This window comes from Candidatus Methylospira mobilis (genome assembly GCF_009498235.1).
GTDB classification, from domain to species: Bacteria; Pseudomonadota; Gammaproteobacteria; order Methylococcales; family Methylococcaceae; genus Methylospira; species Methylospira mobilis.
In genome coordinates, this window is the sequence record NZ_CP044205.1 from 4025565 (window position 1) to 4083235 (window position 57671).

General features: G+C 55.4%; 56 protein-coding genes and 1 tRNA gene (2 of these 57 cut by a window edge). 25 read left to right on the forward strand and 32 right to left on the reverse strand.

All coding sequences use genetic code 11. From position 1 onward, the window contains the following. From rsmB to def, 3 genes are all read right to left on the reverse strand, one after another. Positions 1–392, reverse strand: partial view of a 16S rRNA (cytosine(967)-C(5))-methyltransferase RsmB gene (rsmB, locus tag F6R98_RS18345; protein WP_153250304.1) — the 5' portion only. Its footprint begins 889 nt before the window's first position; 392 of the gene's 1281 nt are visible here — the first part of the coding sequence; the start codon lies at positions 390–392; its stop codon lies beyond the left edge, outside the window. After that, on the reverse strand, positions 389–1336 hold the full coding sequence (gene fmt / locus F6R98_RS18350) for a methionyl-tRNA formyltransferase (protein WP_153250305.1): 948 nt from the start codon (positions 1334–1336) through the stop codon (positions 389–391). Before fmt ends, rsmB begins: the two co-directional genes overlap by 4 nt. An 85-nt stretch (positions 1337–1421) precedes the next feature. Next, the gene (def, locus tag F6R98_RS18355; RefSeq protein WP_153250306.1) at positions 1422–1985 is read right to left on the reverse strand and encodes a peptide deformylase; all 564 of its coding nucleotides are present in this window, start codon (positions 1983–1985) and stop codon (positions 1422–1424) included. 110 nt (positions 1986–2095) lie between these two features. Here def and F6R98_RS18360 point away from each other — a divergent pair, with 110 nt between their 5' ends. The 6 genes from F6R98_RS18360 to ispB all read left to right on the forward strand — a co-directional run bounded on the left by F6R98_RS18360 (position 2096) and on the right by ispB (position 8611). Continuing rightward, on the forward strand, positions 2096–2917 hold the full coding sequence (locus tag F6R98_RS18360; protein ID WP_153250307.1) for a hypothetical protein: 822 nt from the start codon (positions 2096–2098) through the stop codon (positions 2915–2917). Then, positions 2914–4029, forward strand: coding sequence for a DNA-processing protein DprA (gene dprA, locus F6R98_RS18365; protein WP_228124955.1), 1116 nt, complete (start codon positions 2914–2916; stop codon positions 4027–4029). Before F6R98_RS18360 ends, dprA begins: the two co-directional genes overlap by 4 nt. A 33-nt stretch (positions 4030–4062) precedes the next feature. Beyond that, complete coding sequence (locus F6R98_RS18370) at positions 4063–4530, forward strand: DUF494 family protein (protein WP_153250308.1); 468 nt, start codon at positions 4063–4065, stop codon at positions 4528–4530. 108 nt (positions 4531–4638) lie between these two features. Continuing rightward, on the forward strand, positions 4639–6942 hold the full coding sequence (topA, locus tag F6R98_RS18375; RefSeq protein WP_153250309.1) for a type I DNA topoisomerase: 2304 nt from the start codon (positions 4639–4641) through the stop codon (positions 6940–6942). Beyond that, positions 6888–7490: an L-threonylcarbamoyladenylate synthase gene (locus tag F6R98_RS18380; RefSeq protein WP_153250310.1), complete on the forward strand. Its 603-nt coding sequence runs from the start codon at positions 6888–6890 to the stop codon at positions 7488–7490. The genes topA and F6R98_RS18380 overlap by 55 nt, the downstream gene beginning before the upstream one ends. Before the next feature lie 98 nt (positions 7491–7588). Continuing rightward, positions 7589–8611, forward strand: coding sequence for an octaprenyl diphosphate synthase (gene ispB, locus F6R98_RS18385; protein WP_153251137.1), 1023 nt, complete (start codon positions 7589–7591; stop codon positions 8609–8611). Here ispB and pyk read toward each other — a convergent pair. Further along, positions 8605–10095 (reverse strand): pyruvate kinase, encoded by a 1491-nt coding sequence (gene pyk / locus F6R98_RS18390; protein WP_153250311.1) that lies wholly within the window; start codon positions 10093–10095, stop codon positions 8605–8607. The genes ispB and pyk overlap by 7 nt on opposite strands. 15 nt (positions 10096–10110) lie before the next feature. Then, a complete protein-coding gene (gene gap / locus F6R98_RS18395) occupies positions 10111–11121 on the reverse strand; it encodes a type I glyceraldehyde-3-phosphate dehydrogenase (protein ID WP_153250312.1) in 1011 nt (336 codons plus the stop codon). A 390-nt stretch (positions 11122–11511) separates the two neighbouring features. On the opposite strand from gap, the gene F6R98_RS18400 reads away from it, so the two are divergent. From F6R98_RS18400 to coaE, 8 genes are all read left to right on the forward strand, one after another. Beyond that, a complete protein-coding gene (locus tag F6R98_RS18400; RefSeq protein ID WP_153250313.1) occupies positions 11512–13308 on the forward strand; it encodes an NAD(P)H-dependent oxidoreductase subunit E in 1797 nt (598 codons plus the stop codon). 11 nt (positions 13309–13319) lie between these two features. After that, positions 13320–14042 (forward strand): 2Fe-2S iron-sulfur cluster-binding protein, encoded by a 723-nt coding sequence (locus F6R98_RS18405; RefSeq protein WP_153251138.1) that lies wholly within the window; start codon positions 13320–13322, stop codon positions 14040–14042. After that, on the forward strand, positions 14027–14569 hold the full coding sequence (locus tag F6R98_RS18410) for an NADH-quinone oxidoreductase subunit B family protein (RefSeq protein ID WP_153250314.1): 543 nt from the start codon (positions 14027–14029) through the stop codon (positions 14567–14569). Before F6R98_RS18405 ends, F6R98_RS18410 begins: the two co-directional genes overlap by 16 nt. A gap of 10 nt (positions 14570–14579) precedes the next feature. After that, positions 14580–14813: a molybdopterin converting factor subunit 1 gene (moaD, locus tag F6R98_RS18415; protein ID WP_153250315.1), complete on the forward strand. Its 234-nt coding sequence runs from the start codon at positions 14580–14582 to the stop codon at positions 14811–14813. A 1-nt stretch (position 14814) separates the two neighbouring features. Beyond that, positions 14815–15255 carry a molybdenum cofactor biosynthesis protein MoaE gene (locus F6R98_RS18420; RefSeq protein WP_153250316.1) on the forward strand — a complete coding sequence of 147 codons (441 nt, stop codon included), beginning with the start codon at positions 14815–14817 and terminating at the stop codon, positions 15253–15255. Between the two features lie 23 nt (positions 15256–15278). Continuing rightward, positions 15279–16964, forward strand: coding sequence for a type IV-A pilus assembly ATPase PilB (gene pilB / locus F6R98_RS18425; protein WP_153250317.1), 1686 nt, complete (start codon positions 15279–15281; stop codon positions 16962–16964). A 542-nt stretch (positions 16965–17506) separates the two neighbouring features. Next, a complete protein-coding gene (locus tag F6R98_RS18430; protein ID WP_153250318.1) occupies positions 17507–18718 on the forward strand; it encodes a type II secretion system F family protein in 1212 nt (403 codons plus the stop codon). Between the two features lie 3 nt (positions 18719–18721). Continuing rightward, the gene (gene coaE, locus F6R98_RS18435; protein WP_153250319.1) at positions 18722–19324 is read left to right on the forward strand and encodes a dephospho-CoA kinase; all 603 of its coding nucleotides are present in this window, start codon (positions 18722–18724) and stop codon (positions 19322–19324) included. Positions 19325–19450: 126 nt separating this feature from the next. On the opposite strand, the gene rlmM is transcribed toward coaE, so the two are convergent. The 12 genes from rlmM to F6R98_RS18495 form a co-directional block, all read right to left on the reverse strand. Then, positions 19451–20548 carry a 23S rRNA (cytidine(2498)-2'-O)-methyltransferase RlmM gene (rlmM, locus tag F6R98_RS18440; RefSeq protein ID WP_153250320.1) on the reverse strand — a complete coding sequence of 366 codons (1098 nt, stop codon included), beginning with the start codon at positions 20546–20548 and terminating at the stop codon, positions 19451–19453. 361 nt (positions 20549–20909) lie between these two features. Next, the gene (gene rplS / locus F6R98_RS18445) at positions 20910–21260 is read right to left on the reverse strand and encodes a 50S ribosomal protein L19 (protein WP_153250321.1); all 351 of its coding nucleotides are present in this window, start codon (positions 21258–21260) and stop codon (positions 20910–20912) included. 94 nt (positions 21261–21354) lie between these two features. Further along, positions 21355–22104 carry a tRNA (guanosine(37)-N1)-methyltransferase TrmD gene (trmD, locus tag F6R98_RS18450; RefSeq protein WP_153251139.1) on the reverse strand — a complete coding sequence of 250 codons (750 nt, stop codon included), beginning with the start codon at positions 22102–22104 and terminating at the stop codon, positions 21355–21357. 17 nt (positions 22105–22121) lie between these two features. Then, on the reverse strand, positions 22122–22622 hold the full coding sequence (gene rimM / locus F6R98_RS18455; RefSeq protein WP_228124957.1) for a ribosome maturation factor RimM: 501 nt from the start codon (positions 22620–22622) through the stop codon (positions 22122–22124). A gap of 23 nt (positions 22623–22645) precedes the next feature. Continuing rightward, positions 22646–22906, reverse strand: coding sequence for a 30S ribosomal protein S16 (gene rpsP, locus F6R98_RS18460; protein WP_153250323.1), 261 nt, complete (start codon positions 22904–22906; stop codon positions 22646–22648). A 300-nt stretch (positions 22907–23206) separates the two neighbouring features. After that, positions 23207–23297: transfer RNA gene (locus F6R98_RS18465), tRNA-Ser, on the reverse strand. Between the two features lie 19 nt (positions 23298–23316). Further along, the gene (csrA, locus tag F6R98_RS18470; RefSeq protein WP_153251140.1) at positions 23317–23511 is read right to left on the reverse strand and encodes a carbon storage regulator CsrA; all 195 of its coding nucleotides are present in this window, start codon (positions 23509–23511) and stop codon (positions 23317–23319) included. Positions 23512–23688: 177 nt separating this feature from the next. After that, a complete protein-coding gene (locus F6R98_RS18475; protein WP_153250324.1) occupies positions 23689–24924 on the reverse strand; it encodes an aspartate kinase in 1236 nt (411 codons plus the stop codon). A 97-nt stretch (positions 24925–25021) separates the two neighbouring features. Beyond that, positions 25022–27622 (reverse strand): alanine--tRNA ligase, encoded by a 2601-nt coding sequence (alaS, locus tag F6R98_RS18480; protein WP_153250325.1) that lies wholly within the window; start codon positions 27620–27622, stop codon positions 25022–25024. Between the two features lie 90 nt (positions 27623–27712). Further along, entirely contained in the window at positions 27713–28204 is a 492-nt protein-coding gene (locus F6R98_RS18485) for a regulatory protein RecX (RefSeq protein ID WP_153250326.1), read from the reverse strand. Further along, a complete protein-coding gene (gene recA, locus F6R98_RS18490) occupies positions 28201–29244 on the reverse strand; it encodes a recombinase RecA (RefSeq protein WP_153250327.1) in 1044 nt (347 codons plus the stop codon). The genes F6R98_RS18485 and recA overlap by 4 nt, the downstream gene beginning before the upstream one ends. A 91-nt stretch (positions 29245–29335) precedes the next feature. Next, complete coding sequence (locus tag F6R98_RS18495; protein WP_228124958.1) at positions 29336–29836, reverse strand: CinA family protein; 501 nt, start codon at positions 29834–29836, stop codon at positions 29336–29338. Between the two features lie 354 nt (positions 29837–30190). Between F6R98_RS18495 and cax the strand changes: the two genes are divergently transcribed. Then, positions 30191–31270, forward strand: coding sequence for a calcium/proton exchanger (cax, locus tag F6R98_RS18500; RefSeq protein ID WP_153250329.1), 1080 nt, complete (start codon positions 30191–30193; stop codon positions 31268–31270). Between the two features lie 163 nt (positions 31271–31433). Here the strand turns inward: cax and ubiD are convergent, their stop codons facing one another. Beyond that, positions 31434–32900: a 4-hydroxy-3-polyprenylbenzoate decarboxylase gene (ubiD, locus tag F6R98_RS18505; RefSeq protein WP_153250330.1), complete on the reverse strand. Its 1467-nt coding sequence runs from the start codon at positions 32898–32900 to the stop codon at positions 31434–31436. Between the two features lie 2 nt (positions 32901–32902). Continuing rightward, the gene (locus F6R98_RS18510) at positions 32903–33340 is read right to left on the reverse strand and encodes a M67 family metallopeptidase (RefSeq protein ID WP_153251141.1); all 438 of its coding nucleotides are present in this window, start codon (positions 33338–33340) and stop codon (positions 32903–32905) included. 86 nt (positions 33341–33426) lie between these two features. Between F6R98_RS18510 and F6R98_RS18515 the strand changes: the two genes are divergently transcribed. Together F6R98_RS18515 and F6R98_RS22905 are read left to right on the forward strand one after the other, a co-directional pair. Continuing rightward, positions 33427–34443 (forward strand): isocitrate/isopropylmalate dehydrogenase family protein, encoded by a 1017-nt coding sequence (locus F6R98_RS18515; protein ID WP_153250331.1) that lies wholly within the window; start codon positions 33427–33429, stop codon positions 34441–34443. Positions 34444–34528: 85 nt separating this feature from the next. Then, complete coding sequence (locus F6R98_RS22905) at positions 34529–34738, forward strand: FIST N-terminal domain-containing protein (RefSeq protein WP_407079325.1); 210 nt, start codon at positions 34529–34531, stop codon at positions 34736–34738. Positions 34739–34867: 129 nt separating this feature from the next. Here F6R98_RS22905 and F6R98_RS18520 read toward each other — a convergent pair whose 3' ends face one another. After that, entirely contained in the window at positions 34868–35533 is a 666-nt protein-coding gene (locus F6R98_RS18520) for a hypothetical protein (protein ID WP_194270013.1), read from the reverse strand. Between the two features lie 4 nt (positions 35534–35537). Further along, the gene (locus tag F6R98_RS18525; RefSeq protein ID WP_153250333.1) at positions 35538–36818 is read right to left on the reverse strand and encodes an AAA family ATPase; all 1281 of its coding nucleotides are present in this window, start codon (positions 36816–36818) and stop codon (positions 35538–35540) included. 291 nt (positions 36819–37109) lie between these two features. Between F6R98_RS18525 and F6R98_RS18530 the strand changes: the two genes are divergently transcribed. The 4 genes from F6R98_RS18530 (at position 37110) to F6R98_RS22235 (ending at position 40182) form a co-directional block, all read left to right on the forward strand. Then, the gene (locus tag F6R98_RS18530; RefSeq protein WP_153250334.1) at positions 37110–39011 is read left to right on the forward strand and encodes an ATP-binding cassette domain-containing protein; all 1902 of its coding nucleotides are present in this window, start codon (positions 37110–37112) and stop codon (positions 39009–39011) included. Positions 39012–39281: 270 nt separating this feature from the next. Further along, positions 39282–39659: a transposase gene (locus tag F6R98_RS22910; protein ID WP_194270014.1), complete on the forward strand. Its 378-nt coding sequence runs from the start codon at positions 39282–39284 to the stop codon at positions 39657–39659. Further along, positions 39626–39859, forward strand: a complete 234-nt coding sequence (locus F6R98_RS18540) for a hypothetical protein (RefSeq protein WP_153250335.1) — start codon at positions 39626–39628, stop codon at positions 39857–39859. The genes F6R98_RS22910 and F6R98_RS18540 overlap by 34 nt, the downstream gene beginning before the upstream one ends. Then, positions 39856–40182, forward strand: coding sequence for a hypothetical protein (locus tag F6R98_RS22235; protein WP_228124960.1), 327 nt, complete (start codon positions 39856–39858; stop codon positions 40180–40182). The genes F6R98_RS18540 and F6R98_RS22235 overlap by 4 nt, the downstream gene beginning before the upstream one ends. A gap of 467 nt (positions 40183–40649) precedes the next feature. Here the strand turns inward: F6R98_RS22235 and F6R98_RS18550 are convergent, their stop codons facing one another. After that, positions 40650–42152: a carbohydrate porin gene (locus tag F6R98_RS18550; protein ID WP_228124961.1), complete on the reverse strand. Its 1503-nt coding sequence runs from the start codon at positions 42150–42152 to the stop codon at positions 40650–40652. Positions 42153–42519: 367 nt separating this feature from the next. Here F6R98_RS18550 and F6R98_RS18555 point away from each other — a divergent pair, with 367 nt between their 5' ends. Continuing rightward, a complete protein-coding gene (locus tag F6R98_RS18555) occupies positions 42520–43239 on the forward strand; it encodes a response regulator transcription factor (RefSeq protein ID WP_228124962.1) in 720 nt (239 codons plus the stop codon). Beyond that, complete coding sequence (locus tag F6R98_RS18560) at positions 43229–44647, forward strand: sensor histidine kinase (protein WP_153250337.1); 1419 nt, start codon at positions 43229–43231, stop codon at positions 44645–44647. The genes F6R98_RS18555 and F6R98_RS18560 overlap by 11 nt, the downstream gene beginning before the upstream one ends. Before the next feature lie 160 nt (positions 44648–44807). On the opposite strand, the gene F6R98_RS18565 is transcribed toward F6R98_RS18560, so the two are convergent. The 10 genes from F6R98_RS18565 to F6R98_RS18610 all read right to left on the reverse strand — a co-directional run bounded on the left by F6R98_RS18565 (position 44808) and on the right by F6R98_RS18610 (position 56337). Then, positions 44808–46688, reverse strand: coding sequence for a PAS domain-containing hybrid sensor histidine kinase/response regulator (locus F6R98_RS18565; RefSeq protein ID WP_153250338.1), 1881 nt, complete (start codon positions 46686–46688; stop codon positions 44808–44810). A 147-nt stretch (positions 46689–46835) separates the two neighbouring features. Beyond that, positions 46836–46985, reverse strand: coding sequence for a response regulator (locus F6R98_RS22240; RefSeq protein ID WP_228124963.1), 150 nt, complete (start codon positions 46983–46985; stop codon positions 46836–46838). A 165-nt stretch (positions 46986–47150) separates the two neighbouring features. After that, positions 47151–47402, reverse strand: a complete 252-nt coding sequence (locus tag F6R98_RS18575; protein ID WP_153250339.1) for a hypothetical protein — start codon at positions 47400–47402, stop codon at positions 47151–47153. Further along, complete coding sequence (locus tag F6R98_RS18580; RefSeq protein ID WP_153250340.1) at positions 47402–49879, reverse strand: chemotaxis protein CheA; 2478 nt, start codon at positions 49877–49879, stop codon at positions 47402–47404. The genes F6R98_RS18575 and F6R98_RS18580 overlap by 1 nt, the downstream gene beginning before the upstream one ends. Continuing rightward, positions 49876–50262 carry a response regulator gene (locus F6R98_RS18585; protein ID WP_153250341.1) on the reverse strand — a complete coding sequence of 129 codons (387 nt, stop codon included), beginning with the start codon at positions 50260–50262 and terminating at the stop codon, positions 49876–49878. Before F6R98_RS18585 ends, F6R98_RS18580 begins: the two co-directional genes overlap by 4 nt. Then, positions 50259–51122 (reverse strand): CheR family methyltransferase, encoded by an 864-nt coding sequence (locus F6R98_RS18590; RefSeq protein ID WP_228124964.1) that lies wholly within the window; start codon positions 51120–51122, stop codon positions 50259–50261. The genes F6R98_RS18585 and F6R98_RS18590 overlap by 4 nt, the downstream gene beginning before the upstream one ends. Next, positions 51103–51735: a HEAT repeat domain-containing protein gene (locus F6R98_RS18595; protein ID WP_153250342.1), complete on the reverse strand. Its 633-nt coding sequence runs from the start codon at positions 51733–51735 to the stop codon at positions 51103–51105. Before F6R98_RS18595 ends, F6R98_RS18590 begins: the two co-directional genes overlap by 20 nt. Positions 51736–51751: 16 nt before the next feature. Then, positions 51752–52810, reverse strand: coding sequence for a chemotaxis-specific protein-glutamate methyltransferase CheB (gene cheB, locus F6R98_RS18600; RefSeq protein ID WP_153250343.1), 1059 nt, complete (start codon positions 52808–52810; stop codon positions 51752–51754). 12 nt (positions 52811–52822) lie between these two features. Beyond that, on the reverse strand, positions 52823–54391 hold the full coding sequence (locus F6R98_RS18605) for a chemotaxis protein CheW (RefSeq protein WP_153250344.1): 1569 nt from the start codon (positions 54389–54391) through the stop codon (positions 52823–52825). A gap of 29 nt (positions 54392–54420) precedes the next feature. Then, positions 54421–56337 carry a methyl-accepting chemotaxis protein gene (locus tag F6R98_RS18610; protein ID WP_153250345.1) on the reverse strand — a complete coding sequence of 639 codons (1917 nt, stop codon included), beginning with the start codon at positions 56335–56337 and terminating at the stop codon, positions 54421–54423. A 710-nt stretch (positions 56338–57047) separates the two neighbouring features. Between F6R98_RS18610 and kdpF the strand changes: the two genes are divergently transcribed. Beyond that, positions 57048–57140 carry a K(+)-transporting ATPase subunit F gene (kdpF, locus tag F6R98_RS18615; protein ID WP_153250346.1) on the forward strand — a complete coding sequence of 31 codons (93 nt, stop codon included), beginning with the start codon at positions 57048–57050 and terminating at the stop codon, positions 57138–57140. Further along, on the forward strand, positions 57137–57671 hold the 5' portion of the coding sequence (gene kdpA / locus F6R98_RS18620) for a potassium-transporting ATPase subunit KdpA (protein WP_153250347.1). The gene runs 1214 nt beyond the window's last position; only the first 535 of its 1749 coding nucleotides appear in the window; it begins with the start codon at positions 57137–57139; the stop codon falls past the right edge of the window. The genes kdpF and kdpA overlap by 4 nt, the downstream gene beginning before the upstream one ends.

Sequence of the window (57671 nt, forward strand, 5' to 3'; positions counted from 1 at the left end):
GATTGCATTTCCAGACGCAAGGCATCCTGCCGCCGCTGCCAGCTCCTCAGCAAAGCGTTCAACAATGGCTTGGCCCATTGTTTTCTTTCCGCCGCCGCGACGGTTTCAGCGACCGCGGCATGCGGCTTGACGCGGCTGTGAATCAGTTGGTACAAACCCAGCAGCGCCAGCATGCGGATTTCATCGTCGCGTATCGGCTTGGCCGCCAAACGACTCAGGATCCAGTCCAGCTGCCAATACCAGCGCAGCACGCCAAAACTCAATGACTGCACGAAAGCTCTGTCGAGCGCGCGCGGAATCGTCGGCAATATGTCTTCCAGAACGGCAGTCAGTGACCTGGATTCGGATACCACGCCGCGCAACGCGCGCGCGGCCAACAGCCGCGTATTCATTCGACGGCACCGGACAAACGCATGCCGGAACAATCATGCGCGTTCAGAAACGCCTGCGCATCCAGGCGCTTGCCGCCCGGTAACTGCACTTCCAGCAAGCGCAGCACGCCGTTTCCGGTCGCCACATCGAAGACATGGCGTCCTTCCAGCACGGTTCCCGGCAACGCCGAATCCGGCGCGCGCACACCCGCCGGGGCCAGGGCCGCGCGCCAGATTCTCAGTTTCTCTTCACCAAACCCGGCTTCCGCCACCGGCCAGGGATTAAGCGCATTCACCTGGCGCAACAACTCGAAAGCCGGACGCTTCCAGTCCAGCAACGCCTCCTGCTTTTCCAGTTTGCCGGCATACGTCGCCAGCGATTCATCCTGTTCGATCGCATGCAAGCCGGGCAAGCCGATTTGTTCAAGGCATTGCTTCAAAGCTTCCGCGCCCAGCACTGAAAGACGGTCATGCAGTTCGGCCGCGCTCAACTCCGGCAAAATCGGACAGCTCAGGCGATGCAACATGGGACCGGCGTCCAGCTTCGACACCATGGACATGATGGTGACGCCGGTTTCGGCATCCCCCGCCATGATCGATCGCTGTATCGGCGCGGCGCCGCGCCAGCGCGGAAGCAGGGATGCATGCACGTTAACGCTGCCGCGCAACGGCGCATCCAGAATACATTTGGGTAAAATCAGGCCGTAAGCGACAACCACCAGCAGATCCGGCTTCAGCGCGCAAAAACGCGCCTGCTCTTCCGAGTCGCGCAAGGATACAGGCTGCATCACTTCGATGCCGTGCTGCTGCGCCAATAATTTGACCGGGCCGGGCCGGGTGTGACGCCCCCTGCCGGCCGGGCGATCCGGCTGGGTGTAAATCGCGCAAATTTCATGCCCGCTATTCAGCAGCATCTGCAAAACCGGGACGGCGAACTCCGGGGTGCCGGCAAACACAATTCTCATTATTATCACATAGTTAAATTGAATCAGCGTAAGCCGGCGCTCTGACTTCGATCCGTCCGGCTACGCCTTATCAGACTAACCCGGCCTACAAACCCGGCAAGTGTGAGGCGGCAGACGCTGCGGAATTATTCTTGGACGGGGGACTGTGCGCCGCCTGCTTCCTGTCTTTTTCCAGTTTCTTGCGCGCACGCAAGCGTTTTATCGATGACAAATGATCGACAAACAACCTGCCCTCAAGATGATCTATTTCATGCTGTATGCATACGGCAAGCAAACCCTCGGCCTCCATTTCGAACGGCTGACCGCGCTGATCCAATGCCCGCACCCTGATGCGCGCGGCTCGTGTCACCTTCTCGAAAATACCGGGCACGGACAAACAGCCTTCCTCCATTTCTTCGCTGCCGGTTTTTTCCTGTATTTCCGGGTTAATAAAACATAGCGGTGTATTTTTTTCTTCGGAAATATCGATAACCACGATACGTTTATGCACGTTGACCTGGGTGGCCGCCAGGCCGATGCCGGGCGCCGCGTACATGGTTTCCAGCATATCATTCACAAATGACGTTATAATTTCATCGACCGCCTGCACCGGAAGCGCTTTTTTGCGCAGCCGGCTATCGGGATATTCGAGTATAGTTAACACAGGCATGCTATTCTCAAGGCCTATTCATTTTCATTGAAAAGCTTTTTCGACAATTCTAGCTGAAATCGTCCGCCCTTTCATCTGACAAAGCAAAGCATCGACAAAACGGACCGGGCATGTCCTTTAGCACCATAATCAGGCTCATATTTCTGCTCGCCTTATCGTGCAGCGCAGCGCATGGCGACGGAGATATCATCCGCCTCCAGCCCCGCATCCGCACATTGCCGGGCTCACCAGACAGTTACGGCATCCCGCTCGCCGCTATCCGTCCTTTTCTCGCGACTATGCGCGCGCTGGAACCAGCCGAACTGGACAAGACGGCGCGCATCGTCAATTTTGCCGACGAACATCTCGTTGCGGGGGCCGGCGACGTACTGTATGCGGAACCGGTCAAGGACAACGGCAGCGCCGGCTACCAGCTGTTCAGGCCCGGCGAGGCCTGCCTGGATGCGCATAGCGGAGAATTACTCGGCTACGAAGCGCTATATATCGGCACCGCGTCGATGGAATCCGCGGGCGACCCGTCGGTATTCCGCTTGACGGAAACCGTGCGGGAAGCACATATCGGAGACCGTTTGTTGCGTAGCGAAGCGGAACCGCTGTTATCGCACATAATTCCGGCACGGCCGGATTTCGCCATAGCCGGCAGCATCATCGGCGTGGTTGACGGCGTAACCCTGATGGGTCAATATCAGGCGGTCGTCATAGACCGGGGGTTGAGAAACGGCCTGAAAGCCGGCCATATACTGCGAATAGTCCAGGATACGAGGGCGCATCGCGAAATTTTTGAAAAAAATCCAGGCCAGGATCATACGCGCTACCCGCAGGAAACCAAGGGACGGCTCATTATCATCCATCCTTATGAAAAATTGAGTTTTGCATTAATCATGAATACCCGGAAAGCGGTCCATGTATTCGATACGGTAGCGGCGCCTTGAGAGGAGCAGAATACCGCAAGGAGTTGAAATGGTGGCTGGCGTTTTTGCGTACGCCGGGAATTGGCGCGCGCAAATTTCTGCTCTACCGCGAATTTTTCGGCTCGCCGCAAGCTATTTTCGAATCATCCGCTACATCGCTTAAGTCCGCCGGTTTCAAGGAAAGCGCCATAACCTGGATCAAAAAACCGGATTGGGCATTAATCGAAACCGATCTGGCGTGGGCTGCGGCTCCCGGTCAGGACTGCCTGCTACTGCACCACCCGGATTACCCTGAACGGCTGAAGGAAATACCGGACCCGCCGCCGGTACTGTTCGCGCAGGGCAGCGTCGATAAACTGTCGTCGCCGCAACTGGCCATCGTCGGCAGCCGCAACCCGTCGCCCGCGGGCGCAAAAGTGGCTCACAAATTTGCACACGCGCTGGTCGAGCTTGGACTTACGATAACCAGCGGTCTCGCGTTGGGCATAGATGCCGCCTCGCACCGCGGCGCGCTTGATGGAGGAGGCGCAACCGTGGCCGTTACCGGCACCGGACTGGACCAGGTCTACCCGGCGCAACATCGCCGTCTGGCCGCCGATATTATCGAGCAAGGCGGCGTGCTGGCATCGGAGCTGCCGTTAGGCGCCCAACCCCTCGCGCGCAATTTCCCGCGCCGCAACCGCATAATCAGCGGACTTTCGGCTGGCACGCTGGTCGTTGAAGCGGCTCTGCGCAGCGGGTCGCTGATTACGGCGCGCATGGCGCTGGAACAAGGCCGCGAAGTTTTTGCGATGCCGGGTTCGCTGCATAATCCGTTGGCGCGAGGCTGCAACGCCCTGATCAAACAGGGCGCAAAACTGGTGGAAACCGTCGACGATATTATAGAAGAGCTGCAACTATCCTTACCAGCATTGTCCAATATTCGAAACAGGGGCGCGAACAGTAATGAACCACAAAATTGCACTGACGATACCTTGTTACAATTGCTGAAATATATTGCGTATGAACCAACCTCCGTGGATACTTTAATAACGGAAACCGGAAAGACGCCCGATATCATTGCGCAAATGCTGCTGACACTGGAACTTGACGGTCGTATTATTTCCAGTAACGGCGGATACAGCCGGGTATGAGGCGCTGAAGCGTCCACAATTATAGAGACAAGCATGAAAGAAAATGTTTTTGACGTTCTGATCTACCTCTTCGAAAATTATATGGACGAAGAAATGGACGCTTCGCCCGATGTGGACGTAATCAGGACGGAATTGCTCGAAGCCGGATTTCCCCAGCACGAAGTAAACCGCGCCTTCGACTGGCTGGAATCCCTGTCCGAGCAAAGGCCGATTACCACGGCATCCCTTCCTGCTTTCCGGATTTTTTCCGATATGGAATGCGCAAAACTGGATACGGAATGCCGGGGATTGCTGATTTTTCTGGAACAGACAGGTATCTTGACACCGGCCAGCCGAGAACTGGTAATCGACCGTGTCATGGTGCTGAACGAAGCGAGCATCTCGCTGGAAAATCTGAAATGGGTGGTGCTGATGGTTTTGTTCAGCCAGCCGGACGAGGAAATCGCCTTTGCGCGCATGGAGACACTGGTGTATGAAGCATTACCCGAATTTTTGCACTGAAATGCAGCGCTCCGTTATTGCCTGCCCTGACATGAACCCGTGTCCGCAGCGATAAAAACGCTTGCCGTCCCGTCCCTTACCGAACCAACTCCTGACGAATACCCGAGCATGAGCCAGAACCTGGTCATTGTTGAATCCCCTGCGAAAGCCAAAACCATAGAAAAATATCTGGGCAAGGATTTCCATGTTTTGGCTTCCTACGGCCATATTCGCGACCTGGTGCCCAAAGAGGGTGCGGTAGACCCGGAACACGACTTTGCGATGAAGTACGAGGTCATCGAAAAAAACCAGCGCCATGTCCAGGCTATTGCTGCAGCGGCGAAAAAAGCCGACGCGCTGTATCTGGCGACCGACCCGGACCGCGAAGGCGAAGCCATTTCATGGCATTTGTACGAAATACTGAAGGAAAAAAAACTGCTCAAGGACAAACCGGTGCATCGCGTGGTTTTTCACGAAATAACCAAACGCGCAATCACCGAAGCCATTGCCAATCCCGCAGAACTTTCCATTGACCTGATCAACGCCCAGCAAGCCCGGCGTGCGCTGGATTACCTGGTCGGATTCAAACTGTCGCCGCTGCTGTGGAAGAAAATACGGCGAGGACTATCCGCCGGACGCGTACAAAGCCCCGCGCTCAGAATGATCGTGGAGCGCGAAGCGGAGATTGCCGCGTTTCAAACGCGCGAGTACTGGACCATCGAATCGGTATCCTCTACGGATGGGCACTCGTTCAAGGCGCGCCTGACTTATTATCAGGACGAAAAGATCGAGCAATTCAGTATCGTCAATGAAGAACAGGCCTACGGCATCAGAGACCGGCTGCTGGAGTTGGCTCAGGGCCATCTCGTCGTGGAAAAAGTAGAAGAAAAGGAACGCAAACGCAACCCGGCGGCGCCCTTCACCACATCCACATTGCAGCAGGAAGCCGCACGCAAACTCGGATTCACCACGCGCCGGACCATGAGCGTCGCGCAACAGCTCTATGAAGGTATCGATCTTGGCGGCGAGAGCGTCGGCCTGATCAGCTACATGCGCACCGACTCGGTCAATCTGGCCAATGAAGCGGTACAGGAAATACGCGATCTCATCGCCCAGCGCTTTGGCAAGGCCAACGTACCCGGCACGCCGCGCACTTACAAAACCAAAAGCAAAAACGCCCAGGAAGCGCACGAAGCCATCCGCCCCACATCCGCAATGCGCGCTCCGGAACAAGTCAAACCGCATCTGAGTCCGGACCAGTTCAAACTGTACCAGCTGATATGGAAACGCACAGTTGCCTGCCAGATGATACACGCCACTATCGGCACAACGGCGGTCGATCTGCAATGCGGAGAACGGAATATACTACGCGCCACCGGTTCGACCGTCATCAACCCGGGCTTCATGGCCGTCTACCTGGAAGGCAGGGACGACGCGCCCGCAGGCGATGAAGATGAAAGTTTTTTACCCGCCCTGAAGCAAGGGCAGCGTGTGGAACTGCTCGATCTGATCGCAGGACAGCATTTTACCGAACCACCACCCCGCTATACGGAAGCCAGTCTGGTCAAAACGCTTGAAGAGTTCGGCATCGGCCGTCCGTCGACCTACGCCTCCATTATTTCGACGCTGCAGCAACGGCGCTACGTCGAGCTGGACAACAAACGCTTCGTACCGACCGATGTCGGAACCATCGTCAACAAATTTCTTACCGAGCATTTTACCCAGTACGTCGATTATCACTTTACAGCCAATCTGGAAGACGAACTTGACGCGGTCTCTCGCGGCGAAAAAAACTGGATACCGCTGCTGAAAGACTTCTGGGGACCGTTCCAGTCGCTGATAACCGAAAAAGACGGCAGCCTGAAACGTGCAGATGTGACGCACGAAGCCATCGAAGAAGCTTGTCCGCAATGCGGCGGGCCACTGTCGATACGCCTTGGACGCAACGGACGCTTTATCGGCTGTAACAGCTACCCGACCTGCAAATACACCCGCAACCTTAACGACGACAGCGCCCCCGCGGAACCGGAAGTGGTGGAAGGCCGCACCTGCCCGCTATGCGACGCCCAACTGGTGGTCAAAACCGGACGTTACGGCAAGTTTATCGGCTGCAGCGGCTACCCGACCTGCAAGCACATAGAACCGCTGGAAAAACCGCAGGATACCGGCATCATCTGTCCGGTATGTGGAAAGGGCAACCTGACGCAACGCAAATCGCGTTTTGGAAAACTGTTTTATTCGTGCTCGACCTATCCCGGCTGCACTTATGCAGTGTGGAACCCCCCTCTGGGCGAACCCTGCCCCAATTGCCGCTGGCCGATACTGACGCTGAAAACCACCAAACGCAGAGGCACTGAAAAAGTCTGCCCGCAAAAGGAATGCGGCTACGCCACCCCATACGAGGGAGACATCAACAGCGCGGAACCAGCTTGACGCCGTTCCGCAGCCAACTGGCCGTCCGGCATTTGCGCAACGGCGGAATTCTCGCCTACCCTACGGAAGCAGTGTATGGTCTGGGCTGCGATCCGCTCAACGCCGATGCGGTGGAGCGGCTGCTGGCCCTAAAACAACGTCATTACGGAATGGGCTTGATCCTGATCGCCGCAGCCATGGAGCAATTGGGGCCGTACATCCAGCCGCTTGACGCCGACACAGACAAACGCTTGCAATCCAGCTGGCCGGGGCCGGTTACCTGGATATTGCCGGCGCAAATCTGGGTTCCCCCCTGGTTAACCGGAGCAAGTCATGAACTGGCTCTCAGGGTAACGGCCCATCCCGGCTGCGTGGCGCTTTGCAAAGCCTTCGGCGGACCGCTGATTTCAACCAGCGCCAACCCGCACGGCTCCGTCCCGGCAAAAACGGCTCATAGGACACGAAGATACTTTCCGCATGCCGATTTGCATTTTTTTCCGGGCAATATCGGCGAGCTTCAATATCCCACGCGCATCATTCATGCGCAGAGTGGGCGAAGTTTGAGATAATAAAACAAAGCATGACAGAACCAGGCTTGACACATCCGGGGCTAGCTCCCTACGATACCGAAATGCGCAATCAAAAACCCAGCCATCTTCCTATTCGCATGACCATAACCGCTGCGCCAGAGAGTACACCGACACAGGAAAACGTCTTGAAACAGGATTTTTTCGCCATTCAAAATCTGATCAGTCCGGAAAAAGCGGCTACGGATGCGCTGATTATTCGCGAACTCAGTTCCGATGTGATACTGATCAATCAAATTGGTCACTACATCGTCAACAGCGGCGGGAAAAGGCTGCGTCCCACACTGCTGCTGCTGACGGCAAAAGCGCTCAACTATACCGGCACGGCGCATATCACGCTGGCTGCAGTCATTGAATTCATACATACCGCGACCCTGCTCCACGACGACGTGGTCGACGAATCTTCGCAGCGTAGAGGCCAGGATACCGCCAACACCATATGGGGAAACTCGGCCAGCGTACTGGTGGGCGACTACCTTTATTCGCGCGCTTTCGAGATCATGGTGAGCCTGGGCAGCCTGCGCATCATGGAAATTCTGTCCAACACCACTACCGCCATCGCCGAAGGGGAAGTACTGCAACTGCTGAACTGCAACAATCCCGCAACCACCGAGCAGAAATATCTGGAAGTCATCGCCCGTAAAACCGCCATTTTGTTCAGCGCGGCGACGCAGTTGGCGGCAGTGCTGGTCGGTGCGGAAGAAAACGTGGTATCCGCGCTCAAGGAATACGGCCTGCGCCTGGGTACCGCTTTCCAGCTGGTCGACGACGTACTGGACTATCGCGCCGACCCTGAGGAACTGGGCAAAAATCTGGGCGACGATCTGGCGGAAGGCAAACCGACGCTACCGCTGATTTATGCGATTGAACATGCATCGGAAGAACAGGCGGCATTTTTACGGAATACCATAGAAAACGGCAACCGCGAGAACTTCAAGGAAGTCCATGCCATTATGGAAGCGACGAACGCGCTCAGCTACACCGCGATTCGCGCCAGGCAGGAAGCTGACAAGGCGATTGCCTCGCTTGCCTGCCTGGCCGATTCGGAGTTCAAATGCGCCTTGATCAGTCTCGCCCTGTTTTCGGTAGAACGCAGCTACTGAGCGTCCGAAGAACGAGAGTAACATACCGCCAGAATATCGCTGATGCGGCTGATTTTAAGCGCGTTGGTGCCGCCGATATGGCCGGCCAGATCGCCCTTGGTCAAGATCACCATGTCGTTCAGGGTAACCAGATGCCGGCGCAGAAACTCTTCGGCAATCGACTTGTTAATCACAGCATGATCCGTTTCGCCGCGCGGATCGTAACTGATCGGGTATACGCCGCGTAACAGCGTCACTCGCCGGCAGGTTTTCAGGTTGCGGGTGAACGCAAAAATCGGGATGCCGGAACTGATGCGAGACATCCACAACGGAGTCGAACCGGTCTCAGTCAACGCGCCGATAGCACTGACGGGAAAATGATTGGCGATATACATCGCCGACATCGCAATCGCCTCGTCTATGCGGCCGAAGACCTGATCAACGCGATGGCTCGACTGCCGCGCGCGCGGATATTGCTCCGCGGCCAGACAAACCCGCGACATCGCCGCCACCGCGCGCACCGGAAACTTGCCGGACGCGGTTTCCGCGGACAACATGACCGCATCGGTTCCATCGATTACCGCATTGGCTACATCGGACACTTCGGCGCGTGTCGGCTGAGGGTTTTCGATCATCGATTCCATCATCTGCGTCGCCGTGATCACCGCCTTGTTCTGCATGCGCGCCAGACGAATCAGGCGTTTTTGCTCATGCGGCAACAAGGCGTCGCCGATTTCCACGCCCAGATCGCCGCGCGCCACCATGATGACGTCGGAAGCGTCGATAATTCCCTCGATCACGCCATGCCGCACCGCTTCGGCGCGCTCGATCTTGGAAACGATCGCCATATCGCTGCCCTGCTCCTGCAGCAGCTTGCGGGCTTCCAGTACATCATCGCGCGAGCGCGGAAACGAGATCGCCAGATAATCGGCGCCGATGCTGACGGCGGTTTTCAGATCCTCCTTGTCCTTATCGGTCAGGGCCGGCGCGGAAAGGCCGCCGCCCAGTTTGTTGATGCCCTTGTGGTTGGACAATACCCCGCCAACCGTGACAACGCAACTCACCCGGGTGCCTGCGACCGCGCGCACTTCGAGCTCGATAAGCCCATCGTTTAACAGCAGGGTATCACCCACCGCCACATCGGTCGGCAATGCCGTATAGGAGCATCCGACCTGCGTTTCATCGCCGTCATCGGGCGAAAATGCGGTATCCAGATCAAATGGATTCCCTTCCTGCAACAGAACCTTGCCGTTGCCACGGAAACGGGCAATCCTGATTTTGGGTCCCTGCAGATCGGCCAGGATCGCGACATGGCGATCCAGTTTCGCCGAAATTTCTCGTACGCGCTGCGCGCGTAGGCGATGTTCGTCTGCCGTGCCATGTGAAAAATTAAGTCTGACTACGTCAGTACCGGCCAACAGCAGTTGCTCTATCACTTCCTCGCTTTCAGAAGCGGGGCCTAAAGTGGCGACGATTTTGGTGCGGCGAAAAACCGGACGCGTCATGGCTGCCTCTCCCCTTTACTTCGCGTTCATCAATGCAACCGTGGTATCGAGCATACGGTTGGAAAACCCCCATTCGTTGTCGTACCAGCTCAATACCTTGACCAGATTATCGATCACGATGGTCTGCGTCGCGTCGAAATTGGATGAAGTAGTCGTGTGATTGAAATCGCTGGATACCAGCGGCTGCGTGTTGTAACCCAGTATCCCCTCAAGAGGGCCTTCCGACGCGGTTTTCAGAATCTGATTGACTTCTTCCTTGCTGGTTGCTCGTCCGGCGACGAAAGTCAGATCAACCACGGAAACGTTAGGGGTAGGCACGCGTATCGCGAAACCGGACATTTTCCCGGCCAATTCGGGAATCACCAGACCTACCGCCTGAGCCGCGCCGGTTTTGGTAGGAATCATATTCAAGGCCGCCGCGCGCGCGCGGTAAAGATCCTTGTGGTAAACATCGGTCAGCACCTGATCGTTGGTGTAGGAGTGGATGGTGGTCATCAACCCGTGCTCGACGCCGATACTGTCGAGCAACGGCTTCACCAGCGGGGCCAGACAGTTCGTGGTGCACGAAGCATTGGAAATCACGATATCCGACGCTTTCAGCACCGAATGATTGACGCCGAATACGATGGTCGCATCGCATTCGTTTTTATCCGCCGGCGCTGAAATAATCACTTTTTTGGCGCCTGCCCCTATATGCGGCAAACACTTTTCCTTGGTTCTGAAAATACCGGTACACTCGAGCACGACATCCACGCCGAGTTCGCACCAGGGCAGGCGCGCCGGATCGCGTTCGGAGTACACCTTGATTGTATCGCCATTGACAACCAGATCGCCGCCGTCTATTTCGACAGTACCGGAAAAAGGACCGTGCACGGTATCGTGCCGCGTCAGATGCGCGTTGATGTTGGCATCGCCCAGGTCGTTGATGGCTACAATACTGACATCCTTGCGCCCATATTCGTACACCGCGCGCAATACATTGCGTCCGATACGCCCATAGCCGTTGATTGCAATTTTGATTGTCATGAAATACTCCGTAAAATGATTGAATAAAAAAGGAATAATGATATACGAACCGTCCGCAGGGATACCGGAAAATATCAAACCCCTCAAGATACAGGCCAATATTACACTACTCGTCAACCATGCGGCACATCAGGTATACCGCTCCGTAACCAGGGAAGCGATGATTTACCGATTTTTCTCATATGCTTTTTGTCAAACGACCGGTTTTACCGGTCTGCTTATGCAGATAAAAATAACATCTTACTATTGCAGCTAAATTTTCAATTATCGAGTTCTCGAAGAGCCTCCCGGCCTGTCATAAAACAGTAGTGTATCTTCTCCCATAATTTCAGGTAGAATTCAAATACCCCCGTCCGGTACGGGCATTTCACGGTCTGCAGGTATTTCAGAATGGGAACCGATACTATGCATGTGGAAATCATACGCAACACCCTGGCGCGTCACCGCGCCGAACCTACGCGCTTGCTGCAAATCCTGCGCGATGTGCAAGATCATTTTCACCAGATCCCCTCCTTCGCAATGCCGGTCATAGCCGAAGAAACCGGCGTGCCGATCGCACAGGTACGGGGTGTAACCGAGTTCTACAGTTTTTTATCGACTGCAAAACAAGGCCGGTTTCACCTGCTGGTCAGCGACTCCATCAGCGATCACCTGCTCGGCAGCCGGGATATCGCAGCCTATTTGAGCCAAAAGCTCGGCGTGGCGATCGGTCAGACTCGCCCGGACGAACGCGTCAGTGTCGATTACACTTCCTGTACCGGATTATGCGATCAAGGCCCCGCCGGACTGGTTAACGGGCATTGGATACCGCACCTTACCCATGCGCGTATCGACCGGATCGCCGATCTGATCGAACGCGACATTGCATTATCCGAGTGGCCGGAAGAACTGTTTCTGGTCGATGACAACATACACAAACACGGCTTGCTTTTAAATTCGGAATTGCCGCTGGGCGCGGCGCTCAGAAAAGGCTTGCAGCAAGGCGCTGACGCCACGCTGGCGGCTATCGAAAAATCCGGTTTGCGCGGTCGCGGCGGCGCGGGCTTCCCGACTGCCGGTAAATGGCGCTTCTGCCGCCAGGAAGCGGGCGAGCACATCGTGGTATGTAACGCCGACGAAGGCGAACCGGGTACGTTCAAGGATCGTGTCCTGCTCAACCAGTACGCGCACGGCGTATTCGAAGGCATGACGATATGCGCCGCCACCATCGGCGCAAACAAGGGGTTTCTCTACCTGCGCGGTGAATACCGGCATCTGCGCCCGCAACTTGAAGCCATCCTCAATACGCGAAGGGAGCAGCAGTTATTAGGCGCGGATATTGTCGGGCAGGCGGGGTTCGATTTTGACATCGAAATTCATCTCGGCGCGGGCGCCTACATCTGCGGCGAAGAATCGGCACTGATCGAATCCCTGGAAGGCAAGCGCGGCGTGCCGCGCAACCGTCCACCCTACCCGGTTACCAGCGGCTATCTCGGCAAACCCACCGTGGTCAACAATGTCGAAACTTTTCTTGCTGCCGCACTGATTACCCTGCATGGCGGGGAATGGTTTGCCGTCCACGGCACAGGGAAATCATGCGGCACCAAGATACTCAGCATTTGCGGAGATTGCGCGAATCCGGGCATTTACGAATATCCTTTCGGCGTCACCATCCGCGAGATACTGCAGGACTGCGGCGCTGAAAACACTCAGGGCATCCAGGTTGGCGGCCCCTCAGGAACATTCATCGGCGCTAATGAATTCAACCGCACCCTGGCGTTCGAAGACCTTGCCACAGGCGGCTCGTTCATCGTGTTCGATCAAACGCGAAACGTACTGGAAATCGCGCGCAATTTCACGCATTTCTTTGCCCATGAAAGTTGCGGTTTCTGCACGCCATGCCGGGTAGGCACTTCCCTGCTCAGAAACCTGCTCGACAAGATTTGCGACGGACACGGCACGGCCGGGGACATGCTCGAACTGTCGCGGCTTGCCACGCAAATCAAGCACGCCAGCCACTGCGGTCTGGGACAAACCGCATCCAACCCGGTACTCAGCACCCTGGAGCGCTTTCCGGAAATCTATCAGGCTCACCTGAAAACTACAACTTTCGAACCCGGCTTCAATCTCGACAAGGCTTTGGAAACTTCCCGGCGTCTTACCGGACGCGACGATGCACAGGCGCACTTGGAAACGGAGGGCATGTGATAGAAGAAAACATGTTTAATCTGGATGGGCAAGTCATCCCATTCCAGGAAGGCGACACCATTATGGACGCAGCGATGCGCGCCGGCGTCTATATTCCGCACCTGTGCCACGACCCGGAATTTACCCCGCACGGAAGCTGCAAGCTGTGCACCGTCAAGGTCAACGGGCGCAACTGTTCGGCCTGCACCTTCCCGGCAGCGGCCAACCAGACAGTATTCAATAATTCCGAAGAGCTGAACGAGATACGGCTGACCCTGACCCAGATGCTGTTCGTGGAAGGCAACCACTTCTGCCCGAGCTGCGAAAAAAGCGGCAACTGCCAGCTGCAGGGCGTCGGTTACGAGCTGGGCATGCTCGATACCCATTTCCCGCTGTTTTACCCGCAAAGACAGATGGACGCGTCGCACCCGGACATACTGCTCGATCGCGATCGCTGCATACTGTGCTCGCTATGCGTGCGCGCCAGCCGCGATGTCGACGGTAAGAATGTGTTCGCTATTTCCGGGCGCGGCATCCATTCGGAACTGGTGGTCAACGCGGAATCCGGCCTGCTGGAAGACACCGACCTGAGCGCAGATGACCGTGCAGCCCATATCTGTCCGGTCGGCGCGATCATAGTCAAACGCCACGGCTTCGAAGCGCCGATAGGCGAGCGGCTGTTCGACCACCAGACCGTCGGCGAATGGAGTCTCGATCAATTTGACACGGGAGAGCAGGCATGGCAACGCGACTAAAAGTAGCAACCACCTCATTGGCCGGCTGTTTCGGCTGCCACATGTCTTTTCTTGATATCGACGAACGCATCCTGCAACTGGCGGAAATCGCCGATTTTGACAGATCGCCGCTGACCGACATAAAACACTGCAGCGAAAGCGTCGATATCGGACTGATCGAAGGCGGGCTATGCAACGCGGAGAACGTGCATACCTTGCGTGAATTCCGCAAATCCTGCCGCATTCTGGTTGCGGTAGGAGCCTGCGCGATTAACGGCGGACTTCCGGCCATGCGCAATCATATCAAGCTTGAAGACTGCCTGAACGAGGCCTATCTCGACGGTTACAACACCCTCAATCCGCAAATCCCCAACGATGTGGAATTGCCGCTGCTGCTCAACAAGGTTCACCCGATCCACGAAGTGGTCAAGGTCGATTACTTTCTGCCGGGCTGTCCACCGTCGGCCGACACTTTCTGGAAGTTTCTGACCGATCTGGCGTCAGGCAATGAACCCAGTCTGCCTTATGATCTGATTCATTACGATTAAGCGCCACGGTATGCCGATCAGAGTCCGTTACTTTGCCAGCCTGCGCGAGCAACTCGGGCGTCCGGAAGAAACACTGGTGGCGGACGGCATAGCCACGGTTCATGACGTCTGGAAGTGCGTCAATCAGGGGGAGGCCATGGCCGATAACATCCTTGCCGCAGTCAACATGGATTATGCAAAACCCGACTCGCCGGTTAAAGATGGCGATGAAGTGGCTTTTTTTCCTCCGGTCACCGGCGGCTGACATGGCAGTCCGTATCAGCGCTATGCCGTTCGAACCGCTGCTGGAGCTGGCGGCGGCGCAAAGCGGCATTCCTGAATTAAAGGGAAAAGCGGGCGCAAGCGCCATTTTCATCGGCGCCATGCGCGACTTCAACGACAACGACGATGTACAGGCGATGACACTGGAGCATTACCCCGGCATGACCGAACGCCAGATCGAAACAATCATTGATGAAACCCGTCGGCAATGGCCGATAATTGATGCGTTGGTGATTCATCGTGTCGGCTATGTACTGCCAGGTGATGCGCTGGTGCTGGTTGCGGTCTGGTCCGCGCATCGCTCTGTCGCTTTCGACGCTTGCCGCCATATTCTTGAAGCGCTGAAAAGCAGCGCGCCGTTCTGGAAAAAAGAAGTGCTGGCCAACGACAGCGAGCGTTGGGTTGAGCACAACACTCCCTTTTAGACCAACCGTCCGGCTATACTGCTTTGGATGCCTCACCTCCTGCAAGCGGACTGATCAACCGGCTACTGCAGGAAGGCCTGCTCGACGCCGACAAACTGCACGACTGCCTGCAATCGGCCCGGAAGCAAGCATTGCCCCCGGTCACCGTTCTGGTACAGCAACAGGTAATCTCCGGGGCCGTTCTGGCGCATTTTGTCGCCCAAGAGTTCGGGCTGCCGTTATTCGATCTGAACGCGCTCAATCATAGCGCGCTGCCGCAGCACGCCATCAAACCCGAGCTGATACGCAGCCAGCAACTGTTGCCGCTGTTCCGGCGCGGAAACCGCCTCGACATCGCCACGGCGGACCCGAGCAATTTACAAGGCCTGAACGACATAAAATTTCAGACCGGTCTGAGTTTAAACTGCATCGTCGTCGAAGCCCACAAGCTGGCGAAACTGATAGAAACGCTGTACGGCAATGCCGCTCGCGACCTGCAGGAGCTGATCGACGGCAGCCACGGCGATACTTCAGCCGCCACGCAGGACGCGGGCCTCGGTCGGATCGATGAAGAACCCATCGTACGCTTCGTCAACGGCCTGCTCTCCGATGCGGTCAGGAAGGAAGCTTCCGACATTCATATCGAACCCTACGAACACAGCTTCCGCATCCGTTTCCGCCACGACGGCATCCTGCACGAAGTCGCCGCGCCGCCGGCAACGCTAGCAGCACGTATCGTGTCGCGCATCAAGGTCATGGCGCATCTGAACATCGCCGAGCATCGCCTCCCTCAGGACGGGCGCATAAAAACCGTGTCGCCGGAAGGCATAACCATCAATTTCCGCGTCAACACCTGCCCGACGCTGTATGGCGAAAAGATCGTGCTCAGGCTGCTGGACTCGGATCACGCCCGCCTCGACATCGATCAGCTCGGCTTCGAGCCCGAGCAAAGACAGGCTTTTCTGGATGCGCTTAAAAAACCCTACGGCATGATACTGGTCACCGGTCCGACCGGCAGCGGAAAAACCGTCACCCTGTATTCAGGTTTAGGCAAGCTGAATACCGCCGATGTGAATATTTCAACGGCGGAAGATCCGGTTGAAATCGTACTGCCTGGAGTCAATCAGGTTAACGTCACCCCGAAAACAGGGCTCACCTTCGCCGAAGCCATGCGCGCCTTTCTGCGCCAGGACCCCGATATTTTGATGGTAGGCGAAATTCGCGACCTCGAAACCGCTGAAATTGCGGTGAAAGCTGCACAAACCGGCCATTTGCTGCTTTCCACGCTGCACACCAACGATGCGCCGCAAACTTTGACGCGCTTGTTGCAGATGGGCATACCGCCGTTCAACATTGCTTCGTCGGTATTGCTGATCATCGCGCAACGGCTGGCGCGCCGCTTGTGTCCGCACTGCAAAAGGGCCGAAAAGCTGCCCCTGGCCTCGCTGCTGGAAGCCGGTTTCAGTGAACAGGAAATAGCCGGACTGACCGTCTATGCGCCTACCGGATGCGAGCATTGTGTCAAGGGTTACCGTGGCCGCGTGGGTATTTATCAGGTCATGCCGATTTCGGACGCGCTCAACCGCATCATACTGGAAGGCGGCAATGTCATCGCGCTGAACAAACAGGCCCAGCATGAAGGCATAGTCAGCCTGCGAGAAGCGGGTCTGAAAAAAGTGGCGGACGGTATTACCAGTCTGGCGGAAATAGATCGGATAACGAGGGATTAGCGCAATGTCATTAAGTTAAGCCATCATACCGGCATGGATAGCCGGTATCCAGTCGACAAGGACGTTACTTCGCATGTCTTCCTGAACGTCTGGGTTCCGGTACTTCCGCAGATCAAGTCCGGGGCTGGCTCTGCCGGAACGACTTTAGCTACCGGCTTTGGGTCTGCGGAGGGTGTCGAGACACGCCGTAAATCCGTCCGTGGGGACTCGTCTGCCTTGCCCGTAGACCCTTTTATAACATCACTCTCGGGGATGCTGAATTGCTACAAGAAATTGAGCAGCAAGAAATCATGATCAATTTATTCCGACTCCATTACTTCCTGACCACATTGCTTCGTATCTTCTTCCCTACGGCACAGGCAACTGTAATTTTACGGCCAACTTCTCAACAACTGTTACTGCACGACCCGATTTTCCGTTCGTCCAGAGCCCACGAAAGGATTAACATAAAGATATTGACACTTCTGACAAGTGAGCTGAATAGTTACAGTAACCGCTACAATACGTTCCAGGGGTTAGTGACATCAAAGGTATTAACAACCATGGCCGACAAACAAATATCGATTTGCTACCTATGGGAAGGTCTAACCGCGGACGGCGCGCAAGCTAAAGGCGAAACCCATGCGCGCAGCGAAACCATTGCGCGCGCAAGCCTGCGCAGGCAGGGTATCAATGTCGGCAGCCTGCGCCAAAAGCCGCGCACTTTGTCGCCGCAAGGGCGCATCGGTTCGCGAGATATTGCGCTGTTCAGCCGTCAACTGGCTACCATGATGAGCGCGGGGGTGCCGCTGGTGCAGGCCTGCGATATACTCGGACGCGGCCACGATAATCCGGCCATACAGCATCTGCTGCTGACCATCAAATCCGACCTGGAAACCGGCAATACGTTGGCCGACTCGCTGGCGAAACACCCCCTGCATTTCGACAAGCTGTTCTGCAGCCTGGTGCAGGCCGGCGAATCGGCCGGCGTGCTGGAAACCATATTGCAGCGCATAGCCGACTACCAGGAGCGCACGCAATCGCTGAAAGCCAAGGTAGCAAAAGCACTGACCTATCCCGCCGCCGTGATGCTGGTGGCCATGACGATCACCACGATACTGCTGATTTTCGTGGTTCCACAATTCGAGGAACTGTTCAAAGGCTTCGGCGCGGAGCTTCCCTTATTCACGCAGCAGGTCGTTAATCTATCGCGCTTTCTGCATGAGCGCTGGTATCTGCTGCTGGCAATTGTATTGACACTGGCTTTGTCATGGATCTGGCTGAAAAACCATTCGAACTCTTTTCAAATTTTGCTGGATAAAATCGTATTGAATTTACCGCTCATCGGCAATATTCAACGCAAAGCCTGTATTGCGCGCATTGCCCGCACCTTGTCCACGCTGACCGCCGCAGGCGTGCCGATGGTCGGTGCGCTGAAATCGGTATCCGGGGCCAGCGGCAACATAGTCTTTAGCACGGCAATCATGCTGATGCGCAACGATGTCGCCACAGGGCAAAGCCTGCAGCATGTCATGCAGCAGAGCCGGCTGTTTCCCAATATGGTGGTGCAGATGGTTGCTATAGGCGAAGAGTCCGGCGCGCTCGACAACATGCTGGGCAAAGTCGCCGATTTTTACGAGGAAGAAGTCGGCAATGCCGTCGACAGTCTGAGCAGCCTGCTCGAGCCTGCGATTATGCTGTTCCTGGGCGTGGTCGTCGGGGGGCTGGTCATAGCGATGTATTTGCCGATATTCAAACTGGGGACGGTCATTTGAGCCATGCTTAGAATCGGGCTCACCGGCGGCATCGCCAGCGGAAAAACCACCGTATCCAAACTGTTCGGCGAACTGGGTATACCCGTCATTGACGCCGATGAGGTATCGCGTTCGCTGGTCGAACCCGGTCAACCGGCGTTATGCGCCATTGCCCAGGCACTGGGACTGGAGCTGATCAACAGCGACGGCACCTTGAATCGCGAACGTCTGCGCATGCGTGTTTTCGAGGATACAGCAGCCAGGCAACAGCTCGAAAGTCTGTTGCACCCGCTCATTTACGCAGCAATTGACGAAGCGGTTCGAGCGATAACGGATCGTCCGTACTGCATTATCGCGATCCCGCTGCTGGTAGAAACCCGCCAGCAAGACGCGGTTGACCGCATACTGCTGGTTGACTGCCCGGTCGAGCTGCAACGTCAACGCCTGACGCAACGCCCCGGCGTTGACGTCTCATTGATGGATAAAATCATCGCCTGCCAGGCGACTCGCGAACAGCGGCGCGACTGCGCCGACGATATTATCGACAACACCGGCGATCTCGTTGCGCTGAAGGCTAGGGTGACGCAACTGGATTGCCAGTACAGGAACAGGGTCGATTTACCATAGCCCGGATGAAGCTTTAGCGGTTGAAATCCGGGGGAACGGGGTCACGATCCTGCACTACGCAAGCTATATGCGGGCTACATTTATGTAAAAGCATGGTTTTACCGTAACAATTCAGCCGCTGAACTGTTACAGTCGCGCCAGGTATCCTGTCACTTCTTCACGGTCATGATAAAGCTGCTTGAAACGCAGCTGAAACGGGACTTCTGCGTCATCCAGCATGACCTCCATGAGTTCCCGGCAGCGCCGTACCTCATCGTAGCGCTTTTTCATCGGCAGTTTGAGATTGAAAATGGCGTAACGGCACAAGCCTTCCGCCATCCATTGCGCAACCAGCCTGGCGATGCGCGCCGGTTGTTCCACCATGTCGCAAACCAGCCAGTCGACGGGCTTGACGGGCCGAAAGCGGAAACCGTCTGCGCGCACATGCTCGACTATGCCGGACTCCAGCAGCTGGCGATCCATCGGGCCGTTGTCGACCGCAGTGACGCGGATGCTGCGTTTTACCAATTGCCAGGTCCAGCCTCCCGGCGCGGCGCCCAGATCGACAGCGGTCATGGCCGGTTCAAGCTGACGCGGGTTTTCGCCGAGAAAAAAGTGAAACGCTTCTTCCAGTTTGAGCGTAGAGCGGCTCGGAGCGGAGCGCGGGAACTTAAGGCGGGGGATCCCCATCAGCCACGGAGAGCTGTTGCCGCTACGCGACAGGCCCACGTAAGCCTTGCTGGAATCGCTGAAAAACAGATGCAATCCGGGGTGCTTTTTTTTACTGCCGGACTCGCTCATACCGCGCAATGTCGCCGCTTTCGCCAGCGGTCCGGCAAATTTGCGTACAAAAACGGAGAGAGACTTGGCTTCATTGGTGTCCGCCGTTTCCAGCAGGATTTCCGAATAGTACGGCGACAACGACTCGGCGCAATTCAGCAACGGCGTAATGCGGTCGTCGGGCGGCAAATCGGTCAAAACCGGCGCGGTAAAAATCAATTGCCGCGCGAAGATCAACTCGAAAAAGCGGATTTCCCGCATCAGGCGCGGAATTTCATGCGCCTCGTAGGGCGTGAACAGCACGAACCCGCTGTCGGGCTGGGCATTGGCGTATCCGGCAACATCGGAGTCCAGCAGCGTATTCTGAATTTCCGCGGCGCATTCCTTTTCAAACCCCGGGCGGCAATAAAGCAGGAGGTGTTGTAAAGGCGTCGAAGTTACGGAGGCGTTGATTTGATTGTCCATATCCCTTATGGGAATGACGGGATAGACTCGGAATCGTTGCGGAAGGATAATTCAACCGATCCCGGCCATATTACTTCACATTACCCCGCTCCACACCGGCTGTGCCGCGCCCCAGCGCGACCACGGCGGCGCGCGGTGCGTGCTTCGCGAAAATCCGTTTTACCATAAAATGGATCTTGTTTTAAGCTTGGCATTGGCATTGGCATTGCCTTAACCCCTGGGATGGTCTGATTAACGAACGAGCCTTATCGGACCCTGAAAGGACCCGGCCATTCACTCTGCGCGCTTTTTCGCCCTTCGTCGAGATACTCGGCGGGGCAATATTGCCAAACGGACGGATGACCAGCGCAGCAGCTTTGTCCTAGATTTTTTCCTTGATGCGCGCAGCCTTGCCGGACAGATCGCGCAGATAGTAAAGTTTTGCGCGGCGCACATCGCCACGGCGCTTTACCTGTATTTCCTGGATCTGCGGGCTATAAGTCTGGAATACGCGCTCTACGCCTTCGCCATGGGAAATTTTTCTTACCGTGAAAGCGGAGTGATAACCGCGATTGCGCTTTGCAATCACAACGCCCTCGTAGGCCTGCAAGCGCTCGCGATTTCCTTCCTTGACTTTAACCTGGACGACGATGGTGTCGCCGGGCGCAAAGGACGGGAAAACCTTGTTGGCCATCCAATCGGATTCGAGTTGTTGAATAATCGTGCTAGACATAAGCTTACCCTCTAGAAATCTACAGTATTGGTTTTAAATTTAATTCAGTCGAGCCTGGATGCCAGACCCACGCTACGGATGGAGGCGGTAACTCTCACCCGCGTTGCGCATTCGTTTCTCTTTTAAATTCGTTCAACAGCGACTGCTGTTCCTTATCGAGCCGGCATTGCTCCAATAAGTCCGGACGCCTGAGCCATGTCCGCCCCAGCGCCTGTTTCAGCCGCCAGCGCCTGATCGCTTCATGGTTGCCGCTCTGCAATACATCCGGAACTTTCCTGCCGTCCATGATTTCCGGACGGGTGTAATGCGGACAATCGAGCAGTCCGGCCATATACGAATCCTGTTCGGCCGAATCAGCGTGACCCAGCACTCCGGGCAGCAGACGCACGACGGAATCGAACAGGATCAGCGCCGGTAATTCACCACCGCTCAGCACATAATCGCCGACCGAGCACTCTTCATCAATCATTTCCTCAATGAGGCGTTCGTCTACGCCTTCGTAGCGTCCCGCCACCAGTACCAGTCTCGGCATTTCTGCATAGCGGACGACGCCGCCTTGCGTCAGTCTTTTGCCTTGCGGGCTCAGGAACACCACCGTTGCCTGCGTCTGATCGTCCGCCAGCGCGGCGCGTATCGTAGTTCTGAGCGGCTCTACCGACATGACCATGCCTGGACCTCCGCCGTATGGACGGTCATCGACTGTCCGGTGGCGATCCTCGCTGTAATCGCGCGGATTCCAGGTTCGTAAAACGACCTTGCCCTGCTCCAGCGCGCGCCCGGTGACGCCTGTTCTGGCCGTTGTCTCCACCATCTCCGGAAACAACGTAACAATGTCGAAACGCATATCCGGCTGCGACACGGTTAAAAATCCGGATCCCAGTCCACTACCATTTCACCTGCGTCAAGGTCAACCCGGACCACAAAACGGTCTTTGACAAAAGGGACGAGATGCTCGCGTTCGCCGCGTATCACCATCACATCATTGGCTCCTGTCGCCATCATTTGAACGATAGCGCCCAACTCGGCTTGTTCCACCGATCTGACTTTCAGTCCGATCAGGTCGTCCCAATAATATTCACCCGCGGCGAGCTCCGGCAAGGTTTTCCGCTCTACCCAGATATTGCTGCCACGCATCAACGCAGCAGCGTCGCGATCGCTGATTCCTTCCAGCTGCGCTACGACAGCATTCCCCTGTTGCCTGCCCGACAATACCCTGATTTCCTTGAATTGACCGTCGTCATCCACAAACCAGGGGGTGTATTTCAGTATATTGCCTACCGGCTCGGTAAAAGAGTGAATTTTGACCCACCCCAGTATACCGAACGCACCGGTAACTTCTCCCAGCAATACGGGCTTTTCCAAACGCTTTCCGCTGGCGGCAGGTACTATACGGCCACAACTGCAGCTTTTGCCGATTCCTTTATCAGGCCGGCGACGCGGCTGGTCGTTTGCGCGCCGTGACCTACCCAGTGTTCGATGCGTGCATGGTCGAGGCGTAAACGCTCATCCTGCCCGCGAGCTATCGGGTTGAAAAATCCGATGCATTCGATATAGCGCCCGTCTCTTCTGGAGCGGCTGTCCGCGACCACTATATGATAAAATGGGCGCTTTTTGGCGCCGCCGCGCGACAAACGAATGGTTACCATTCTATTTTCCTCTTAAATAACCTGAATGATCAATTACTGCAGCCATGCTCTATGGCTGCAACCTGAATTATCTGGAACCTGTTTGCACAACAACCTCATGGTTTTGTCGCAGCGCCGAACGGACTCCCGGAGTTTTTCCGTCATTAAACTGCAACTCCGCTATGCATCCGTCTCAAACGACGACAGAACCATACCGCCCTGTTTTGCAAGCAAAACACCATCCCGTGGCCTTGCCAAGCCATAAAAATGAAAAGGATGACGCACCGCCAACTGCAGTGTACGTCAACCCCTTACCAATGTTGGCGGAGAGAGAGGGATTCGAACCCTCGATGGGCTTTTGACCCATACTCCCTTAGCAGGGGAGCGCCTTCAGCCTCTCGGCCATCCCTCCTAAACTTTTTAAGCCGGAGCTAACCCGCTGTGGGTAGTTCCGTGTCGCCCTGTTCTTTCTTTATTCTTTCGTAAATCTCTTCTCTATGAACGGAAACGTCTTTTGGCGCGTTGACGCCAATACGTACCTGACTGCCTTTTACACCAAGCACAGTAATGGTGATCTCGTCACCGACCTTTAGGGATTCCCCTACTCGCCGAGTCAGTATTAGCATAAGCCCCCCTACCTTCTGGATCCTTGATATTTTTATTATGTTTCCGAGCTTCCTTTCCCACAACCCGGAAGTCAGGCCGGTCATTCTACCAACAATATTCTCTACATCCAATAGTTTTTATCTGTATCTTCGCAAGGCACTGTTCTTAAATAACTATAAAACAGCTCCCTCATGCGCCTAATGCGTGGATGGGAGTTTTTCACGTTCCAGTTCGAAGGTTTCATGCAACGCCCGCACCGCCAGCTCAAGGTACTTTTCATCGACCACCACGGAAATCTTGATTTCGGAGGTGGCTATCATGCGAATATTGATGCTCTCCTTGGCCAGAACCTCGAACATTTTCGCCGCGATACCGGCGTGAGAGCGCATACCGACGCCGACGATGGAAACCTTGACGATTTTGTCGTCTCCGGTTACCTGTCTGCCCCCCAGCGACTGACAGGTTTTTTCGAGAATATCGAAAGCCTTTCGATATTCGTTGCGATTCACCGTAAAAGTAAAGTCGGTAGTCTGATCGTCGGCGTTATTCTGCACGATCATGTCAATTTCAATGTTGGCTTCGGCAATAGGCCCCAGTATGCGGGATGCTACACCGGGCCGATCCGGCACACCCAGTATAGTCAGCTTGGCTTCATCACGATTGAAGGCGATACCTGAAATTAACGCTTCTTCCACTTTTGCATCCTCATAACTGATCAATGTACCCGGCCCCTCCTTGAAACTGGAAAGTACGCGCAAGGGTACGTTGTATTTACCGGCAAACTCAACCGAACGGATTTGTAAAACCTTCGAGCCGAGGCTGGCCATTTCCAGCATTTCCTCGAAGGTAATGCGATCCAGCCGCCGCGCGCGCGGCTCAACGCGCGGATCGGTGGTGTAAACGCCGTCCACATCGGTGTAAATCAGACACTCGTCAGCTTTTAGCGCCGCCGCCAGCGCGACAGCTGTCGTATCAGAGCCGCCGCGCCCCAGCGTAGTAATATCGCCGCCAGCCGTTACACCCTGAAATCCGGCCACGACCACGACTTTACCGGCCTTCAGATCGCCAGTCATGCGCTCGGTATCGATCGATACGATGCGCGCCTTATTGTGCACGCTGTCGGACACGATGCGCACCTGCCATCCGGTGTAGGATACGGCAGGGCAGCCTATCTGCTCCAGCGCCATGGCCAGCAGGGCGATGGTGACCTGCTCTCCCGTGGAGAGCAACACATCCAACTCTCGGGAGGCGGGTATTTCCTGTATTTCGCGGGCGTAAGCAACCAGCTTGTTGGTTTCGCCGCTCATCGCGGAAACGACAACGACTATATCGTCGCCTCGCGACCTTGCCTCAGCGACCTTACCCGCCACATGTTTAATGCGTTCCGTGGTTCCGACCGAGGTGCCGCCATATTTATGAACGTAAAGTGCCATTGATCTCCAATGCGTTTCTCCAAATGCGTCGTTGCGTTTTTTCCTCCCCATCCGAAGGACAAATCCGTTCGGAACGGATCCGGTCGAGCGCGGTTACCTATACTAAATGATTCCGTATCCATGCGCGCGCATCGTCCAGCGCATTATCCAGTTCCGCAGGATCATTGCCGCCCGCCTGAGCCAGATCGGGCCGCCCGCCGCCTTTCCCGCCGACACGGACTGCGGCGATATTGATCAGCTCGCCCGCTTTTATGCGGGGAGTTTGATCCGCCGTGACGCCGGCGATCAGGCTCACCTTGCCGTCCTTGACCGACGCCAGCAGGATAACCGCGCTTCCGAGCTTGTTCTTGATCTGATCCACCAGTTCGCGCAAGCCTTTGGGCTCGCTTTCATCCAGACGCTTTACCAGCACCCGGGTACTGCCGCAATCTTCTGCAAGAGATGCCAGATCCGTACCGATACTACTGGCGGCTTTTGCCTGCAAACGCGTCAACTCTCTTTCCAGCTGGCGGTTTTTATCGAGCAGTTGCTGGATTTTTTCATCAAGCCCTTCGCGGCCGGACTTTACCCGCTCACCTATGGCCCGGAGTATATTTTCGCTCTCCGCGACCCAGTCAAAGGCGTTGGCGCCGGTAATCGCCTCTATGCGCCGCACGCCTGCGGCAACCCCGGTTTCAGCAATAATTTTGAAGAAACCCATATCGCCGGCGCGCTCTGCATGCGTGCCGCCGCAAAGCTCGGTCGAAAAATGACCGATGCGCAGCACGCGCACTTCGTCACCGTATTTTTCGCCGAACAGCGCCATGGCCCCCAGTTTCATTGCGTCGTCTTTCGCCATGACCTGAGCGGTGACCGGGTGGTTGCTCCGTATTTGTTTGTTGACCAGACTCTCGATTTTTTCAATTTCGCTCAAGGACACCGGTTCAAAATGCGAGAAATCGAAACGCAGCCGCTCGGCATTTACCAGCGAGCCTTTCTGGGCGACATGCTCGCCCAGCACCTTGCGCAACGCGGCATGCAGCAGGTGGGTTGCCGTATGGTTAAGCGCAGTGGCATGCCTTAATTCGTGATCCACACTGGCGCGGCAACGCGCGCTCTTGGCGAATGCTCCGCTGGTGACCCGGCCGGTATGCAGCATCAGATCCCCGCCCTGCTTGCGCGTATCAAGAACCTCGAAAATTCCGTGATCGGAGCAGATCATGCCGCGATCGCCAACCTGACCGCCTGATTCCGCATAAAAAGGCGTGGTATCGAGCACGATGATGCCTTCATCCCCGGTTTTAAGCGTCTCCACCGCTTTGCCGCCGCTAAACAGAGCCAGGATCCTGCTTTCGCGGCTAAGATGATCATAACCGTCAAACGTACAATGCGCGTTAAGCGTGATTTCGCCAGCGTATTTTGCCGCAAAATGACCTGCCGAGCGCGCGCGTTCGCGCTGCGCCGCCATGGCCAGTTCAAAGCCGGTCATATCCACGGTCAGATTCTGTTCTCTCGCCACATCGGCGGTCAAATCGACCGGAAAGCCGTAGGTATCATAAAGCTGAAAAGCAGTGGCGCCTGGAATAACATCGCCGTCCAGATTTTTTATGCAGGCATCCAGTATTTTCATGCCCTGTTCCAGCGTTTCAGCGAAACGCTCCTCCTCCTTGATCAGCACGCGCTCCACATTGGCCTGAGCCTTGATCAACTCAGGATAGGCCCGCCCCATCTCCGCGCACAAGGTTTCCACCAGCCTGAAGAAGAAAGGCTCCTTGATGCCCAATTTGTATCCGTGGCGTATTGCGCGGCGTATGATGCGACGCAGCACATAACCGCGTCCTTCGTTGGAAGGAATCACGCCATCCACGATTAAAAAGGCGCAGGAACGAATATGGTCGGCGATTACGCGCAGCGAACTGTTGCCCAACTCGCCGGCGCCGGTCAGTTTGGCGGCGGCTTTGATCAGATTTTTGAACAGGTCGATATCGTAATTATTGTGCACGCCCTGCATGATTGCAGCAACGCGCTCCAGCCCCATACCGGTATCGACCGACGGCTTGGGCAGCGGAGTCAGTTGACCGTCGGCGGCGCGATCATACTGCATGAACACCAGATTCCATATTTCAACGTAACGATCGCCGTCTTCTTCCGGCGAGCCGGGCGGGCCGCCGGGAATATCCGGGCCGTGATCGTAAAAAATCTCGGTGCAGGGGCCGCAGGGACCTGTATCGCCCATGGACCAGAAGTTATCCTTGCTGCCGATGCGCGACAGGCGCGCCGGATCAACGCCAACTTTCTTTATCCAGATATCCTCGGCATCCTTATCCTGATCGTAAACGGTGACCCAGAGTCTTTCCGGCGGCAGCTTGAGAGTAACGGTTAAAAATTCCCAGGCGAAACGGATCGCATCAAGCTTGAAATAATCGCCGAAGCTGAAGTTGCCCAGCATTTCGAAAAATGTATGGTGACGCGCGGTATAACCTACATTTTCCAGATCGTTATGCTTGCCGCCCGCGCGTACACAGCGTTGCGATGACACGGCGCGCGCATAGGGGCGGGATTCGCGCCCGAGGAACACATCCTTGAACTGCACCATGCCTGCATTGGTAAACAGCAGGGTCGGATCGTTGACCGGAACCAGTGAGCTCGATTCCACACAAGTGTGGCCCTTGCTCTCAAAATATTTTAAAAACAATGCTCGTAGTTCGGCGCTGGTCATGGGCAGGTATCGGTGGTGGAAAAACTTACGTTGTCGACGGATTAGGTTTAAGCCTGATTAAACAGTCCCGGCTTGAATTTATGCAAAGGATCACTCATGCTCACTCAACTCATCTATAGTATCAAACGCTGACAGCGCCAGTTGTTTAAACAATTTCCGTATTTGTTCCTGCGTATAGCCACGCTGGGCCAGAAAACGCGCGCAAGCCCCCGCTTCCCTGGTCGTCGCGGGCGCCCCGCTTCCATATTTGCGCGTATAGGTCTCAAATATCCTGAGGTCGAAATCCTGGTGTTGCAGACAGCTTTTCAGCAAGCTCCCGGCAATGCCGCGCTCGCGCAACGCAAAAAGTATACGCTGCGGTCCCCAGCCCCGGTTTGTCCGGCTGCGGACAAAATCCGATACGAAACGTTCATCATTTTGCCAGTCCGCGCCGCCAAGCTCATCGATAACCTGCGAACTGACCGTTTCATCATGCCCTTTCGACTTCAGTTTACGCAACAGCTCCGCGCGGCTATGCTCCCGCCTCGCGAGCAGCGCGACAGCCGTGGCGCGCGCCTGAACACGAGGATCGGCTTCGCTCAGAGGTCGTCCTCTACCGCCGCGGGCGCCGCCCGGTTGGGAGCCGGTTTATTGGCCGCCGCATAGGCTTTTTCGCGGATTTTTTCTTCCAGCGTTTTTGCGATTTCAGGGTGATCCTTCAGATAATTGCGTACATTATCCTTGCCCTGCCCGATACGTTCTCCGCCATAGCTGTACCAGGAACCGGATTTTTGTATCAATTCGGCGGACACCCCCAGATCGACCAGCTCCCCTTCGCGCGAGATGCCCTCACCATAGAGGATTTCGAACTCCGCATTACGGAAAGGAGGCGCAACCTTGTTTTTCACCACCTTAACCCGGGTTTCGTTGCCTGTGACCTCATCGCCGCTCTTGATCGCGCCGGTACGGCGGATATCCAACCGCACCGAGGCGTAAAATTTTAGCGCATTGCCGCCGGTAGTCGTTTCGGGACTGCCGAACATTACGCCGATTTTCATGCGGATTTGATTGATGAAAATAACCAGCGTATTGGAGCGTTTGATGTTGGCCGTCAATTTACGCAAGGCCTGCGACATCAGCCGCGCCTGCAGGCCGACATGGGAATCGCCCATTTCACCTTCGATTTCCGCCTTGGGCGTCAGCGCCGCAACAGAGTCCACGACAACGACGTCAATGCTGCCGGAACGCACCAGCATGTCGGTGATTTCCAGCGCCTGCTCTCCGGTATCGGGCTGGGAAACCAGCAGGTCTGCCAGATTGACGCCGATTTTTTCAGCGTAAACCGGATCCAGCGCATGTTCCGCGTCGATGAATGCGGCGACGCCGCCCAGTTTCTGGGCCTGAGCAATGACTTCCAGCGTCAGCGTGGTCTTACCGGAAGATTCCGGTCCGTAGATTTCCACGACGCGTCCGCGCGGCAAACCGCCGCAACCAAGCGCTATATCCAGTGCCAGCGAGCCGGTAGGTATCACTTCTATATCAAGCGCGCCGACATCGCCCATCCGCATCACGGAACCTTTGCCAAACTGTTTCTCAATCTGCGAGAGCGCGGCGTTCAACGCTTTTTGTTTATTCTCATCCATACTGTATGTATCCGTGTGGGGTTCGGCTCGAAGCCCTGCATTATCCTACAAATGGTTTTGATGCTCCAGCAAATGCTAACCGTTTTGTCGGTCAGCCAGTTAGATAGGCCAGCAGCCCCTCCAGCGCCTGCACGACTGTTTGAGCACGGATGTCATGCCGGTCACCCGAGCCGGTGAAATGTAAAACGCGCGCCGCTTCGTTACGCCGCTGCCAGGCGATCCATACCGTTCCAACCGGTTTTTCCGGCGAGCCCCCGGAAGGGCCGGCGATACCGCTGACCGCAAGCGCCCAATCGGCGCCGCTACGCTCCAGCGCGCCTTCCGTCATGCTGACAACGACTTCCGCGCTTACCGCGCCGTAAGCGGACAACAGCGCTGCCGGCACGCCCAGCATGGTTTGTTTCGCGGCATTACTATAGGTTACGAAACCGCATTCGAACCAGGCCGAGCTACCGGCGGTCTCCGTGACGCATTGGGAAATCCAACCGCCGGAGCAAGACTCCGCCACAGCCAGGCGCAACCCACTGGACAACAGCGCTGCTCCCACGCGATTCGACAATGCAGACAGGTAATCGTCTGTAATAGTTTCCATATTAGCGCATATATTTGTTTTGTAAAAATTCATCACTTTTCGATCCAGCGACTAAAAACATGATGAACCATTATTTCACAACAGGAAATACATTAATCATGGCATTTAGCCAACGGAACCGCTTCCAGACAATATTACATAGGCATGATAATCAACTAGTCTATCGGTATGCAAAATGGTTCGTACGCTATTGATTGCGTATGGTTCCGGGAATGTTGGTTTGCAGATAGGAACTTTACCGTTAGACTTCCACCTGTGTACGCGCGTTTCGACACACTATCCGGCCTCAGCCTCGAAATAAGGGCGCTGAAAGATCTACAACTCCGTCTTATGGTAAAAATATAGAGGTGTTTCATGGGCTTGAAATGGTTACTGGTATTTATCCCGGTTGGGATCGTCCTGGACTGGCAAGACGCCAATCCTATCCTGGTGTTTGCAACTTCCGCGCTTGCCATCATTCCCCTGGCAAGTCTGGTAGGGGACGCCACCGAGGCTTTGGCGCGTTATCTGGGACCGACCATGGGCGGGTTTCTTAACGCTACGCTCGGCAATGCGCCGGAAATCATCATCGGCTTTTTTGCGCTGAAGCAGGGACTGGTGGAAATGGTGAAGGCTTCAATCACCGGCTCGATTATCGGTAATCTGCTGTTCGGTCTTGGTGTTTCTTTCCTGGCCGCCAATCTTAAAGGACACCGGAAGCTGCACTACGACATAGAGTCCGCACGCACGCATGGGGGATTATTGATGCTGGCGATGTTCGGTTTGATCGTCCCCGCGGTATTCAATTTCAGCACGACCTCCGAACGCGAAATCAGTCTGGAAATTTCGATCGTATTGTTTGTGATCTATCTGGGCAGCGTAATTCTTACTTTTTTCCCGGAAAAACCCAAGGGCGAGGCGGATGATACTTTGGAAATCGCGGTTAAACCGGAAACTCCCGAGCAGGAAGAGAGCGGCTGGAGCAGGAACAAGGCCCTGGCGATTCTGATATCCGTTACGGTTACATTGGCGGTCATGAGCGAAATCATGACCGACGCGGTCGACCCGGCCGCTAAAAGTTTGGGCCTGACCCCGCTGTTTGTCGGAGTTTTCCTGCTGGCGATGGTGGGCAATACCGCGGAATTGTTCAACGCGGTGCGCTTTGCGCGCAACGGCCATCTGGATCTTTCCGTGGGCATAACCCTGGGTTCCAGCTCCCAGATGGCGCTGATGGTGGCGCCAACGCTGGTATTTTTGGGCTATTACCTGGGACAGGACATGAACCTGGTATTTTCGCAGTTCGAATTGATTGCGGTGGTCATGACGGTGGTTGCCATCATGAACATGCTGCAGGTCGGAAGGTTAAAACGCAAAGCAGGGGCCTTACTGGTTGCGCTGTATTTTATGCTGGGCTTTGGTTTTTTCTATGCACCGGCAAGCGTGACCGGCGGCTAAGGATACAGCATTCGGATGCGGCTCCCGGTGGATGCGCGCTTATCCACCCTACCCGATTTCAACACGCATAGGGTCAATCAAGCCGTAGGGCGGAAAGCGCAAGCGCATCCGCCAATAGCGGTTTCTCCGATATCCGGCCGGCAAGAAGAAGGGATACATGTCGTCAATCTATCCCTAACTCATGCCAAATCCGATCTATCCGGGTTTGCACTTCCGTCGACATGCTGATGGGAACGCCCCACTCGCGGCCGGTTTCGCCCGGCCACTTGTTGGTGGCGTCCATCCCCATCTTGGACCCCAACCCGGAGACCGGCGAGGCGAAGTCGAGATAATCTATGGGAGTGTTTTCGATCAGCGTGACATCCCTGGCCGGATCCATGCGCGTGGTGATGGCCCAGATCACGTCCTGCCAGTTTCTGACGTCGACATCGTCGTCGGTTACGATCACGAACTTGGTATACATGAACTGACGCAGGAAACTCCAGACGCCGAACATCACGCGCTTGGCGTGTCCGGGATATTGTTTCTTCATGCTGACCACCGCCATGCGGTAGGAGCAGCCTTCCGGCGGCAGGTAAAAATCCTTGATTTCGGGAAACTGTTTTTGCAGTATCGGGATGAACACTTCGTTCAGGGCCACGCCGAGTATGGCCGGCTCGTCCGGCGGCCTGCCGGTATAGGTGCTGTGGTAGATCGGGTTTTCGCGCTGGGTAATGCATTCGATGGTGAAAACCGGGAATTCGTCCACCTCGTTGTAATAGCCGGTATGATCACCGAACGGCCCTTCGAACGCGGTATCGCCGGGATAGATAAAGCCTTCAAGAACAATTTCAGCGCTGGCTGGAACCTGCAAGCCGCTCAGGCGCGCCTTGACCACTTCGGTTTTATCGCCGCGCAACAAGCCTGCAAACGCATATTCGGACAACGTGTCCGGCACCGGCGTAACCGCCGCGAGTATGGTGGCCGGATCAGCGCCCAGCGCCACCGCGACCGGAAACGGTTCACCGGGATGCGCAGCCTGCCATTCGCGGAAATCGAGCGCGCCGCCGCGATGAGCCAGCCAGCGCATGATCACGCGGTTGCGTTCTATGACCTGCAAACGGTAAATGCCGAGGTTTTGCCGGTCCTTTTCCGGGCCGCGCGTAATCACCAGCGCCCAGGTAATCAGCGGTCCGGCGTCGCCCGGCCAGCAGGTCTGGATCGGATAGCGCCCGAGATCGATATCGTTTCCGAGCAATAACTGCTCCTGACACGGCGCGCTCGATATTTCTTTCGGAGCCATGTTCAGCACCTGACGGTACATCGGCAACTTGCTGAAAGCATCGCGCAGCCCTTTCGGCGGATCGGGTTCCTTCAGAAAGGCGAGCAGTTTGCCGATTTCGCGCAAGGCGTCAACCGAGTCTTCACCCATGCCCAGCGCCACGCGCCGCGGCGTGCCGAATAAATTGCCGAGCAGGCGAAGACCTGAGTCTTTGGTATTTTCGAACAGCAGCGCCGGGCCTTGCCGTTTCAGCGTGCGGTCGCAAATTTCGGTGATTTCCAGGTGGGGATCGACTTCGGTGCGGACGCGCTTCAACTCACCCTGCGTTTCGAGACGGGCGATAAAATCACGCAGATCGGTATATTTCATGTTTAGTGCTGCATGATCAAAGGAACTTCACGAAAAGCCTGCGATTGTCCGTCCAGCGTGTAAGCCCTCATTTCCAGCACCCCGCGCGTATTCAATGAAATGATCAGATAAAGCGCTTCCGGATAGCCTATTTCCGTCAAATCGGCGGCGGATGGTTCCGCCGCGCTGCCGGGGTGAGAGTGCACAATCGCAAACAGATCGAGCTCGCGTTCGCGTATATCGCGTAACGTGGCAATTTGGGTCAGAGGTTCCATCTCGAAGCGGTTGCCCGGCGTTTCCGCGACATTAGGAATCGGATAAAAATGGTAAAGATGCTGCCGGTCGACGCCGATCAATCCGCAAACTTCCTTGCCGGGGCTGGCCTGCGCAAAATGCAGCAGCTGATTGACCAGCGTGCGCGGCAGCTTGACCGGAGCGCCTGGGATTACATGAGTCGTCATTTGATTAAACATAGCGATTTGCTGGGGCCGATGGGATTTATTTCATGTAACATATCATATTTTTATAGTATTTCAGGAGTCTTTCCATGCGCACCATTACCCTTATCCCCGGCGACGGTATCGGCCCTTCCATCGTGGAGGCGGCAGTCAAGGTCATAGAAGCTACCGGCGTTAAAATAACATGGGATAAGCAGATTGCAGGCATGGCCGCCGTTGAAGCCGAAGGCAACCCGTTGCCGGAAACCACCATCGCGTCGATCCGCGCCAACCGCATTTGTTTCAAGGGACCGTTGACGACGCCGGTCGGCGGCGGTTACCGCAGCGTCAACGTAACGTTGCGCCAAACGTTTAATCTGTATGCCAACGTACGCCCGGCCATGTCGTTCGAAGGCACCGATACGCTGTTTCGCAATGTCAACCTGGTGACGATACGCGAAAACACCGAAGGGCTATATGCCGGTATCGAGCATTTTATCAAGGTCGATGAAGAAAAAATTGCGGCGGAAAGCATTGCCGTCGTCACCCGCAAGGGTTGCGAACGTATTATCGAGTATGCATTCCAGTACGCCAGAAAAGCGCAGCGCAAAAAGGTGACCCTGGTTCACAAGGCCAACATACTGAAATGCACCTCCGGCTTGTTTCTGGAAATCGGGCGCGAAATCGCCGCGAAATATCCGGATATCGAATTCGACGACCGCATTGTCGACGCCTGCTCCATGCAATTGGTAATGAAGCCGGAAATTTACGACGTAATCGTGACCACCAATCTGTTCGGCGACATTCTCTCCGATCTGGCGTCAGGACTGGTGGGCGGCCTGGGACTGACCGCAGGGGCCAACATCGGAGCCGACGCCGCGCTGTTCGAAGCGGTGCACGGCAGCGCGCCGGATATAGCAGACAAAGGCATCGCCAACCCGACCGCGATGATACTGGCCGGCGCTATGATGCTGGAGCATCTGGGCGAGCTGGATGCCGCCCGCAACATCGAACAGGCGGTCAGAAACGTGATCCGCGAAGGTATCTATCTTACTCCGGATCTGAAAAAAGACACGACCTACGGTACCAATGATCTGGCTGCTTCTGTAATCGCAAAGCTGGGTTGATTTTTTCCAGTACGCACACGGCGCGGGCCTCGTTCGTCTTAATGAGGAGATTTCAAAAACCTGTCCGTATAGCGCAGACGAACGAATCGGCCCCTCGGCGGGCCGTGCGCCAGTTTTATGCGGACGTCGTGCAGCAGGACATGTCTCTGGTGGTCTTTTTTGTTCCTGCGATTACGATCCGGATGTAATTGCAGAGGAAATGCGCGTTGTTTTTGCCGGAGTCAATGTAGTCGGCTGTACCTCGGGCGTGCAGATCGGGCCTTCCGGTTGTGGTAAACAGAGGTTAAGTGTTTAAGTCCTTCGAAAGGCTCAAGACGAACGGCAACTGATTGTTTTCGTTCGTGGGCGTAGCGCCGCGAATGCGGCTGGAGAGCTTGTCGAACCATATGAACGAAAAGGCGCTATTCAGCGTTTCCTTAATGCGTCACATGCGTTTTTTTAGCGCGAGTTCATGAAGTTTAGCCACAAAATAACGAAAGCTGGGCGACCTGTTTTCATTTATCGTCATATGAGGCGATATTTTTTCAGACCAGACCGACTTTTCAGCGCCTATGGCTTGCCAGCCATCAGCCTTTAACGCCGGCGATCCGCCAGGAAATACGGCATCGGCAAGCAGTTCCCAGGTCCCGCAGACCGAATCGTTTTCATAGCCGTTCAGAACGTTATCTTTTGCCTTCGGATAGGCTTTTTTAATTGCAGGGATATCGCCCAGAAACCATGCTTCACCTTCCTCTATCGCAATACAAAAACGCGTCTCGGGTTTTGGGTCGCATGCATGCAAAATATCGAACAGCTCTTTCCGGAAGCCCGCCAGACATCTCTTGTCCAGATCACAAACCAGGATAACTGCAGCCGGATAGCTGCCGGAGTAACCGGCAAATGTTTTTCCATGTCCCCTGAGTAATCTGGGCAATTGATCGAGCAGTATGCGTTTACCCGCGTCGGAACCAGTTCCGAGTTTTCGGGGAATACGCCCTATCCCTTTATATGCGTGGATATTGAAGCTGTGTCCGTCGCCAATAATCTTCGGAACCAGCGTTTCGAGCGCTTTTTTTCCTGATTGGTCTTCGATAAGGAATTCGAAATGCACCGGATTACCTCGCATCCAGATAATCGCTGTACCAGAGTCCGCCCAGAGGCAAGCCCTCCGCCACCAGATTGCGTACCAGCTCGTCGTCGCTGGCGCGGCGAATTATCGAAAAACCGTCCACGCCTTTTTCCAGTATCCAGACCTCATCGGGATCGAGGGCATCGACCAGATAGGGTTGGTGCGTTGTAACAAATACCTGCGATCCACCTTTCCGTCCGGTTGCATGCGCGCGAAACGCCTGAACCAACGATTCCAGCAGCTTGTGATAAAGCCCGTTTTCCGGTTCTTCTATGCATAAAAACGGTGGCGGATCTTCCAGCAGTAACAGATAGGCGAAAACTTTCAGCGTTCCATCCGACATTTGTTGCGAATAGAACGGGTCATGAAATCCTCTGTCGTTGAACCGGAGCAGCAGGCGACCGTCGTTAGTCCTTTCGGTATCGATCTTGTTGACGCCGGGGATTTTGTCGGCAATCCGGTTCAGGATCGACTGAAAACGTTTAGGGTGTTCACGTTCCATGAACTGCACGACATTGCCGATATTGTCGCCGTGTATGTTGAGGTGTTTTTGCGGGCCGGCCAGGGGCAGGCTACGTGCCGCGTCCGGGGTGAAGTAACTCAGGTACCATCCTTCTATAAATCGGCGGAACGCGGAAATTCGCGGATGCTGTTTGAGCGAACCCAGCGTGGCGATTCCGAGTTTACGCTTGTCTTCCAGCTCGATGGCTTCGGTTTCTTTGGATTCCTCGGATGCTTCCTGTTCTATGGCTTCCATGAGCTTGGACAGGTCAAATCCGTTTTCTTCCTCGATTAGACGGCCTTCCTGCTCGCCCTTCCATACCACGCCTTTGCCATTTTCCAGTATGAGAAAAGAAAAAGGCCATCCGCGCGTTTGTCCTTTGCGTCTTTGCCTAAGACGCTCCCTTAACACATAAGGGCGCCTGGAGTTATCCAAAGCAATCGCCAACTCATAGGTAATGGGACGCGCGTTTCCCTCTTCCTTGTAATAAACTTCAAATTCTATCGGCCCTTTTTCTCCTTGAGTCCGGATCTTTTCGAATCCCCCGCGTCCACGAGAGTCGCAGGCTTCTTCGACACCGAGTTTCAATGCGTCGGCCAGAAAACCGAAGGTATCGAATAAAGTGCTTTTCCCTACGCCGTTTTTTCCGATCACCGCCGTCAGCGGAGTCAAGGGCTCCGCTTGCTGTTGATTCCAGAGCCGACCCAGCGTAACGTCTTTCAACGCCCTGAAGTTTTTTATGCGAAAGCCTTCTATTTTGGCCATATCACTTGCCCTTTTCTGCGTCGTTTCCGGGTCCAACCAAAGGAAGCCGTTCTAATTTGTGAAGCCGAAACATATTATTATTATAAAGCTACAAGTAAGCGTTACGGGCGCGGATGGATTAAAATAGACGCTTTAGCATCTTCTTTTATAACTATTCAGCGTAGCCGATGAAGAGGAAGCGAGGCAAGCCAGTCGAGACCTTGCAACGTGTCTCGACTGGCTTGCCTTCGACCTGTTCGATCATAGCTCATCAGCACTCGCGGAATAGTTACCTTCTTTTCTGGATTATTTATGGCTTTGATTAAACTGACCGATGTTTCCATTGCATTCGGCGTGCGTCCGGTGCTGGACCATGCCGAGTTTCAGCTCGACCCCGGCGAGCGCGTCGGTTTGATCGGCCGCAACGGCGAAGGCAAATCCACGCTGATGAAAGCGGTTTCCGGCCTCGTCAGCATCGACAGCGGCGACTTGTGGCGTCAGCCCGGTTTGCGTATCGCGATGCTGGAACAGGAGCCGGTGTTGCCCGACAACGCAACGATCTACCAGGCTACTGCCGACGCCCTGGGCGAAGTCGGTCGTCTGATTACCGAATATCATGAAGTATTGGGACAGATAGAAACCGATCCGGCGGCGCTGGACAAGCTCGGCCAATTGCAGCATGAACTGGAAAGTCTGGACGGGTGGAGTTTGCAACAGCGCGTGGAATCGGTGCTGAGCCGCCTGAATTTGCCCGGCGAACTGCCTGTACAGGGGCTTTCCGGCGGCTGGCGCCGCCGGGTTGCACTGGCGCGCGCGCTGGTAATCGATCCGGAAGTACTGTTGCTGGACGAACCGACCAACCACCTCGATATGGAAACCATATTATGGCTGGAGGAACAATTGTTGCAGTTTTCCGGCTCGGTGCTGCTGGTGACGCATGATCGCGCGTTTTTGCAGAAAGTGGCGACGCGCATTATCGATCTGGATCGCGGAAAACTGACCTCATGGCCGGGCAGCTACAGCGATTTTCTTGAAAAGAAAGCAGCGGCGCTGGAAGAAGAAGCGCGCCACAACGACTTGTTCGACAAGAAACTGGCGCAGGAAGAGGTCTGGATACGCCAGGGCATCAAGGCCCGACGCACCCGCAACGAAGGCCGCGTGCGCGCGCTGAAAAAGCTGAGACAGGAGCGCTCCGAACGTAGATCGCTGCAGGGCAAGGCCAAAATCAGCATGGAAACCGCAGAGCGCTCAGGCAAGATGGTCATCGAAGTAGAAGATGTCAGTCTTGTTTTTGGCGAGGGGTCCAAAGTGCTTGACGGTTTTTCCACTACCATCATGCGCGGCGACCGCATCGGTCTGATCGGCCCGAACGGAGCCGGAAAGTCGACACTGATCAAGGTGCTGCTCAAACAGATAGAACCGCAGTCCGGCACGGTCAGGCACGGCACCCGCTTGAGCATCGCATACTACGATCAATTGCGCGCGGAAATGGACCCGCAGCAAACCTTGGCGGACGCCGTGGGCGACGGCAAGGATTATGTCGAAATCAACGGGCAGCGCCGTCACATCATGTCCTACCTCGGCGATTTTCTGTTTTCGCCGGCGCGCGCGCGTTCGCCGGTGAGCACGCTGTCGGGCGGCGAACGCAACCGGGCGTTTCTGGCGCGCCTGTTCAGTCAGCCGTGCAATTTGTTGATTATGGACGAACCCACCAACGATCTGGACATGGAAACCCTGGAGCTGCTGGAAGAACTGCTGATGGATTTCGACGGCACCCTGATTCTGGTCAGCCATGACCGCGCTTTTCTGGATAATGTGGTGACCAGCTCGCTGGTATTCGAAGGGAACGGCGTCGTTAACGAATATGTGGGCGGTTATTCGGATTGGTTGGAATACAAAAAACTGTCTGAAGCTGCGGCAACACCCGACAAGAATAAGCCCGCGCTGGCGGCTTCACAGCAGAAAACGGCGATTGAGTCGCCGAAAACGGCAAAAAAACTCAGTTACAAGGACCAGAAAGAACTGGAAGCTTTGCCTGCGCAAATCGAGCTTTTGGAACAGCGGCAGGAAGAATTGAACGCGCTGCTGCAGTCCCCGGCGTTTTATAAACTGGAACAGCGCGACATGAACGAAAAGCTGGCCGCCCTTGGCGCTCTGGAATCGCAACTGAAACAGGCATATGAGCGCTGGAATGAGCTGGATGCGATGGTTTAAAGCCGGGAGGGCGTAATGACCGGGAACCGATTGCTGATTACCGGGATTAACGGACTAATCGGGAGCATACTGCGAAAGGCCTGGGGCCGGAGTGCATACGATTTCCGGCACAGGCCGGAAAAGGCCCTTATTCCGGACAGATATGCCGCTTCTATATTAGGTTCTATTGACATGAGCACGCGCCACCAGTGAAGCTGGAACCATTTCGAAAATGGCTCTAACCGGCTCGACATTAGCGCCGAAGACTGGAGCGTTATCTATCCCATACTGGTGAAGCATCGGCATGTCCGGTCGACGTCCGGGGAACAGTGCCGGGTCTTTCTGATCGCCGTTCTGCAAACTCTTCGATCGGGATCGCAATGGCGTTTGCTGACGGAAGCGCATGGCAACTGGAACGCCGTGTTCAAGCGTTTTTCCCGCTGGAGCAGGCATGGGGTTTGGCGGTCGCTGTTCGCCGGATGCATCCATCATCCTGATGTGCAAAGCGTGTTTATCGACTCCACCATCAACCGGGCTCATCCCTGCGCCGGTTGGCGCGGCGGGCGGCAACGCCGGGGACGAAGCCTTGGGACAATCGAAGGGCGGGTTCAGCACCAGGATTCACGCCATCACGGATGCTTTGGGGGAATCCCCTCGAATTCGTACTGACCGGAGGGCAGGCTGAAACCTTGCCGGCGCTGACGCCGGCGGGTGCGCGTGCGTTTGTCGGCGACAAAGGCCATGACAGCGATGCGCTGGTCCAGGCCATCGTAGCAAGGGATATGAAAGCCGCCATTCCTCCGGCGCTGCAATCGGAACAAGGTGCGCGAATGCGATTGGCTTATTTACAAGGAACGCCGTCTGATTGAATGCTTCTTCGACAAAATCAAACATTACCGGAGAATATTTTCGCGTTTTGAAAAAACGGCTCGCAACTACATGGCCTTCCTTCACTTTGTCTCAGCTCTCATTTGGTTGCGGTGATACGTCAACAGAACCTAGCAACGCCCGGCAATTTGTTGATCTATTACGCAAGTTTTCTGCGGTTGATGCCGTAATCGAGCTGGCCGCCGACTCCCATGTTTATGTTGATTGGGAGCATGCCTGTACATCAATATTTAAAGAAGTTCCGTCTTCATGGTTACGTCACTTCACCATGCAGAGGCGTAAAAAAAAACAGGGTGCCTGCTAGACGCCCTGCTCAAGAGAAGGAGGAGGATCTCACGCACTGCGCCAGATCGCTTGAACGGTAGAATCCCTTCAAGTGTCGATAATTTTATAATAAACATGATTTTTATGAATGTGGCATATTGCCGCGTGACAGATTGTCGCATCTTAAGTCTGCCGCGTCCGCAAAAAAAGGGCTGCCAAACAGGCAGCCCAATGACATCATACCAGAGGATAACGAAAGCGTACCGGTGCGTGTGTATAAATACATGAGGTAGGCTCTATCGTCGGGTGCTATTTTATAATTCTGACTGCTCCTAACCTTGATCCATGTCACAAAATCGAGCGTTTCTCGGTTTTTCGGCACGATTTTTCCGGCACTATGCCGATTTCCTGCTGACGACGGCGCTATCGGGGCAACGCTGATTCAGGGCCGGTTGAACAGGGTTACGTAAATTTAATGCCTGAAAAACAACTGATTGTTGCGATGCGTTAAAACTCGACATGGGCGCGTCCGGAAACGACATTAACCGGACCACGGTCTGCGTTGTAAGCCGGGTGGGCGATAAACTGGTAGTCCGCAGAAACCCAGAGCGAACTCCAGACGTTGTAACTGTAGAACAGATCCACCACCTGCTCGGGTTTCTGCGTTATCTTGCCGTCGCCGATAAAGCCGTCGATGCCGCCCATGCCCAGGTACTGCGCATGTATGCCGGATATCCAGCCTTGGGAATAGCCCAGCCCCAGCAAATCCTTTTTGCGATCCCAGAGGCCGCCGCTGATCAGCGTGCCGAGTGAAATGGAACGGTCGGTAGAGGTATAGGAATACACTTCGGTCTGACCATCCGAATACATGCCGCGGAAGAAGATGCCGATATCGTCGGTTATCGCCTGCTCCAGATTGATGCCGCCGCCGAATTTGTCGTTGGGTTTGCGCGCCCAGCACAGATCCGGCGCAGTCGGATTCTGATTGTCGTAACTGAATGCGCCGGCAGGACAAGCCGTAGCGTTTTCAGCTCCGCCGGAATTATTGTACGCACTGATTGCATCGCTGAACTTGGCCATGTTTTCATGGTTGTGAAAAAACAGCAACCGTACCGCGCCTTTACGCCCGAACAGGGTATGCCGGTGTTCCAGCTCGTACTGGTCGCCATAATAGGCCAGCGTCGACCATTGCAAATCCAGTTGATTGGGGTTTTGAGGCGGCAAAAAACGGGCAGCCCTGAAAGTCCAATCGTCTAGATAGTATTCGGCCACCACGCCGAAGGAGTAGCCGCGTGCGTCGGCGGCGAAATCGTAGGCGGCAAACGACAGAAAGGACATGTTCAAAAACTGCTGACGCAGATCGCCCGAATAGATGTTTTTATCGAAAACATCGAGTACGCTGAGAATGCCGCCGGTTAAAACCAGGCGGTTGCCGTCTACCGTAGTGCCCAACTGCAACGGGTCGGACTCCAGCTTGATCCGTTCGCCGCCCAGATTGAAGGTTTGACGCAGATAGGCGCGCGACAAATAGATGGTGGGTTGCTCTGTGCCGTTTTTTTGTAGCTCGAAGTTTTGTATCGAGCCGCCCAAGCCCTTCAGACCTGAAAAAGGGGTTTCCGAAATCATTTCCGGCGCAAGATAAACATGCCCGCCGTCCCACAATTTCACGCCAAAGTAGCCGGTGACCGTCCCGGTAAACGAAATTTCCGCTTTAGGCGTCAAGGAGTTGGTAGAGCCACCGAAATTAGTGTATTTCGCTGAAAAAGCCGGATGGTAGTTATAGACGAAAGTGCTTTGCCCGTAAGCGTTCCAGCGTTCGTCCTCCATATCGTGGAGTCCGTACTGATTCAACAGCTTCATGAAAGAAAACTCGTCTTCTCCGCGCGGCTCAGGCTCGGCTACTTCTGCATGCAGCCGCACAGAAAATCCCGATGCGACCAGTAATGCGATCAAGATAGGGATGTAGCGAGCACGCACGACTAGTCGCATATGCGCTTGGAAGAAAAACATGACACTATCCTGGTTAACGACTTTAAACATTTGAATCAATACTTTATAAACCAAACAAAACCAGCCCTATTATTCAGCGAGACGTTATCAGTGAATATGGTAGCAACCAACGCGCTGTTTTCATGGGTGCTGCCCGTCAAAACAGGCAAGCTAGCACAAGCGATTGGGTTGTGGTTAGTTTGCCGACTTTTTAATCATTCAATTTCGACTGCAGGAACGGTCCCAAAACTTGAGTCTCCATGATAACGGCGGATATGGTAATAAAAAACAGATTAAGCAAGTCTGAATTCTTCTTCAGAATACAAGCCGGTGTGAACAAGCAGGTTAAACTATTGACGGACAAATCCAGACTCGCTCATGACTACGCATGCAAAGAATTATGGTAGCGATAAAAATCCTTTTGGTTGAGGATGACCGCAAAGCCGCTCGGCTTCTGGCAAAGGGACTCAAGGAGGAGGGCTTCGCTGTGGATGTTGCCCACTCGGTGGAAGAAGGAGAGGAACAAGCCTGCTATATGGACTATAACCTGATTGTGCTGGATTGGCTGCTTCCCGGCAAGGAAGGAATCGTTCTATGCCGCGAACTGCGCCGGCGCGGCATTCGCGCTCCGATTCTGATGCTCACCGCCCGCGATGCGGTGAGCGACCGGATCGCGGGCCTCAATACCGGGGCCGACGATTACCTCACCAAACCTTTTGTCTTCGAAGAATTGATGGCGCGGATACGCGCGCTGCTACGCCGTTCCGAACCGGCTCAGCCGGGCGCGCTGACTGTGGCCGATATCACGCTCGATCCAGGCGCCCACCGCGTCACGCGCGGCAGCCGTCCGATCGTATTGACGCCGAAAGAGTATGCCATCCTGGAAATCCTGATGCGGCAGGCCGGCCAAGTTGTGTCTCGAACAAGTCTTGCCGGTCAGGTTTGGAAAACCGATTTGATCGGCATCGATAACCTGATCGATGCGCATATCAGCAATTTACGCAGGAAAATCGACCCACCCGATGCTCGACCCTTGATTGAGACGGTGCGCAGCCGCGGGTTTCGTCTCGTGAAGGATGAACCCGGAGCTATGACTGATGAAGGCTAGGATCAACTTCCGGATGAAGTTGGTTCTAACCCATCTGGCGGTAATTTTGGTCATTCTCGCCTTCACCGCCTTTGGCGCTTACTGGATGCTTTCCAAAGCAATCCATGACCAACTCGACGCGGCGCTATTGGCTCTCGCAGAAACGGAAGCGGCGATGCTGGACGCCAGCGGGCAACAACCGATTCGCATCCATGAAACTTCACCAGGTCTCGCCCCTCCCTCCTTGGTTCGTCTTGACCGGCTATTGCAGATTGTCAATACCGAAGGAACAGTCCTGGCGCGTAGCGCCAACCTGGGCGCATCGCGCTTACCGACGACGCCGGCACTGCTGGCGCGCCTGGCTGCGGGGGAAACCGTTTTTGAAACGCTCAGGACATTCGGCGAGGAACCGATACGCATGATTTCCATGCCGGTAATCTCATCAGAAAAGCCGCTGACAATCCAGGTGGCCGGTTCTCTGGACGATGTACGCAATGTATTGGATTCCGCCAGCCTGCTCTTTATCGTCATGGCGCTCGGGCTTCTGGTAGCGGTCGGAACGGTTGGAGCATCTCTGACACGCAAAGTTTTTCAGGCAATCGACAATATTGTGAAGCAAGCCCGCCATATTGGCGAAGCCAATCTCAGTGAACGCCTGCCGCACCCCGGCACACATGACGATATTGGACGTCTGGTGGATACGTTGAACGAAATGCTGAATCGCATTGAGCAAAGTCTCGAAGTTCAGCGCCGTTTTACTGCCGATGCATCTCATGAATTGCGGTCGCCGTTATCCAGACTGCGCACGGAACTGGAGGTAACTCTGCGGCGGCCACGCGATGTGGCGGAATACATTGAAACGGTACGCTCCTGTCTTGAAGAAGTCGATCGTTTGACACTGCTGGTGGAAGCGTTGCTGGTATTGGCCCGGCTTGATGCTGGCCAGGAACAGTATCCGGTTGAAACAGTTTTCCTTAATATTCTGGTTGAGGAGGTAGTCGACAGGATGCAACCGGTTGCCGACGCACGTCAGGTGTGGATTACTGCAAAACCCTTACCACCGCTTACCGCAAGCATTGCCCGCAGCACTGTAAGCGTGGTTCTCACCAACCTTCTGGATAATGCCGTAAAATTTTCGCCGCCCGGCGGATGTGTGACTATCCGGATAGCCATCGACGGCCCTGAAGCGGTTATAAGTGTGTCAGATAGCGGACCGGGCATGCAGCTTGATGAGATTCCGCAACTGTTTGAGCGTTTCTACCGGGGAGCCGTTGCCCGAACCAATACCGTACCCGGGTCGGGCCTCGGCCTCGCCATCTCGCAAGCCATCATGCGCCGCCACGGCGGAAGGATTGAGGCTGCCAATCTTCCTGACGGGGGCGCCGTTTTTTCGGCAAGAATGCCTCTACAAAAACAATCAGACTATTAGGAAGCGCTGATTCATGCCTATCCCCGCCATTTGGCAATCAAAGTCACAGAACTGTATTTTTGTCCAAATAGACCTTCTGAGTTTTAGACAATATGCTGCCTGAGTGAGAGAGCATCATGTGGCTACAACCTGGATACCGGTGGCAAAACCGGTCATCAAGTCAAGAGTCTGTTGAGTTCCGGCCCCGCAGTGCGTTCAGTATGGTCGGGTAGTCGAAATTTCCCGTCAGGCGTGACAGCGTACAACCCAAACCCGAATCGATTTCACTGACCTGCCGAATCACTGCCGTAATTTGTTCCTGATCCAGCTTCTCCAGGGCGCCCAGGAGTTTAGTACGCAATGCGTCCGGCAACACGGCCAGCAACGCCGGGGTCAACATGACAGAAGCAGCGGCTTCCTTTTCTTCGGTATAGCGATAGGTTATGCCCAGTTGTCGCGCCAGGCTGTCGTAGATTTCATTGAAACGGTAGGGCTTGCTCACAAAGTCATCCATACCGGCATCCAGCATTGCCTGTCGTTCGTCCTTGAAGGCCGAAGCGGTTACCGCGACGATCTTCACGGTTCGGCCATCAGGTAGCTGGCGAATGCGCCGCGCGGCTTCCCCGCCATCCATGACCGGCATGCGCCTGTCCATCCAGATAAGATCGGGGCGCCAGTCCTGGAAAAAATTCACGCATTGCTCGCCGTTTTCAGCCACTTTCACCTCAAGCCCGATATCGGTCATCAATCTGCTGAGCAGCAATTGATTTTCAGCCTGGTCTTCGGCGATCAAAATACGGTAGCGGGGCTGGCCAGGAGCAAGCCCCGCTACCTCGCCATGCGTCTCGGATTTGAGTACATCGTCGGCTCTCGCCAGTTCTATCGGTAATTCGATGCGGAACAGCGAACCCTTGCCCGGTGTGCTTTCGACGACGATAATGCTGCCGCCCATTAATGCCATTAACTGGGATGAGATGGCCAAACCCAGCCCGGTGCCTTTTTGCTTCTCCTCCTTTCCCAATTGTACAAAGGGCTTGAATAAACGCCTCTGGTTTTCCGGGCTGATGCCTGGGCCGGTATCCTCAATATCTATCAGCAGAGATTGAATGGTATTACCCGTTATGTTCATTCGGATGGTTACGCTGCCGTGTTCGGTAAATTTCACCGCGTTGCCCACCAGATTAACCAGTACCTGGCGCAGGCGCTCAACGTCGCCTTTGATGTATTGGGGAACATAAGGCGTATGTACGATCAAGAGCTGCAATCCTTTTTCATGAGCGCGCGCCTTTATCATTTCGGTAACATCCCGCACCATACCCAAAAGATCGAACGGCGCAATCTCCAGTTGCAGGCGTCCCACATCAATTTTCGCCATGTCCAGCACATCATTGATCAGGTTCAACAGATGTTCGCCGCTACGGTTGATGATGTTGAGGTTTTCGCGCTGGCTTTCGGTTATCTGGGGGTCGCGGCGCATCATACTGGAGAAGCCGAGAATGGCATTCATCGGCGTGCGCAATTCGTGACTCATATTGGCTAAAAACAGGCTCTTGGCCTTGTTGGCCGCTTCGGCGGCATCGCGCGCCAGTATCAGTTCCGCCGTGCGTTGCCGTACGGTTTCCTCCAGATGATCCGTGTAGCGCCGGCGTGCGCTGATGTCGCGAATATTGCATTGGATGACCTGCGTTTTAGCCTCCATATAGACATTGCTAATGAACTCCGCATGGATTTCTTCCCCGCTGGCGGTTTCCAGCGGCAGGTCTTCGTAGCGTATATATTCTTTACTCTGCAACTTCAGAAAGTGCGTCTTATTGGCCGCGATATTCTTGAAAGAACCGATATCCCATAGGTGCTTTTCGAGCAGTGCTTCCAGCGAGTAGCCAAGCAGATCGATCAGAAATTGATTGGCGTCCACTATCATGCCGGATTTCGCATTGAGAATCAGAATGCCGTCTTGCGCCGCATTGAAAAGACAATGGTAACGAATCAGCAAGTCTTCGTTTGTCATCTTTTCTTCTGTAGTTGCCGGCACGACGTCGCTGTGCATATTGTTCGTTGTCATATCGCCCTCGCATTAGGGAAACACCGATTGTGGATGCGTTTAAACCAACGACGCCAAAGTCCCATAGGCGCAGCTGTAGCGGCTTGTATTCAGACTCCCGGCAACACCTGCTTGAAAACCTCGAGCAGATCCGGTCCGCCTACGGGTTTAACCAGCCAGGCCGATAGCGCCCAGTTGCTTTGCCTCGTCGCGCTTGGCCTGCTGGTTCTCGGTGGTGAGCCCCGGAATCGGGATAAAACGGAAACCGGGCAGTGTGCGCGCATGGCAAATCAGATCGATACCGTCCATATTCGGCATATTTGATGTCGGTATTGATAAGGCCGGGGTTCGCGCCGCTTTTCAGCCGGCCGGGCGCAATTTCCTCGTCTGCCGCCGATAAGACCCTGTACCCGGGAATGTCCATGATGTTTTGCAAACTCATGGGCATGGTGGCTGAATCGTCTACGACCCCGATCGTTTTAGTCATTGATTTAACTCCTGTTGCGCAAGAGCGGATTTTAACCACGCAGCTAAAACTTCATCCTCCGGCCAGGCTGAGATCTGCGCTTTTGCTGCCATCAATACCTGCAGGTTGGCCGCATGCAGATGGCTGCATGCGGAAAGCGCCAGTTTGCCTTTTGTGTGCTTTTGCAGCCATTCGAGCAGTGTTTCCGCTTCGTCCGCGCCAACCACACCGTCGAAACGGGCCGTGTTTTTTTGATATTCGATAGCCATTAAATCAGCTCCCTGAAATTCAGCACCATCAGTACCGAGCCGTCGCCAAGCAACGCCGAACCGGCGTAGCCGGGAAGGCCGCCCAGAATGCCGGTCAGCGGTTTGAGGATGATATCCACGGTTTCACGAAAATCGTCGACGATGACGCCAATCAGATCGTCATGCACGCGCACCACCATCACCGCCAGTTCGCCGTCCTCATTAGCCCGTTGCGGTACGTTCAGAGCCAATAAATCATTGAGCGACAGCAACGGAATTATGCGTTCGCGCAAGACTGCGGTCAGTCGCCGCTGGATGGAGCGAATCGCGGAGCGCGATACTCTGACCGTTTCCACCACACTTTCCATCGGCACGCCGAACACTTTATCGTTGGTTACGATGATCATCACATTGCTGACCGCCATCGACAGCGGCAATGACAAACGGATACGGGTGCCTCTGCCTTTTTCGCTGTCCAATGTAACGATGCCGCCGATCTTTTCCACGGTGCTGCGCACCACGTCCATGCCGACGCCGCGCCCCGATAGATCGGACACTACGGCAGCGGTGGAAAAACCGGCGGCAAACACCAGGTTAACGGCCTCCCGATCGGTGATACGCTCCAGCATGGCCTCATCTATCAGGCCGTTTTCATAGGCTTTGCGCTTGATAATGTCCGGATCGATGCCTTTGCCGTCGTCGGCTATATCTATCAGCACACGATCCGATTCCTGACTGGCGCATATACTCAAGCGTCCGGCCGCCGGCTTGCCGGCGGCGCGGCGTTGACCCGGCGGCTCCAGACCATGATCCAGACTGTTGCGTACGATATGAATCAGGGGGTCGGCCAAGGCTTCGATAATGTTCTTATCCGCCTCGGTATCCTCTCCTGCCAGCACCAGGTTGACTTCCTTGCCTAGTTTCCTTGATGTGTCGCGTACCAGACGCGGGAATCGTTGAAAAATAAATGATACCGGCATCATGCGTATCTGCATGATGGCATCCTGCATTTCTTCGGCGATACGGTTGACCACGGCGTATTGCGCCTTGATTTCGCGCGCAAGCTCGCTTGCTCCGTATTGCGCTTCGGCACGATTGGCGAGATAAGGCAAACTGTTTTTGGCTACCACCATTTCGCCGATCAAACTCATTAGCCGATCAATTTTTCCCTGATCTACCTTGAGCGTTCTCGCGACGGCATAGCTGTCCTCGGCGCGGCGCCCGAACTTGATCTCCACGTCAGGATGAGACGCCGTACTTACGGAAGGCTCTTCGTACGCAGGCGCTGTATTATCCGGTGTTTCCGGTAGCGGCTGCCCCGTAAATCCGGCTGAACTGCATTCGGACGTACGAAGAGCGGCGCGCAGCCCCGATGCCCTGGGGAGCGGGGGAACTTCCCTGCAGGTTTGACTGTTTTTCTCTTTCTCCGGCAATTCGGGCAGGAATTCATCCAGCCAAGTTTGCAAAGGCAGCGCTTTGACCTCGGTCAAGGCAAGCGCCAGCGACTTTTCCAAACTTGCCAGTAATTCCTTTCTTCCCGTCGCGCGCAAACAAGCCGCCAAAGTGGCCGCGACTGACTGCAAGCGTCCAGGCAACCACGCGTCGTTATCCGGTAAACTCAATATTTCGCGCTGAGACTGAACGATGGCACGGAAACCGTCGACATCGGATTCCGAACCCGGTACGCCGTTGTTATCGTCATGAGGCGCGGCCAGGACCAGGGCTGGTATGGCAGTTATGCCGACTTGTTCGGGAATATAGCGGAACAGCTCATGCAATATGGCAGGTTCAGCCGCGGTCAGCGCCCGAAAAACAAGCTGGCAACGATATGCATCCAACTCTGCCAGAGGCGGCATTGCCTGCGCAGAGGCGATGCCGCCCCAAACGGTTTCCGGGATTTGCAGCATCAGGAATAACGGGTCTTCGCCTTTGAAAAAGCAGTCTGCTTCCGGGGTATACTCCAGCCACGACAGGGGCGAGCCTGCCATGACATCGCGGTAAAGCCGCATGCGCAGGGCTGCAGGCAGTTCGCTTAAGGCCAGGGAAAGCGACGCGCTGATTGCGGCGGTTTTTGCTGGACCCGGGACCGATTCGACGGATTTGACTTCGCCGCTATCGCCCATCAATTGTTGCAGCGATTTGGCCAGATGCGCCGAGTAATCGGCGTGTGCGGCGCTGCTGCTTCCCGTTGCCTCGATTTCGTCCATCAACAGGCCGACGAAATCCATGGTCTCCAGCAAGCGGTCCGCCAGGGACTCGGAATAGGCCACGCGTCCATCGCGCACCGTATCCAGCAAGTCTTCGCCGGCATGCAGCACCCGTGTCATTTCCGGGAACTCGAACAGACCGCTGCCGCCTTTCAGCGTATGCACCAGACGAAACAGTTCTTTCATCAGTTCCGGGCTGCCGGGGCTAGTCTCAAGCTGTAAAAGTTTTTCACCGATGCCTTGCAACAAGTCGCGCGCCTCGGAAATAAATTGTTCCAGTAAAGGAGTCATGGACGCACCTTGCCAATATATATTTCGCCCAGCAGCAAGCATGCGTGCGACAACAGTTGCGCCGGTTTGACCGGTTTGAGCAAATAAAGGTTGGCGCCCGCAATAAAAGCCCGGATTCGATCTTTGGCTGAGGCTTCGGCGGAAACCATAATCGCCGGCGCCTGCGGCATACCGCGGCTGCGCAGATCCTTAAGGAGACCATAACCATCCAGCTTGGACATGTTCACATCGACGATATACAGGTCGAACGGCGCTCGCAGGGTCTTTTCCAATGCTTCGATACCGTTGACGGCCTCTTCTACAGCAAAACAGGCTGATTCGAGGATCTTGCGATGGTAGAGGCGAACCGTGGCCGCATCATCGACAATGAGGATGCGCTTCATATATCCTGCCGGGGCTTTTGGTAGACTATGGCTTCGGGAAATTTACGTACCCGAAACAGCGAGGACGTGCGGCTCATGGATTCCGAATGACCGAGACAAATAAAACCGCCCGGATTAAGCGCATCGAAAAAGGTTTCGGCCGCCAGATGGCGCGATAAGTTATCGAAATAAATCAAAAGGTTTCGACAAAAAATAATATCGAAGTTGCGATAAGCCCGTACATCGGAGGTATCCATCAGATTGACGCGGGTGAACTCCACGGATTGCTTGATATCCTCATTAATTTTGTAATTGCAGCCGATCGGAGTGAAATATTTTGTCAACAGGTACGGCGGCAGGTGCTGCACCGAGCGGGGAGAGTAGACTCCACGCCGTGCCAGGCTGATAATCCGGGTATCGATGTCCGAGGAAAGAACTTCCACATCCCAAAGATGAATGCCCGGCCAGTATTCCAGCAGGTAAATCACAATCGAATAGGCCTCTTCGCCCGATGAAGAAGGTATCGACCAGATGCGTAGCGGAGAGTTGTTTGTTTTGTACTGAACGATTTCCCCCAGCAGGCCGGTGACCATGCACTGGAATTGGTATTCTTCACGAAAAAAATAGGTCTCATTAACCGTCATCAGGTTAATCAATGCCTGTAGCTCTTCGCCGCCAGTCTCAAAGCGCAGCAGGACAAAGTAGCTGCGGAAGCTTTCCGAACCGGTCGCATCAATACGCTCCAGCAGGCGCTTATCGACAAAGTAACGTTTGCAGTCTTCGAAATAGATGCCGGATTTGCGATAAAAATATTCACGGAACTTCAGAAAGTCCTCTTCGCAGATCGTCATGCCCGTCTTGTTAGCGGCTGCGGTCTTCATTGAGGCGCTTCAGGGCTAGATCGGTCACGAATGCAATATAGGGTTCTTCCGGAAAACGTAACGGAAGGCGTTCCAGCGCTGTCCTGGAAATTTCGGAAGCAAGCTCGCTGAGCAAATCTGCCGCCGTCGCGCAGACATTGACATGCGGATCGTGCTCTATCACGGCCTTCAGCCAGACCTCCACCCGGGGATGGCGCAACGATTCGAGAATACTCACTGCGAAGATACGTACATCGGGATCGTTGTCGGAGAGCAGCGTGTCCATGATGGGCGCGACTTCCGCCGGTAATTCCTTCATCGCCTCCATGGCCGCGTTGCGCAAGGCGACGTCTTCACTGCGCAGACATTCCACCAGTCCATCCACGGCCTCCTTATCGCCCAGACGCGTCAGCGCGGTAAGGATGGCGTTGCGTACGGCGGCATTGGGCTCGCGTTTCAGTCTGGCCGCCAGAGCGCCGCCGGCAGCCGGAAATTCCGCCAGATCGCGCACAGCCCAGCGTCTGATCACCTCATCGCCGCTGTTCAGCGCTGCCGTCAAACCATCGAAATCTCTCGGTCGTTGCCGTTTATCTTCTCCGCTAATTTGTGGTGCTTGCTGCTTTATTATGGGCATATATCATCCCGTAGGCCTATTTGACCCAGCTAATAATCTGATTGGCGATCTTGTCCGCGCTCAGTACGATGGACGCCCCCCCGCGTTTGATCAATTCTGCGGGCATGCCGAATACCACGGCGCTTTCCTCCGACTCGGCGATGGTGCGTCCGCCGCGTTTTTTGATCTCGGCAAAAGCATCGGCGCCGTCATAGCCCATGCCGGTAAGCATTACCGCTACGACGCGCGCCGGGTCCCAGTGTTCCAAAGCCGAACGCCCCATCAGTTCCACCGAAGGATGCCATAGAAAATCCTTGCTTTCCGGCATGGCCAATACCGTGACGCAGGCGCCGCGTCGCGTCAGCACCAGGTCCGCACCGCCCTTGCCGATGTAAATGGCGCCCGCTTCAAGCGGCATGGCGCGCGCGGCCTCTATCACCCGCAATGGACACAGCTCGTTCATACGCACGGCAAACGGCAGGGTAAAACTGGCCGGCATATGTTGGGCTACCAGTACCGGCCATGGGAGATCCGCCGGCAGTAAAGGCAGGATATCCTCCAATGTGCGCGGCCCGCCGGTGGATACGCCGATGATGACCACGCACTCGCCGGCAATACCGCGCCGCACGATTGCCGGACACGGCGGCTTTTGTTGTGTGCGTTCGTCCTTGATGCGCGAAGCGAGCCCTCGTGCGGTTTTCGGCCTGGCGCGTGACGCCGTGCGAACTTTGCTTATTAATTCTCTGCGAATCAGGTCGATGGAGAGCGAAATGGTGCCCTCCGGCTTGCCCACGTAATCCACCGCCCCCAAAGCCAGCGCCTCGAATGTAGCCAGAGCGCCTTTTTCCGTCAACGACGACACCATGACCACCGGCACCAGCCGTTGCGCCATGATCAGCGACAACGCGGTCAGGCCATCCATTTCCGGCATGTTGATGTCCAAAGCCACCACATCCGGTTTGAAAAAAGTGTTTTCTTCGACCGCTTCCTTGCCGTTACGCGCCAGACGAATTTCGAAACCGCCCTCGGCCTCGAATAGCGCGATCAGCTGGCGGCGCATCAACGCCGAGTCATCGACTATGAGCAGTTTAATCAAGGCAGTGGCCGTTTACTGCGTCAACGCCGCCAGTCCTTGCAGTTCCCGGCCTTCCATCAGGCGGGAAGGATCGATCAACTGGATGATGCGCTTCTGTTTTTCCAGGTTGGCGATGCGCGCGATCACGCGCGCCTGCTCTCCGGAAAGCCGCGGCGACGCTTCGATGGCGTTTTTGGGAATTTTCAGCACTTCGGTGACTGAATCGACGATGAAACCGGTGCGCACGCCGTCGAACCGGTACACCATGATGCGCTGATGATCGTTGCGCTCCGCCGCCTCCAATCCCAGGCGCAGGCGCTGGTCGATAACCGGCAACACGGCTCCGCGCAGGTTAATGACGCCCTCGACGAACTCAGGCGCCTTGGGAACACGGGTGAGTTCGTCGGGCACCCGCACGATTTCCTGTACGCTGTCGATCGGCACGCCAAACTCTTCCTTGCCGAGCCGGAACACCACCATCTGTTCATCGTCTTCCATGCCATCATCCTGCGGGTTGCCGCTTGCATTCAGCGCGTTTTCGTCCTGCATTTTCTCCACAACGCTCAAGACCTCCCTGATGGCCGAATGGCGGAACATGTTGCCTACGGATATGATCGATACCAGACGCCTGCCTTCATCCAACCGGCAAATTTCGCTGATGTCGGCCGACTCGCCGTCGCGGGCAAACAGACCGGGCATGGCGTCGACATGCGCCTTGGCTACGCGCAGTACTTCATTAACGCTGTCCATGACTATCCCGATTGAGGCCGCTCCCAGGGAAACCACGACGATACGGCTGCGTTCATCGACGTCCTGCGGCGGCAACGCAAACATGTGGCGCAAACTGACCAGCGGCAGCAGCCGGTTTCTGAGCGTCATCACTCCCAGTACATGCGCTTCGGAGTGCGGTACATGAATGATATGCTCAGGTACCTGCACGATTTCCTGCACATCGTCGATAGTAATGGCATATTCCTGCCCGGCGACGACAAAACTCACCAGTTGCAGTTCGTCGCCCGCTTTTTCCTCTTTTTTTGCCGTTTCGCTGCGAGTGCTCGCCAACCCGTTCACGCCGGCACGGGATAGCGCGGCAATTTCGGTGAATTCACAGGCTATCAGTTTGGCGAAGTCCAGCACCATAATCATCGCGTGTCCGCCGACATCCTTCAGCAATCCAGCCAGGAAATCGGTATTGACTGTACCGCTAATAGCGCCGACGTCCTCTATCTTGCCGGACTCGGCCGCGACCACGCTGGCGACGCGATCCACCACAAAACCCAGCGGTTGCCCCAGGTCGATGACTACTGCGCGCGTGGAATCGTCGTATTCACGCTCGGGAAAGCCGAAAATGCGGCGTAGCGAAATGATCGGCAGCACCTTGCCGCGCAGGTTGGCAAGGCCTTCCAGAGTAGGCGGCGCCAGCGGCACGCACACCACTTCGGGTACGCGGATGATTTCCTGTACCGGCGCCATATCCACGGCAAACACTTCATCGCCGACAACAAAAGTGACGAACTGGCAGATGTTGGTTTCCAGCGCCTGACGGATATCTTGCTCCGGTAGGATACTATCCTGTGGCTGTTCCAGCGTTTCGGTAGTCATACAACCTCCAAGGGATCAGTGGCGGATATTCAGGCGCTTTGCAGTTCATCGGCGAGCGAGGCGATTTCTTCGATGGCGGCCGCAAGTTCTTCAGCTCCCTTGGATTGCTGCGTGGCGGCGGCACCTGCTTCCGTAGCCGCTTTATCGGCTTCCTGGGCGGCAGCGGAAATCTGATCCACACCCGTTTTTACCTGCCCCAGGGCCACCGCCACTTCGTTGGCAACGTCCAGGATACCCTGAGCGCCTTTTTCCACGTCAGCGACATCGGTTTCAATGGTTACCAACGCCGCAGTGCTGAACCTGGCCTTTTCCACCGAATCCAACGCAGCAGCCACGATTTCATCAAGATCGCGGCTCACCACGCCGATCTGGTCCTGCACCGCCTTGACCAAATCCTTGATATGCTCGGCATTTTCCGCGGAATCGTGAGCCAGGTTGCGAATGTCGGTGGCCACCACCACGAAACCCTTGCCAAACTCGCCGGCGCGCGCGGCTTCGATGGAGCCGTTGACCGCCAGCATGTTGGTCTGTATCGATACGGTGGCGATGGCGTCAACGATCTTGTCGATGCGCCGCGACACCAGCTCCAGATTCTTGACCCGCTTGATGCTGCCCGTGGAAGCATCGGCCGAAGCGCTGATGCCGCTGATCAATGCATTGATGGATGTCTTGTTGATATCGAGCAGGCCTCTGATGGCGTTTACTTTTTCCAGGCCGACAGTACCCCGCGCTTGCGCCAGCTCCAGGCCTTTCTCAATCTGGGTAAGAGCGGAAGCGGATTCTTCGGTAGCGGCGGCCTGTGTCTGCGCTCCTTTTCTTATCTGTTCGATGGCGGTCATGATTTGGGTGCCGGAACGGTTGATTTCCTGTACCGCGGAGGAAAGCTCTTCGGCGGCGGAAGCGACCTCTTCAGCGCTCTTGGCGACATCGGTGGAATTCTTGAGTTCATCGGCCTGTTCCGACAGGTTTTGCGACAATTGCTCGCATTCGGCCAAAGCCTGTGCCTGTTCGGCAACGGTCTTACCGGTTTCCTCGGCTGCGGTGGATTGTTCGCCGGCTGCGGAAGCGATGCTTTCCGAAGCTTGAAGCGCTTGCTGGGAGGCGGTGTTGGATTGCTGAGCGCCGGTTGCGATTTCGCGCACGCCACTGCTCACTTCAACCGCATCGACGCGGATTTGCTCCAGTTGCGCGATGATGGTTTTCCCATGTTCAATTTCGCCTTCCGCGGTTTTGGCGGAGGTGTTGATATCGTCGGCAATCGCCTTGACTTCCAGCTGGATTTGTCCCACCAGGTCTTGAATCTGCTTCGCGCTCTTCTCCGAGGTTTCCGCCAGGGTGCGTACTTCATCGGCAACCACGGCGAAACCCTTGCCGTGCTGGCCGGCGCGCGCCGCTTCGATGGCGGCATTCAGTGCGAGCAGGTTGGTCTGGTCGGCGATGCGTCCCACCGCCTTGACGATGTCGCCGATGTTGGCGGCCTGCCTTTCCAGCTCAATGACCATCGCCACGGAAGCTATCTGGCGCTGCGCCGCAACACTGACGTTGTTGACCAGGTTGGCGACTTCGGCACCGGTTTTGGACACCAGAATCTGGCAGGCGTCCATCTTGGTTTGACTTATATCGGCGTTTTGCATCTGACTGGTAATGCCGCCGGCCACCTGAGTCAATGCCGCCATCGACTCCTGGGCTGCGCCGGAAGCTTCCTCGGCGCCGGTGGCAATCTGATCGGAAGCGCGCTTCAGTTCTTCGGCCGCGGCGGCGGCCTCGTTGACACCGGCGGACAATTGCCCGGTAGCGGCGGCGATACGCTCAGCCGCTTGTTGTTGCTTGGCCAGGGTACGCGCTTTCTTACGCTGAGCTTCCGCATCCCTGGTAGTAGCGGCTGACGTACGGACTTCGCCCGACACGTCACGGTATGCGTTCACAGGTTTTTTGATGATAGCCATGGGGATCTCCTTTGAGGATGCGGTCAGGCCGAAAGTCAGGTCGTGGGGATATAAGCGCAGTCGCTGGTATTCAGACGACGGTTGCGAAAGTTTAATCGAAATGCCGGGCGCCAACGGTGCGGTAGCGCGCATATAGATCGTTATAGCCGATTTATTTTCCGGAGCCCGATTTTCGCATTGCTGCAATGTCCTCAGTTTGGATAGACAAGACGTTGTCGCAATCAGCCGGCACTATCCCGCCATTGTCGCGACTGGCTTGCAGAGCGGTTTAACCGGACGATGCGTAGCAGTCTTTCAAACAACAAGCACGCGTAGCGCCCCGCAATCAGCATATCAGCCCACCCGGATTATTTGGGAATGACCGCCGCACCCCGAAAACCGCAGACCTATGAAGGTCGTAGAATTCCGGGATCACCGGGACTAGCGGCGCGGACGAACCGGCTGCCGGTGTGTACGGACAGCTTATCGACAAAATCTAGCACCATGGCGCCCTGACTCTGCTGACCTTTATATTGCATCCTAAAAAGAAACAATCAATACACCATTAGTTTGCAATGATTTACATTTTTTTTATACCCCCGCAAATAGTATGACGGCAACACTTGAAATGAGGGTTGCATGATGGACTTGTTGTACTTGGCTTTATTGGCGGTATTTGTAGTGCTTATCTGGTGGCTGATTGACGGCTGCGCCGGTTTGGAGGAGCGGCCATGACCATCGAGTATGGAATTGCATTGGCAATCGTGGTCGCGTTGATGGTTTACCTGATCGCGGTGCTGGTCAAACCGGAGGATTACACATGACGGGGTCTTCGATGCTCCTGCTGGGAGCTTTTCTGCTGGTATTGCTGGCGTCGGTCAAACCGTTGGGAGTTTTCGTGGCGCAGGCCATGGAAACAAGCTCTGTTTATATCCGCTGGGCTGCGCCTTTCGAACGGCGCTTGTTTCGTCTATTGGGTATCGACGCCGAACGCGAAATGAACTGGAAAGACTATGCGCTGGCGCTGCTGCTGTTCAACACCGTGGCGGTGTTGTGGGCGTATCTGCTGCAACGCCTGCAAGGCTTTTTACCGCTGAATCCGCAAGAACTCGGGGCCGTATCCGCCGACTCGGCTTTAAATACTGCCATATCCTTTATCACCGCAGCATGCTGGCAGGCTTACGCCGGCGAAGCGACCATGAGTTATCTGACGCAGATGCTGGGTTTGGGCGTACTCAATTTCATCGCGCCGGCTACCGGCCTTTGTGTCGCGTTTGCGTTGTTTCGCGGCTTTGCGCGCCATGAAACCCGGCTGATCGGCAACTTCTGGGTCGATATGCTGCGTTCCTGTCTGT

Excerpts from the sequence above, each read along its gene's own strand:
- fmt (WP_153250305.1), bottom strand. The coding sequence starts at position 1,336 with ATGAGAATTGTGTTTGCCGGCACCCCGGAGTTCGCCGTCCCGGTTTTG.
- def (WP_153250306.1), bottom strand. The coding sequence starts at position 1,985 with ATGCCTGTGTTAACTATACTCGAATATCCCGATAGCCGGCTGCGCAAA.
- F6R98_RS18360 (WP_153250307.1), top strand. The coding sequence starts at position 2,096 with ATGTCCTTTAGCACCATAATCAGGCTCATATTTCTGCTCGCCTTATCG.
- F6R98_RS18370 (WP_153250308.1), top strand. The coding sequence starts at position 4,063 with ATGAAAGAAAATGTTTTTGACGTTCTGATCTACCTCTTCGAAAATTAT.
- topA (WP_153250309.1), top strand. The coding sequence starts at position 4,639 with ATGAGCCAGAACCTGGTCATTGTTGAATCCCCTGCGAAAGCCAAAACC.
- F6R98_RS18380 (WP_153250310.1), top strand. The coding sequence starts at position 6,888 with ATGCGGCTACGCCACCCCATACGAGGGAGACATCAACAGCGCGGAACC.
- ispB (WP_153251137.1), top strand. The coding sequence starts at position 7,589 with ATGACCATAACCGCTGCGCCAGAGAGTACACCGACACAGGAAAACGTC.
- pyk (WP_153250311.1), bottom strand. The coding sequence starts at position 10,095 with ATGACGCGTCCGGTTTTTCGCCGCACCAAAATCGTCGCCACTTTAGGC.
- gap (WP_153250312.1), bottom strand. The coding sequence starts at position 11,121 with ATGACAATCAAAATTGCAATCAACGGCTATGGGCGTATCGGACGCAAT.
- F6R98_RS18400 (WP_153250313.1), top strand. The coding sequence starts at position 11,512 with ATGGGAACCGATACTATGCATGTGGAAATCATACGCAACACCCTGGCG.
- F6R98_RS18405 (WP_153251138.1), top strand. The coding sequence starts at position 13,320 with ATGTTTAATCTGGATGGGCAAGTCATCCCATTCCAGGAAGGCGACACC.
- F6R98_RS18410 (WP_153250314.1), top strand. The coding sequence starts at position 14,027 with ATGGCAACGCGACTAAAAGTAGCAACCACCTCATTGGCCGGCTGTTTC.
- moaD (WP_153250315.1), top strand. The coding sequence starts at position 14,580 with ATGCCGATCAGAGTCCGTTACTTTGCCAGCCTGCGCGAGCAACTCGGG.
- F6R98_RS18420 (WP_153250316.1), top strand. The coding sequence starts at position 14,815 with ATGGCAGTCCGTATCAGCGCTATGCCGTTCGAACCGCTGCTGGAGCTG.
- F6R98_RS18430 (WP_153250318.1), top strand. The coding sequence starts at position 17,507 with ATGGCCGACAAACAAATATCGATTTGCTACCTATGGGAAGGTCTAACC.
- coaE (WP_153250319.1), top strand. The coding sequence starts at position 18,722 with ATGCTTAGAATCGGGCTCACCGGCGGCATCGCCAGCGGAAAAACCACC.
- rlmM (WP_153250320.1), bottom strand. The coding sequence starts at position 20,548 with ATGGACAATCAAATCAACGCCTCCGTAACTTCGACGCCTTTACAACAC.
- rplS (WP_153250321.1), bottom strand. The coding sequence starts at position 21,260 with ATGTCTAGCACGATTATTCAACAACTCGAATCCGATTGGATGGCCAAC.
- trmD (WP_153251139.1), bottom strand. The coding sequence starts at position 22,104 with ATGCGTTTCGACATTGTTACGTTGTTTCCGGAGATGGTGGAGACAACG.
- rpsP (WP_153250323.1), bottom strand. The coding sequence starts at position 22,906 with ATGGTAACCATTCGTTTGTCGCGCGGCGGCGCCAAAAAGCGCCCATTT.
- csrA (WP_153251140.1), bottom strand. The coding sequence starts at position 23,511 with ATGCTAATACTGACTCGGCGAGTAGGGGAATCCCTAAAGGTCGGTGAC.
- F6R98_RS18475 (WP_153250324.1), bottom strand. The coding sequence starts at position 24,924 with ATGGCACTTTACGTTCATAAATATGGCGGCACCTCGGTCGGAACCACG.
- alaS (WP_153250325.1), bottom strand. The coding sequence starts at position 27,622 with ATGACCAGCGCCGAACTACGAGCATTGTTTTTAAAATATTTTGAGAGC.
- recA (WP_153250327.1), bottom strand. The coding sequence starts at position 29,244 with ATGGATGAGAATAAACAAAAAGCGTTGAACGCCGCGCTCTCGCAGATT.
- F6R98_RS18495 (WP_228124958.1), bottom strand. The coding sequence starts at position 29,836 with ATGGAAACTATTACAGACGATTACCTGTCTGCATTGTCGAATCGCGTG.
- cax (WP_153250329.1), top strand. The coding sequence starts at position 30,191 with ATGGGCTTGAAATGGTTACTGGTATTTATCCCGGTTGGGATCGTCCTG.
- ubiD (WP_153250330.1), bottom strand. The coding sequence starts at position 32,900 with ATGAAATATACCGATCTGCGTGATTTTATCGCCCGTCTCGAAACGCAG.
- F6R98_RS18510 (WP_153251141.1), bottom strand. The coding sequence starts at position 33,340 with ATGACGACTCATGTAATCCCAGGCGCTCCGGTCAAGCTGCCGCGCACG.
- F6R98_RS18515 (WP_153250331.1), top strand. The coding sequence starts at position 33,427 with ATGCGCACCATTACCCTTATCCCCGGCGACGGTATCGGCCCTTCCATC.
- F6R98_RS18525 (WP_153250333.1), bottom strand. The coding sequence starts at position 36,818 with ATGGCCAAAATAGAAGGCTTTCGCATAAAAAACTTCAGGGCGTTGAAA.
- F6R98_RS18530 (WP_153250334.1), top strand. The coding sequence starts at position 37,110 with ATGGCTTTGATTAAACTGACCGATGTTTCCATTGCATTCGGCGTGCGT.
- F6R98_RS18540 (WP_153250335.1), top strand. The coding sequence starts at position 39,626 with ATGCTTTGGGGGAATCCCCTCGAATTCGTACTGACCGGAGGGCAGGCT.
- F6R98_RS18550 (WP_228124961.1), bottom strand. The coding sequence starts at position 42,152 with ATGTTTTTCTTCCAAGCGCATATGCGACTAGTCGTGCGTGCTCGCTAC.
- F6R98_RS18555 (WP_228124962.1), top strand. The coding sequence starts at position 42,520 with ATGCAAAGAATTATGGTAGCGATAAAAATCCTTTTGGTTGAGGATGAC.
- F6R98_RS18560 (WP_153250337.1), top strand. The coding sequence starts at position 43,229 with ATGAAGGCTAGGATCAACTTCCGGATGAAGTTGGTTCTAACCCATCTG.
- F6R98_RS18565 (WP_153250338.1), bottom strand. The coding sequence starts at position 46,688 with ATGACAACGAACAATATGCACAGCGACGTCGTGCCGGCAACTACAGAA.
- F6R98_RS22240 (WP_228124963.1), bottom strand. The coding sequence starts at position 46,985 with ATGCCGAATATGGACGGTATCGATCTGATTTGCCATGCGCGCACACTG.
- F6R98_RS18575 (WP_153250339.1), bottom strand. The coding sequence starts at position 47,402 with ATGGCTATCGAATATCAAAAAAACACGGCCCGTTTCGACGGTGTGGTT.
- F6R98_RS18580 (WP_153250340.1), bottom strand. The coding sequence starts at position 49,879 with ATGACTCCTTTACTGGAACAATTTATTTCCGAGGCGCGCGACTTGTTG.
- F6R98_RS18585 (WP_153250341.1), bottom strand. The coding sequence starts at position 50,262 with ATGAAGCGCATCCTCATTGTCGATGATGCGGCCACGGTTCGCCTCTAC.
- F6R98_RS18590 (WP_228124964.1), bottom strand. The coding sequence starts at position 51,122 with ATGAAGACCGCAGCCGCTAACAAGACGGGCATGACGATCTGCGAAGAG.
- F6R98_RS18595 (WP_153250342.1), bottom strand. The coding sequence starts at position 51,735 with ATGCCCATAATAAAGCAGCAAGCACCACAAATTAGCGGAGAAGATAAA.
- F6R98_RS18605 (WP_153250344.1), bottom strand. The coding sequence starts at position 54,391 with ATGACTACCGAAACGCTGGAACAGCCACAGGATAGTATCCTACCGGAG.
- F6R98_RS18610 (WP_153250345.1), bottom strand. The coding sequence starts at position 56,337 with ATGGCTATCATCAAAAAACCTGTGAACGCATACCGTGACGTGTCGGGC.
- kdpF (WP_153250346.1), top strand. The coding sequence starts at position 57,048 with ATGACCATCGAGTATGGAATTGCATTGGCAATCGTGGTCGCGTTGATG.